Origin of the sequence: Pseudomonas sp. NPDC086581 (assembly GCF_044746165.1) — a bacterium.
Lineage (GTDB): Bacteria > Pseudomonadota > Gammaproteobacteria > Pseudomonadales > Pseudomonadaceae > Pseudomonas.
This window is the reverse complement of record NZ_JBIVBR010000010.1, coordinates 167,090-223,566: the sequence shown is the minus strand read 5'-3', so window position 1 is coordinate 223,566 and position 56,477 is coordinate 167,090. Positions and strand designations below refer to the sequence as shown.

The 56,477-nt window shown below is 66.1% G+C and carries 49 protein-coding genes (1 of these 49 cut by a window edge); 25 read left to right on the top strand and 24 right to left on the bottom strand.

Annotated features, from left to right (window positions below):
• Positions 1-1,807 carry the 3' portion of a dihydroxy-acid dehydratase gene (gene ilvD, locus ACIPK7_RS20970; RefSeq protein ID WP_401089942.1) on the top strand. Its footprint begins 32 nt before the window's first position, so 1,807 of the gene's 1,839 nt are visible here — the last part of the coding sequence; its start codon lies beyond the left edge, outside the window; its stop codon occupies positions 1,805-1,807.
• Positions 1,808-1,877: 70 nt separating this feature from the next.
• On the opposite strand, the gene ACIPK7_RS20965 is transcribed toward ilvD, so the two are convergent.
• Positions 1,878-2,324: a prepilin-type N-terminal cleavage/methylation domain-containing protein gene (locus tag ACIPK7_RS20965; RefSeq protein WP_401089940.1), complete on the bottom strand. Its 447-nt coding sequence runs from the start codon at positions 2,322-2,324 to the stop codon at positions 1,878-1,880.
• Between the two features lie 270 nt (positions 2,325-2,594).
• Between ACIPK7_RS20965 and ACIPK7_RS20960 the strand changes: the two genes are divergently transcribed.
• Both ACIPK7_RS20960 and ACIPK7_RS20955 read left to right on the top strand, forming a co-directional pair.
• A complete protein-coding gene (locus ACIPK7_RS20960; RefSeq protein ID WP_401089938.1) occupies positions 2,595-3,986 on the top strand; it encodes a uracil-xanthine permease family protein in 1,392 nt (463 codons plus the stop codon).
• Positions 3,987-4,034: 48 nt separating this feature from the next.
• Positions 4,035-4,502, top strand: coding sequence for a metallophosphoesterase family protein (locus ACIPK7_RS20955; RefSeq protein WP_192433152.1), 468 nt, complete (start codon positions 4,035-4,037; stop codon positions 4,500-4,502).
• Between the two features lie 168 nt (positions 4,503-4,670).
• On the opposite strand, the gene ACIPK7_RS20950 is transcribed toward ACIPK7_RS20955, so the two are convergent.
• Together ACIPK7_RS20950 and ACIPK7_RS20945 are read right to left on the bottom strand one after the other, a co-directional pair.
• Positions 4,671-6,044 carry a GTPase/DUF3482 domain-containing protein gene (locus ACIPK7_RS20950; protein ID WP_192433154.1) on the bottom strand — a complete coding sequence of 458 codons (1,374 nt, stop codon included), beginning with the start codon at positions 6,042-6,044 and terminating at the stop codon, positions 4,671-4,673.
• Positions 6,037-7,422 (bottom strand): DUF2868 domain-containing protein, encoded by a 1,386-nt coding sequence (locus ACIPK7_RS20945; protein WP_192433156.1) that lies wholly within the window; start codon positions 7,420-7,422, stop codon positions 6,037-6,039. Before ACIPK7_RS20945 ends, ACIPK7_RS20950 begins: the two co-directional genes overlap by 8 nt.
• Before the next feature lie 179 nt (positions 7,423-7,601).
• Here ACIPK7_RS20945 and ACIPK7_RS20940 point away from each other — a divergent pair, with 179 nt between their 5' ends.
• From ACIPK7_RS20940 to ACIPK7_RS20930, 3 genes are read left to right on the top strand one after another with little or no spacing between them, the layout of a single operon-like run.
• Entirely contained in the window at positions 7,602-8,624 is a 1,023-nt protein-coding gene (locus ACIPK7_RS20940; RefSeq protein ID WP_192433158.1) for a hypothetical protein, read from the top strand.
• Positions 8,621-9,688, top strand: a complete 1,068-nt coding sequence (locus ACIPK7_RS20935) for a hypothetical protein (protein WP_192433160.1) — start codon at positions 8,621-8,623, stop codon at positions 9,686-9,688. Before ACIPK7_RS20940 ends, ACIPK7_RS20935 begins: the two co-directional genes overlap by 4 nt.
• A 20-nt stretch (positions 9,689-9,708) precedes the next feature.
• Positions 9,709-10,221, top strand: coding sequence for a dihydrofolate reductase (locus tag ACIPK7_RS20930; protein ID WP_192433454.1), 513 nt, complete (start codon positions 9,709-9,711; stop codon positions 10,219-10,221).
• Between the two features lie 67 nt (positions 10,222-10,288).
• On the opposite strand, the gene ACIPK7_RS20925 is transcribed toward ACIPK7_RS20930, so the two are convergent.
• Positions 10,289-12,079, bottom strand: a complete 1,791-nt coding sequence (locus ACIPK7_RS20925; protein ID WP_192433162.1) for an acyl-CoA dehydrogenase C-terminal domain-containing protein — start codon at positions 12,077-12,079, stop codon at positions 10,289-10,291.
• 2 nt (positions 12,080-12,081) lie between these two features.
• Positions 12,082-13,317: a 3-hydroxyacyl-CoA dehydrogenase gene (locus ACIPK7_RS20920; RefSeq protein ID WP_192433164.1), complete on the bottom strand. Its 1,236-nt coding sequence runs from the start codon at positions 13,315-13,317 to the stop codon at positions 12,082-12,084.
• Positions 13,318-13,421: 104 nt separating this feature from the next.
• On the opposite strand from ACIPK7_RS20920, the gene ACIPK7_RS20915 reads away from it, so the two are divergent.
• Positions 13,422-14,321, top strand: a complete 900-nt coding sequence (locus ACIPK7_RS20915) for a LysR family transcriptional regulator (protein WP_401089935.1) — start codon at positions 13,422-13,424, stop codon at positions 14,319-14,321.
• Between the two features lie 285 nt (positions 14,322-14,606).
• On the opposite strand, the gene ACIPK7_RS20910 is transcribed toward ACIPK7_RS20915, so the two are convergent.
• The 5 genes from ACIPK7_RS20910 to hslO form a co-directional block, all read right to left on the bottom strand.
• Positions 14,607-15,209, bottom strand: coding sequence for a nitroreductase family protein (locus ACIPK7_RS20910; protein ID WP_401089933.1), 603 nt, complete (start codon positions 15,207-15,209; stop codon positions 14,607-14,609).
• A gap of 146 nt (positions 15,210-15,355) precedes the next feature.
• A complete protein-coding gene (locus ACIPK7_RS20905) occupies positions 15,356-16,855 on the bottom strand; it encodes a flavin-containing monooxygenase (protein WP_401089931.1) in 1,500 nt (499 codons plus the stop codon).
• A 116-nt stretch (positions 16,856-16,971) separates the two neighbouring features.
• Positions 16,972-18,897 (bottom strand): ATP-dependent DNA helicase RecQ, encoded by a 1,926-nt coding sequence (locus ACIPK7_RS20900; RefSeq protein WP_401089929.1) that lies wholly within the window; start codon positions 18,895-18,897, stop codon positions 16,972-16,974.
• Positions 18,898-19,093: 196 nt separating this feature from the next.
• Complete coding sequence (locus tag ACIPK7_RS20895) at positions 19,094-20,635, bottom strand: phosphoenolpyruvate carboxykinase (protein WP_192433174.1); 1,542 nt, start codon at positions 20,633-20,635, stop codon at positions 19,094-19,096.
• A gap of 168 nt (positions 20,636-20,803) precedes the next feature.
• Positions 20,804-21,697: an Hsp33 family molecular chaperone HslO gene (gene hslO / locus ACIPK7_RS20890; RefSeq protein ID WP_192433176.1), complete on the bottom strand. Its 894-nt coding sequence runs from the start codon at positions 21,695-21,697 to the stop codon at positions 20,804-20,806.
• Positions 21,698-21,815: 118 nt separating this feature from the next.
• Here hslO and ACIPK7_RS20885 point away from each other — a divergent pair, with 118 nt between their 5' ends.
• A complete protein-coding gene (locus ACIPK7_RS20885) occupies positions 21,816-22,616 on the top strand; it encodes a phosphatase PAP2 family protein (RefSeq protein WP_401089927.1) in 801 nt (266 codons plus the stop codon).
• Between the two features lie 44 nt (positions 22,617-22,660).
• On the opposite strand, the gene ACIPK7_RS20880 is transcribed toward ACIPK7_RS20885, so the two are convergent.
• Entirely contained in the window at positions 22,661-23,053 is a 393-nt protein-coding gene (locus ACIPK7_RS20880) for an RNA-binding S4 domain-containing protein (protein ID WP_401089926.1), read from the bottom strand.
• A gap of 134 nt (positions 23,054-23,187) precedes the next feature.
• Here ACIPK7_RS20880 and ACIPK7_RS20875 point away from each other — a divergent pair, with 134 nt between their 5' ends.
• The 3 genes from ACIPK7_RS20875 (at position 23,188) to ACIPK7_RS20865 (ending at position 25,733) form a co-directional block, all read left to right on the top strand.
• The gene (locus ACIPK7_RS20875; protein WP_263866458.1) at positions 23,188-23,631 is read left to right on the top strand and encodes an ATP-dependent zinc protease; all 444 of its coding nucleotides are present in this window, start codon (positions 23,188-23,190) and stop codon (positions 23,629-23,631) included.
• Positions 23,628-24,533 carry a 30S ribosomal protein S6--L-glutamate ligase gene (gene rimK / locus ACIPK7_RS20870; protein ID WP_038803545.1) on the top strand — a complete coding sequence of 302 codons (906 nt, stop codon included), beginning with the start codon at positions 23,628-23,630 and terminating at the stop codon, positions 24,531-24,533. Before ACIPK7_RS20875 ends, rimK begins: the two co-directional genes overlap by 4 nt.
• A gap of 270 nt (positions 24,534-24,803) precedes the next feature.
• Positions 24,804-25,733: an LD-carboxypeptidase gene (locus ACIPK7_RS20865; protein ID WP_401089924.1), complete on the top strand. Its 930-nt coding sequence runs from the start codon at positions 24,804-24,806 to the stop codon at positions 25,731-25,733.
• Positions 25,734-25,871: 138 nt separating this feature from the next.
• Here the strand turns inward: ACIPK7_RS20865 and ACIPK7_RS20860 are convergent, their stop codons facing one another.
• Together ACIPK7_RS20860 and ompR are read right to left on the bottom strand one after the other, a co-directional pair.
• Positions 25,872-27,191: an ATP-binding protein gene (locus ACIPK7_RS20860; RefSeq protein ID WP_401089922.1), complete on the bottom strand. Its 1,320-nt coding sequence runs from the start codon at positions 27,189-27,191 to the stop codon at positions 25,872-25,874.
• Positions 27,192-27,252: 61 nt separating this feature from the next.
• The gene (gene ompR, locus ACIPK7_RS20855; RefSeq protein WP_024762186.1) at positions 27,253-27,993 is read right to left on the bottom strand and encodes a two-component system response regulator OmpR; all 741 of its coding nucleotides are present in this window, start codon (positions 27,991-27,993) and stop codon (positions 27,253-27,255) included.
• Positions 27,994-28,357: 364 nt separating this feature from the next.
• On the opposite strand from ompR, the gene ACIPK7_RS20850 reads away from it, so the two are divergent.
• The 4 genes from ACIPK7_RS20850 (at position 28,358) to ACIPK7_RS20835 (ending at position 33,246) form a co-directional block, all read left to right on the top strand.
• Positions 28,358-30,700, top strand: a complete 2,343-nt coding sequence (locus ACIPK7_RS20850) for a Tex family protein (RefSeq protein WP_401089920.1) — start codon at positions 28,358-28,360, stop codon at positions 30,698-30,700.
• A 36-nt stretch (positions 30,701-30,736) separates the two neighbouring features.
• Complete coding sequence (locus ACIPK7_RS20845; RefSeq protein ID WP_401090028.1) at positions 30,737-31,099, top strand: PaaI family thioesterase; 363 nt, start codon at positions 30,737-30,739, stop codon at positions 31,097-31,099.
• Positions 31,100-31,264: 165 nt separating this feature from the next.
• Positions 31,265-32,851 (top strand): glutamate--cysteine ligase, encoded by a 1,587-nt coding sequence (gene gshA, locus ACIPK7_RS20840; RefSeq protein WP_401089918.1) that lies wholly within the window; start codon positions 31,265-31,267, stop codon positions 32,849-32,851.
• Positions 32,852-32,991: 140 nt separating this feature from the next.
• Complete coding sequence (locus ACIPK7_RS20835; protein ID WP_401089916.1) at positions 32,992-33,246, top strand: hypothetical protein; 255 nt, start codon at positions 32,992-32,994, stop codon at positions 33,244-33,246.
• On the opposite strand, the gene argA is transcribed toward ACIPK7_RS20835, so the two are convergent.
• A complete protein-coding gene (argA, locus tag ACIPK7_RS20830; protein WP_401089914.1) occupies positions 33,247-34,545 on the bottom strand; it encodes an amino-acid N-acetyltransferase in 1,299 nt (432 codons plus the stop codon).
• A 206-nt stretch (positions 34,546-34,751) separates the two neighbouring features.
• Positions 34,752-35,891 carry an acetylornithine deacetylase gene (gene argE / locus ACIPK7_RS20825; RefSeq protein WP_401089912.1) on the bottom strand — a complete coding sequence of 380 codons (1,140 nt, stop codon included), beginning with the start codon at positions 35,889-35,891 and terminating at the stop codon, positions 34,752-34,754.
• Between the two features lie 187 nt (positions 35,892-36,078).
• On the opposite strand from argE, the gene ACIPK7_RS20820 reads away from it, so the two are divergent.
• From ACIPK7_RS20820 to ACIPK7_RS20805, 4 genes are all read left to right on the top strand, one after another.
• Positions 36,079-37,443, top strand: a complete 1,365-nt coding sequence (locus ACIPK7_RS20820; RefSeq protein ID WP_401089910.1) for an inorganic triphosphatase — start codon at positions 36,079-36,081, stop codon at positions 37,441-37,443.
• A 55-nt stretch (positions 37,444-37,498) separates the two neighbouring features.
• Positions 37,499-39,283: a GspE/PulE family protein gene (locus ACIPK7_RS20815; RefSeq protein ID WP_192433195.1), complete on the top strand. Its 1,785-nt coding sequence runs from the start codon at positions 37,499-37,501 to the stop codon at positions 39,281-39,283.
• A 126-nt stretch (positions 39,284-39,409) separates the two neighbouring features.
• A complete protein-coding gene (locus tag ACIPK7_RS20810; protein WP_401089908.1) occupies positions 39,410-40,336 on the top strand; it encodes an SPFH domain-containing protein in 927 nt (308 codons plus the stop codon).
• Positions 40,336-40,782, top strand: coding sequence for an NfeD family protein (locus ACIPK7_RS20805; protein ID WP_192433198.1), 447 nt, complete (start codon positions 40,336-40,338; stop codon positions 40,780-40,782). The genes ACIPK7_RS20810 and ACIPK7_RS20805 overlap by 1 nt, the downstream gene beginning before the upstream one ends.
• 151 nt (positions 40,783-40,933) lie before the next feature.
• Here ACIPK7_RS20805 and lgt read toward each other — a convergent pair whose 3' ends face one another.
• On the bottom strand, positions 40,934-41,734 hold the full coding sequence (gene lgt / locus ACIPK7_RS20800) for a prolipoprotein diacylglyceryl transferase (RefSeq protein WP_192433200.1): 801 nt from the start codon (positions 41,732-41,734) through the stop codon (positions 40,934-40,936).
• A gap of 23 nt (positions 41,735-41,757) precedes the next feature.
• The gene (locus tag ACIPK7_RS20795; protein WP_401089906.1) at positions 41,758-42,540 is read right to left on the bottom strand and encodes a sulfite exporter TauE/SafE family protein; all 783 of its coding nucleotides are present in this window, start codon (positions 42,538-42,540) and stop codon (positions 41,758-41,760) included.
• A 114-nt stretch (positions 42,541-42,654) separates the two neighbouring features.
• Here ACIPK7_RS20795 and ACIPK7_RS20790 point away from each other — a divergent pair, with 114 nt between their 5' ends.
• Positions 42,655-43,401: an NRDE family protein gene (locus ACIPK7_RS20790; protein WP_401089904.1), complete on the top strand. Its 747-nt coding sequence runs from the start codon at positions 42,655-42,657 to the stop codon at positions 43,399-43,401.
• Here the strand turns inward: ACIPK7_RS20790 and ACIPK7_RS20785 are convergent.
• The 3 genes from ACIPK7_RS20785 to ACIPK7_RS20775 form a co-directional block, all read right to left on the bottom strand.
• Positions 43,398-44,423: a diguanylate cyclase domain-containing protein gene (locus ACIPK7_RS20785; protein WP_401089902.1), complete on the bottom strand. Its 1,026-nt coding sequence runs from the start codon at positions 44,421-44,423 to the stop codon at positions 43,398-43,400. The genes ACIPK7_RS20790 and ACIPK7_RS20785 overlap by 4 nt on opposite strands.
• Before the next feature lie 97 nt (positions 44,424-44,520).
• Complete coding sequence (gene ptsP, locus ACIPK7_RS20780) at positions 44,521-46,800, bottom strand: phosphoenolpyruvate--protein phosphotransferase (protein ID WP_081515272.1); 2,280 nt, start codon at positions 46,798-46,800, stop codon at positions 44,521-44,523.
• Positions 46,801-46,831: 31 nt separating this feature from the next.
• The gene (locus tag ACIPK7_RS20775; protein WP_017520843.1) at positions 46,832-47,311 is read right to left on the bottom strand and encodes an RNA pyrophosphohydrolase; all 480 of its coding nucleotides are present in this window, start codon (positions 47,309-47,311) and stop codon (positions 46,832-46,834) included.
• Between the two features lie 147 nt (positions 47,312-47,458).
• Between ACIPK7_RS20775 and ACIPK7_RS20770 the strand changes: the two genes are divergently transcribed.
• The gene (locus tag ACIPK7_RS20770; protein WP_192433208.1) at positions 47,459-48,115 is read left to right on the top strand and encodes an HAD family phosphatase; all 657 of its coding nucleotides are present in this window, start codon (positions 47,459-47,461) and stop codon (positions 48,113-48,115) included.
• A 46-nt stretch (positions 48,116-48,161) separates the two neighbouring features.
• Here ACIPK7_RS20770 and ACIPK7_RS20765 read toward each other — a convergent pair whose 3' ends face one another.
• The 3 genes from ACIPK7_RS20765 to ilvA form a co-directional block, all read right to left on the bottom strand.
• The gene (locus ACIPK7_RS20765; protein ID WP_401089900.1) at positions 48,162-48,629 is read right to left on the bottom strand and encodes a DUF2269 family protein; all 468 of its coding nucleotides are present in this window, start codon (positions 48,627-48,629) and stop codon (positions 48,162-48,164) included.
• A gap of 10 nt (positions 48,630-48,639) precedes the next feature.
• Positions 48,640-49,107 (bottom strand): DUF2269 domain-containing protein, encoded by a 468-nt coding sequence (locus ACIPK7_RS20760; RefSeq protein WP_401089898.1) that lies wholly within the window; start codon positions 49,105-49,107, stop codon positions 48,640-48,642.
• 69 nt (positions 49,108-49,176) lie between these two features.
• Positions 49,177-50,703, bottom strand: coding sequence for a threonine ammonia-lyase, biosynthetic (ilvA, locus tag ACIPK7_RS20755; RefSeq protein ID WP_192433456.1), 1,527 nt, complete (start codon positions 50,701-50,703; stop codon positions 49,177-49,179).
• A gap of 189 nt (positions 50,704-50,892) precedes the next feature.
• Here ilvA and rpiA point away from each other — a divergent pair, with 189 nt between their 5' ends.
• The 3 genes from rpiA to ACIPK7_RS20740 all read left to right on the top strand — a co-directional run bounded on the left by rpiA (position 50,893) and on the right by ACIPK7_RS20740 (position 54,147).
• Positions 50,893-51,564 (top strand): ribose-5-phosphate isomerase RpiA, encoded by a 672-nt coding sequence (gene rpiA / locus ACIPK7_RS20750; protein ID WP_401089897.1) that lies wholly within the window; start codon positions 50,893-50,895, stop codon positions 51,562-51,564.
• 93 nt (positions 51,565-51,657) lie between these two features.
• Positions 51,658-51,990 (top strand): YegP family protein, encoded by a 333-nt coding sequence (locus ACIPK7_RS20745; RefSeq protein ID WP_192433216.1) that lies wholly within the window; start codon positions 51,658-51,660, stop codon positions 51,988-51,990.
• Between the two features lie 213 nt (positions 51,991-52,203).
• On the top strand, positions 52,204-54,147 hold the full coding sequence (locus ACIPK7_RS20740; RefSeq protein ID WP_401089895.1) for an autotransporter outer membrane beta-barrel domain-containing protein: 1,944 nt from the start codon (positions 52,204-52,206) through the stop codon (positions 54,145-54,147).
• 21 nt (positions 54,148-54,168) lie between these two features.
• Here the strand turns inward: ACIPK7_RS20740 and ACIPK7_RS20735 are convergent, their stop codons facing one another.
• The gene (locus ACIPK7_RS20735) at positions 54,169-55,092 is read right to left on the bottom strand and encodes an SdiA-regulated domain-containing protein (RefSeq protein ID WP_401089893.1); all 924 of its coding nucleotides are present in this window, start codon (positions 55,090-55,092) and stop codon (positions 54,169-54,171) included.
• Between the two features lie 149 nt (positions 55,093-55,241).
• Here ACIPK7_RS20735 and ACIPK7_RS20730 point away from each other — a divergent pair, with 149 nt between their 5' ends.
• Complete coding sequence (locus ACIPK7_RS20730; protein WP_138213755.1) at positions 55,242-56,258, top strand: AraC family transcriptional regulator; 1,017 nt, start codon at positions 55,242-55,244, stop codon at positions 56,256-56,258.
• Positions 56,259-56,477 lie beyond the last annotated feature (219 nt).

Here is a 56,477-nt window from a genome sequence, read left to right as displayed (position 1 = left end):
CGGCCGCAACATGGCCGGCGCCCGTGCTCTCTGGCGCGCCACCGGGATGAAGGACGAAGACTTCAAGAAGCCGATCATCGCCATCGCCAACTCCTTCACCCAGTTCGTGCCCGGCCACGTGCATCTGAAGGACCTGGGCCAGTTGGTAGCCCGCGAGATCGAAAAACACGGCGGCGTGGCCAAGGAATTCAACACCATTGCCGTAGACGACGGCATCGCCATGGGCCATGACGGCATGCTCTATTCCCTGCCGTCGCGCGAGATCATCGCCGACTCCGTGGAATACATGGTCAACGCCCACTGCGCCGACGCCATCGTCTGCATCTCAAACTGCGACAAGATCACCCCCGGCATGCTGATGGCCGCCCTGCGCCTGAACATCCCGGTGGTATTCGTCTCCGGCGGTCCGATGGAAGCCGGCAAGACCAAGCTGGCTAATCACGGCCTCGACCTGGTGGACGCCATGGTCGTCGCCGCCGACGACTCCTGCTCCGACGAAAAGGTCGCCGAGTACGAGCGCAGCGCCTGCCCGACCTGCGGCTCCTGCTCCGGCATGTTCACCGCCAACTCGATGAACTGCCTGACCGAAGCCCTGGGCCTGTCGCTGCCGGGCAATGGTTCTACCCTGGCCACCCACTCCGACCGCGAGCAGCTGTTCCTGCGCGCCGGCCGCCTGGCCGTCGAGCTCTGCCAGCGCTACTACGGCGAAGGCGATGAATCCGTGCTGCCGCGCAATGTCGCCAGCTTCAAGGCGTTCGAGAACGCCATGACCCTGGACATCGCCATGGGCGGTTCGACCAACACCATCCTGCACCTGCTGGCCGCCGCCCAGGAGGCGGAGATCGCCTTCGACCTGCGCGACATCGATCGCCTGTCGCGCAAGGTGCCGCAGCTGTGCAAGGTCGCGCCGAACATCCAGAAGTACCACATGGAAGACGTGCACCGTGCCGGTGGCATCTTCTCCATCCTCGGCGAACTGGCCCGTGGCGGCCTGCTGCACACCGACGTGCCGACCGTGCACAGCCCGAGCATGGCCGACGCCATCGCCGAGTGGGACATCACCCAGACCCAGGACGAGAAGGTCCACACCTTCTTCAAGGCCGGCCCGGCCGGCATCCCGACCCAGGTCGCGTTCAGCCAGAGCACCCGCTGGGACACTCTGGACGATGACCGCGCCGAAGGCTGCATCCGCAGCGTCGAGCACGCCTACTCCCAGGAAGGCGGCCTGGCCGTGCTGTACGGCAACATCGCCCTCGACGGCTGCGTGGTGAAGACCGCCGGCGTGGACGAATCCATCCACGTGTTCGAAGGTCGCGCGAAGATCTTCGAAAGCCAGGACGGCGCCGTGAAGGGCATCCTCGCCGACGAAGTGAAGCCGGGCGACATCGTGATCATCCGCTACGAAGGCCCGAAAGGCGGCCCGGGCATGCAGGAAATGCTGTACCCCACCAGCTACCTGAAGTCCAAGGGCCTGGGCAAGGCTTGCGCCCTGCTCACCGACGGCCGCTTCTCCGGCGGTACCTCGGGCCTGTCCATCGGCCACGCCTCGCCGGAAGCCGCCGCAGGCGGCGCCATTGGCCTGGTGCAGGACGGCGACAAGGTACTGATCGACATCCCCAACCGCAGCATCAACCTGCTGGTGAGCGATGAAGAACTGGCCGCCCGCCGCGCCGATCAGGACAAGAAAGGCTGGAAGCCGGCTCAACCCCGCGCACGCAAGGTGAGTACCGCGCTGAAGGCCTACGCCCTGCTGGCCACCAGCGCCGACAAGGGCGCAGTGCGCGACAAGGCGCTGCTGGACGGTTGAGTCTGGCGGTGAGATGAAAAAGCCCGGCGGATGCCGGGCTTTTTTATTCATGTAGCTCGATGGTTTACGACTACTTCTTCGGGCAATCGCCCGAACCCGGCTTGAGGCCGCGGTCCGCATTGCAGATGGTTCCTTTCTCCTCCCAAGCGACCGGACTCGCTCCCGTTGCCTTAGTAGGCGTTAGCTCAATCTTGAGCTCATTCCCATCAGCGTCAGTGGCCGCGGTTGTGGCCTTTATCACACCCTTTTCCACCGCATAGTCGCCCGTGATGTTGGACGTCGCAGCAAAAGCTTTCGGTATCCCGTAATCACCTGCCTTGCAATCATCTGCCTTGCCCGTTTCCGAGATACAAAGGCTCACAGCGATTTTGACGGCGGACAGCTCTGTCTTGGCTGCCGCAGCCCTTGAGCGCGACGAGTAATCCGAATACATGGGCAACGAAACCGAAGCCAGAATCCCGATGATCGCCACCACGATCATCAGCTCGATCAGGGTGAAGCCCTGTTGTTTGCGCATCTGCGTATCCCTCTGGGTTAAGCCGGAAACCAGAATGGCCCCGGATGCCTCCCAGTGAAGCCGCGCCAGCCGGCGCAAACACTCAGACGCGTCCGCGCACCTTGTTGAAAATTCGGCAGTTATCCTCCAGACCGAAAGTCTCCGGGGTGCCGCCGTACAGAGACGCCGTAGGAACTCAGGCTTCCCCTTTCTTCCCGACTTGCCTCATACCACTGTGCGATCCCGCCCTGGCCCAGTAAAATCGCGCTCTTTTTTCCCGGACCGCCGCCCATGAGCTCCCACGAGAACCCGTCCGCCGCCAAGGACCAGCCCGACCTGGTCTACGGCCTGGAAGACCGCCCCGCCCTGCCCATCGCGTGGCTTGCCGCGCTGCAGCACCTGCTGGCGATCATCGTGCCCATCGTCACCCCCGGCCTGCTGATCTGCCAGGCGCTGGGCGTGTCGCCGCGCGACACCAACCTGATCGTGTCGATGTCGCTGGTGATCTCCGGCATCGCCACCTTCGTCCAGTGCAAGCGCTTCGGGCCGTTCGGCGCGGGCCTTCTGATCGTCCAGGGCACCAGCTTCAACTTCGTCGGCCCGCTGATCGCCGGCGGTGCGCTGATGGTGAAGAACGGCACCCCGGTGGAAGCGGTGATGGCGGCCATCTTCGGCGTGGTCATGGCCGGCTCCTTCGTGGAGATGGGCGTGTCGCGCATCCTGCCCTTCGTGAAGCGCCTGATCACCCCGCTGGTCACCGGCATCGTGGTGCTGATGATCGGCCTGACCCTGATCAAGGTCGGCCTGATCAGCATGGGTGGCGGCTTCTCCGCCATGGGCAACGGCACCTTCGCCAACGGCGAGAACCTGATGCTGTCGGGCCTGGTGCTGGCGATCATCGTCATCCTCAATCGCATCCCGGTGGTGTGGATGCGCAGCGGCGCCATCGTCATCGCCCTCGCCGTGGGCTACGCGCTGGCCGGCTATCTGGGCCGCCTGGACTTCACCGGCATGCATGAGGCGCCGGCCTTCCAGGTCCCGGTGCCGCTGCACTTCGGCCTGGGCTTCTCCTGGAGCCTGTTCATCCCGATGCTGGTGATCTACCTGGTGACCTCGCTGGAAGCCATCGGTGACGTCACCGCCACCAGCAAGATCTCCAAGCAGCCCGTCGAGGGCCCGCTGTGGATGCAGCGCATCAAGGGCGGCGTGCTGGTGAACGGTGCCAACTCTCTGCTGGCCGGCCTGTTCAACACCTTCCCCAGCTCGGTGTTCGCGCAGAACAACGGCGTGATCCAGTTGACCGGCGTCGCCAGCCGCCACGTCGGCCTGTGGATCGCCGCGATGCTGATCGTGCTGGGCCTGTTCCCCAGCGTCGCCGGGGTGATCCAGGCCGTTCCCGAGCCGGTGCTTGGCGGCGCGGTGATGGTGATGTTCGGCGCGGTCGCCGCTTCCGGCATCAACATCCTCGCCGGCACCCACCTGGACCGCCGCGCGCTGCTGATCATCGCCGTCAGCCTGGCGCTGGGCCTGGGCATCTCGCAAGTGCCGGAGTTCCTCGCGCACATGCCCCACGCGATCCGCAACGTGCTGGAATCCGGCGTCGCCACCGGCGGCATCTGTGCCCTGCTGCTCAACTGGTTCCTGCCCGAGTCCGACGCTGCGAAGGCCTCGCACAACGGCTGAATCGGCACGACGCCACCTTCGGGTGGCGTCGTCGTTTATGCTCCCCGAATGACCACTACCCTGCGCATCGGCGTCATCGCCGACACCCACGGTCTGCTGCGCCCCGAAGCGCTGGCGGCGCTGCAAGGCTGCGAGCGCATCCTGCACCTGGGCGATATCGGCCCCGCCACACTGCTGGATCAGCTGCGCGAACTGGCGCCGCTGGACGTGGTGCGCGGCAACAACGACACCGACGACTGGGCCGCCGCGCTGCCGGAAACGCTGCTGCTGGAACTGGGCGGATTGCGGCTCTACCTGATCCATGACCTCAAGCAGTTGGCCATCGATCCCGCGGTCGAAGGCATCGACGTGGTGCTGGCGGGGCATTCCCACAAACCGCTGAATGAGGTGCGCAATGGGGTGCTGTACCTGAATCCGGGCAGCGCTGGACCGCGCCGGTTCAAGCTGCCGATTGCGTTGGCGATTCTGGAAATACGCGACGGGCAGCCGCTGGTGGAGATGGTCACGCTCGCCTAAGAGCGTTCGCGAGCGAGCCCTTTTGAATCCGTAGGGCGCATAACCTGGAACAGGTTATCCGCCGGCCAGCATCCGGCGGATAACGCTGACGCGTTATTCGCCCTACGAAATTGCTCCGGACGCACCTTGTAGGAGCAAGCTTGCTCGCGAACCGCTCCTGCACCGTAGTTAGGGTTCCAGCAGATGAGTGGCCAACTGCGCCACCGCCTCCTGCCGCTCGCTCTTCTCGCCGCGCCGGCGGCCATTGAGGGCGGACCACTCCGGATGTGCCCGCGCCTTGCGCAACGCCTCGGGCAACTTCCCCTCGCGCCACTGCTTGTCTTCGGGCGATTGCACCTGGATCGCTTCTACCGCCGCATGCCCGCGCGTCTGCAGGGCCGCCAGCAGTTGCCGCTGACGCAGCGCCAGCAGGCGCAGCACGCTGTCGTCCACCGACAGCTCGCGACTGCCCTTGAGCTTGCCCAGCAGGCGTTGGCCGTAGTGGCCGACTGTCTGCCAGGCGCCGCCGGCGATGGCGCCCAGGGCGGTGGCTGCGCCAAGGGTCAGGCCGCCGACCAGTAGATCGATCCCCGCCCCCGCTGCCGCGCCAGCCGCAACGCCGCCACCGAGGCGAATGCCCAGTTGGCGGAGAGTTTCCGGGTTGAACAGGTCATCGCCCCAGCGCCCGTCCAGCAACGGCAGGTCGGCGGCGCGGGCGTCGTCCTTGCGGAAGGCGTAGAGGCTGAGCAGCGCCTTCACGCAGGTATCTTCGCGCTTGCGCACCTGATTGCGCAGCGTCTCGGTGGCTGCTCGAACAGCACTGTCGCCAGCGGGCACCAGTTGGCGGCAAGCGGCGACATCCACCAGCAGCTCGGCGATCAGCCGCGCCCCGGCCTCGCGGCGGGCGACGGCCTGGGCCTCGTGATCTGCGACCAGTCGATCCAGCTGCGGGCGCGCACGCTCCAGCAGCAGCGCCAGGCTTTCGTACAGGCGGCGCTCACCATCCAGCGGCGGCGCCACGCTATCGAAACGCACCAGCGCATGCAGACCGAGACGGGACAGCGCCTCGCGCCACTGCTCCTCGCGGTGCTGTGGGCTGGCGACAAAGTTGAGTACCGGCAGCAACGGTCGTGCGCAGGCGGCGAGCACTGCCAGCTCGTCGCGGTACTTGGCCAGCACCGGTTCGCGGGCGTCGATCACGTAGAGGCCGGCGTCGGAAGCGAGCAACTGGCGCAGCACCTTGGCCTCCTGCTCGAAGCGGCCACGGGCTTCACTGCCCTCGAGGAAGCGACGCAGCTTCTCCGGGCCGTCCAGGCGCTCGCCGGGGCGCTCCAGGCCATCGAGGAAGTCGCGCAGGGCGATGGCGTCCTCCAGGCCCGGCGTGTCGTACAGCTCCAGCAGCGGTTCGCCGTCCACCGACAACCGCGCGCCCTCCACATGCCGCGTGGTACTAGGCCGGTGGGAGACCTCGCCGAAGCCCACGTCGCGGGTCAGGGTACGCAGCAGGGAGGTCTTGCCGACGTTGGTGTGGCCGACCACGGCCAGTTTCAGCGCATCAGTCATGCCCGGTCTCCAGCCAGCCCAGGGGCGATGCCGAGGTGTGCGGCAGTTGCAGGCGCTCGATGCCGGCGTGCCAGTCGCCCAGGCGCTCGGCGTCCAGCGCTTCGCCGACCGGCGCCTGCAGCAGCCAGACGCGGGTGGCGGCGGCGCAGCGCGAGAGTTCGGCGATCAGCGCCAGGGTGCCGCGATCCGGCGAGCGGCGCGGGTCGCAGGCGATCACCAGGCGCGCCGGCGGGTAGCGGGTAAGTTGCTCCAGCAGGCGGCGGCGCTGGGCGCCGTCGTCGAGGTCGCCGGCGTTGGCGATGCCTTCCGCCAGCTTCGGCGGCCAGTTGGGCCGGTCCAGCAGTTCGATGGACAACAGCACGGCGCCATCGGCGGTGGTCGACGGGGCCTGCGCCTGCGGCTCAATCAGTTCGTCCGGCGCGGCATCGCTGACGCCGAGGCGCTCGCTGGCCGGCATCAAACGCTCGCGCAGCAGGGCGTAGCCGGGCAGCGAGACATCCAGCGCCAACTGCGCACGTCCGCGCTTCCAGCGCCACAGGCAGAGCAGCCAGAGCGCGCCGCGCAGCAGCACGCCGTACACCAGCAGGATGCCCACCAGCCAGCCGGCCCAGGCATGGCGCGCGTTCTCGCTGGCCACCAGGGCATCGCCGCTGGCGCGCACCAGTTCGGCGTCCGGCTGCGGGAAGCCGAGCAGCGACGGCAGCGCGCCGAGGCCGTGGGTCAGGGCGATGAAGGTATCGCCGCCGAGGATGGTGGTCTCCCAGACGAAGCCGTAGCGCCGCGTCGCCAGCAGCGCCAGCATCACGCCCAGCGCGCTGGCCAGGGCGACGAGCCAGAGACCGTGGACCAGCAGGCCGAGCGCCCAGCGAGTGAGCTTCTGCCGGTCCAGCAGCACCAGCAGCGCGGGCGCCAATTGCGCAGCATGGGCGTCGCGGGCGAACTTGCCGCTCAGCCACAACCACAGGCGGCCGAGCGCACCGCCAGCCTCGCCGCCAGCGAAGAAGGCCAGGGTCCAGCCGATCAGGGTAATCAGGTGCAGGCCGAGCAAACTGGCCAGGGCCCAGAACACGTTGACCGGGCGCAGGCCGTCGCCGAGGGCGGCGAAGGCCAGGCCGCCGCCGGTGAACAGCGCCAGCGCCAGCAAGAGATAAAGCGCCAGGCGTGAGCCCTGCACCCAGGTGCGCAGGGCGGCGCGCTGGCCGTCACGCTCGGCGAGCAGCAGCGCACGGTGTTGCAGGCGGCGGGCGAGGTCGCCGCCACTGACGATGGCGCGACGGTTGGCTTCGCTGTCTTCCAGCGGGCCGACCTGCTCTTCGCGCAGGCGCACGGCCTCGCACAGCCACAGGGATTCGAGGGCGGAAGCGGGGGTTTCGCTCACGGGGTCTCCGACAGTCGGTACTCGGCACCAAGGATAACCGCTGCTCGCCGCCGCGTCCCGGCACCGCCGGTAACACCCAGTGGCGTCAACCAAACCAAGGAGGGGCTCTCGCCATGCCCGGCCAGCCTCAGACTCATCACACAAAGCTGCTCCTATAAAAACAAGAATGAGGCCTCGCCATGCTGCGCTCGATGCTCAGTGCCTTGCCCCTGCTGCTGGCCGCCGCCACCGCGGCCGCCGTGGAAACACCGCCGGTGCGCCCCTCCAATTGGGGCCCGGACACCCCGCTGATGCAGGCCGTGCCGCCGCGCGTGCTGGACGCGCACGTCAGCGCCCGGCAGTCCGACAGCAACACCTCGCAACTGTGGATCAGCCACACCGACTTCCGCCTGCACGACGACATCGGCTTCTTCATCCGCAAGATGCTGATCCAGATGAGCCCGGTGGCCGGAGGCGCCACGCCGCTGATGCTGGATGATCCGAAGTCCATGGTCGCGCGCATCCAGGCCGGGGACATCTTCGTCGCCGACGCCACCCTCGCCAGCCTGCTCAACGAAGAGCTGCGCAACGCCAACGCGCCAGTGCGCAACCTCAAACTCAGCACCCGCGCCGATGGCCAGGAAGTCCACGGCGAGCTGCTGCGCAAGGGCCGCTGGCGGCCGCTACGGATGGTCACCGGGATCGAGCAGGCCGGGCCGCTGAAGGTGGCGCTGGTACCACAGCGAATCTTCGTCGACGGGGTGGACGTCACACCGTCGCTGACCGCCGCCTCCATCGAGATGTCCGAGGTGCTGCAACTGCACACCGCGCACATGCAGCTGATCGGCAACCGTATCCTGGTCGACCTCGACGGCCTGTTCCCGCCACCGCGCCTGGACTTCACCGTGAGCAGCCTGAAGCTCGCCGATGGCGGCATGGATCTGCTGCTGGGCAGCGACCTCGCCGAGCTGAAGTGGCCGCAGCTCAAGGCGCCGCAGAGCTACATGTTCATCGAAGGCGGCGACATCAAGATGGCTCGGACCATCCTGGTGAAGGCCTACGCGCTGTTCACCAGCCTCAGCCCGGACGCGCCGCTGCTGTTCAACCTCTACGACTACCGCCGCCAGCTGCAGTACGGCGAAATCCGCCTGCGCGAAGACGGCATGGTGCACATCGCGGTGTCGCCGGTGAAGGCGCCGGCCCCGGAGGAGAAAGCCCTATGAGACCCCTCCTTGCCTCCCTACTTTGCCTCACGCTGGCCGGTCAGGCCGTCGCCGAGAGTGCCATCGACAAGCAACAGCGCGAACTGGGCGTGCTGCGCCAGGGCTGGTTCCAGCAGACGCCGCCAGCGCCGGACTTCAAGGCCAGCCGGCCGGGCGGCCTGCGCGATTCCGGCCAGGACGGCGTGGGCATCCTGCTCAATAACGTGGACATGTACTTCCAGGGCAACATCGGCTTCCACAGCCCGCAGCTCAAGGGCTGGCTGGTGCCGCTCAAGGCCGGTGAGCCGATCGACTTCGACCGCCCGCAGGACATGCGCATCAACGTTTCCGAAGGTGAGGTGATCCTCAGCCCCGAACAGCTCGGCAACCTGTTCAACCAGCACATCCTCGCCTACCCGGAAACCATGCTGCGCGACTTCAAGCTGAGCATCGAAGGCGACCGCCTGCTGGTCTCCGGCGAAGTGCAGCCGCTGGGCGTCGGCCCTTGGCTGCCGCTGCGACTATCCGGCACGGTGAAGCTCGATGGCGACAACCTCGACTACCAGCCCGACAGCGTGAAGGTGCTCGGCGTGCCCAGCTACGGCGCCATGAGTCTGGTGGGCCTGCGCCTGGATTCGCTGGTGACCCTGGAGCGCCCCGGCGCGGTGCTGCAGGACAACGTGATGCACCTGAACTACCACCAGGTCTTCCCGCTGGTGGGCATCGACGGCCGCGTCGAATCCACCTGGCTGGACGCCCAGGGCCTGCACCTGAAGTTCGCGCCGAAGCACGGCGCCGCCTCGCTGGCCTTCGAGCCGCCGCGCCAGGCCGGGCAGTCCTATATCTGGCTGCAGTCGGGCGACCTGAAGATCTTCGAGATCCTCATCACTTACTCGCAGGTGCTGCTCAAGGCCGAGCGCCCGGACCAGACGCTGGCCTTCAACCTCAAGGACTATCGCAAGGTGCTGGCCACCGGCATCACCCAGGTCAACGAGGACGGCACCTTCTTCATGCGCGTTCCGCCACCCGCCGGCCCCGCCGACGGCGAGCGGCTGGTATCCTCTGGCAACGGGAGTTCCCGCTGATGTTCACCACTGGAGTCGAGATGACCCAAGCACTGCCCCTGGCGATGATCGCCGCCCTTGCCGAGAACCGCGTGATCGGCGTCGACAACCGCCTGCCCTGGCACCTACCGCAGGACCTCAAGCACTTCAAGGCCATGACCCTGGGCAAACCGGTGATCATGGGCCGCAAGACCTGGGACTCCCTCGGCCGCCCGCTGCCGGGCCGGCTGAACATCGTGGTCACCCGCCAGGCGGGCCTGAAGCTCGAAGGCGCGGAAGTCTTCACCAGCCTCGACGCTGCCCTGGAGCGCGCCGAGCAGTGGGCCAAGGAGGAGGAAGCCGACGAGCTGATGCTGATCGGCGGCGCGCAACTCTACGGTGAAGCCCTGAGCCGTGCCGAGCGCCTCTACCTGACCCGCGTCGGCCTGAGCCCGGCCGGCGACGCACATTTCCCCGAAGTGAACGAAAGCCAGTGGCACCTGGCGTCGAGCATCGAGCACGACGCGGAAGGCGAGACGCCGGCCTATGCGTTCGAGGTGTGGGAGCGGGCCTGAGCCCCGAACCGCACAACGAAAAACGCCGCCCCGGTTCCCCGGCGCGGCGTTTTTCTTTACTCCCGTATCAGAACGCGAAGTGCTGCGCGTCCAGCGCCATCAGGCAGTCCGCGCCGCCCAGCAGGGCCTCGCGGTGCATGCTGGCACGCGGCAGGATGCGTTTGACGTAGAACTCGGCGCTGGCGAGCTTGGCGCGATAGAAGTCCGCGTCACCCTCGCCGGCAGCCAGCTTCGCCTGCGCCACGCCGGCCGCCTGTAGCCAGAGGCCGCCGAGCAGCACATAGGAGCAGTACTGCAGGAAGTCCACCGAGGTGGCGCCGATTTCCTGCGGGTCGCGCTGGCAGGCGGCGATCACTTCGCTGGTGAGGCTGCGCCATTCCAGCAGGCGTTGCCGGACGGTTTCCGCGAGACCTGCCAGTTCAGTGCGCGCGCCAACGGTTTCGCAGACCGCCGCCAGTTCGCCGATCAGCGCGTTCAGTTCCGCGCCGCCATCGCCCAGCAGCTTGCGGCGGATCAGGTCGAGCGCCTGGATGCCATTGGTGCCTTCGTAGATCTGGGTGATGCGGCTGTCGCGCATCAGCTGTTCCATGCCCCATTCGCGGATGTAGCCGTGGCCGCCGTAGACCTGCACGCCGAGGCTGGAAACCTCCTGGCCAACGTCGGTGAAGAACGACTTCACGATGGGAATCAGCAGCGCCGCGCGCTTGCTCGCCGCCTTGCGGCCGTCCGCCTCAGGGTGGCCGTGCTCCAGGTCCAGTTCGCGGGCGCAGAGCGCGGAAATCATCCGGCAGCCCTCGGTGAGGGACTTCTGGGTCAGCAGCATGCGGCGCACGTCCGGGTGGACGATGATCGGGTCGGCGGCCTTGGACGGCTCGGCCGCACCGGTCAGCGCGCGCGATTGCAGGCGCTCGCGAGCATAGGCCAGCGCACCCTGGCAGGAACGCTCGGCGATGCCCAGGCCCTGCAGGCCGACCTGGAAGCGCGCGTCGTTCATCATGGTGAACATGCACGCCAGGCCCTGGTTGGCCTGGCCGATCAGCCAGCCGGTGGCCCCGTCGAAGTTCATCACGCAGGTGGACGCGCCCTTGATGCCCATCTTGTGCTCGATGGCGCCGCAACTCAGGGAGTTGCGCGCGCCCGGTGTTCCGTCGGCGCTGGCGATGAACTTGGGCACCAGGAACAGACTGATGCCCTTCACCCCGGCCGGCGCATCCGGCAGGCGCGCCAGCACCAGGTGGACGATGTTCTCGGAAAGGTCCTGCTCGCCGCCGCTGATGAATATCTTGCTGCCGCTGACGCTGTAGCTACCGTCCGCCTGCGGTTCGGCGCGGGTGCGCAGCAGGGCCAGGTCGGTGCCGGCCTGGGGCTCGGTGAGGCACATGGTGCCGCTCCACACGCCGCTGACCATCTTCGCCAGGTAGTCTCGCTGCAGCTCCGGCGCACCGTGTTTGTACAGCGCCAGCACCGCACCCTCGGTGAGGCCGGAATAGACGCGGAAGGAAAGCGAGGCGGCCATCAGCATCTCGTGGAAGCTGGCTGCGACCATCTGCGGGAAGCCCTGGCCGCCGAAGTCGGTCGGCCCGGTCATGCTTGCCCAGCCGTTGTCGCAGTACTGCCGGTAGGCCTCGCGGAAGCCGTCCGGGGTGGTGACTTCGCCATTAAGCAGGGTCGCGCCCTGCTCGTCGCTGTTGCGGTTCAGCGGGGCGACCACTTCGCCGGTGTAGCGCGCGCCTTCTTCCAGCACGCCGTCGATCAGCTCGCGGTCGAGGCCGTTGCCGAGCAGCTCGCAGTGGGCGCTGACATCGAACAGCTCGTGGAGGACGAAGCGCATGTCGCGCAGGGGTGCCTGGTAACTCATGTTCAGTGCTCCTGTTTCACGTCGGCGAAGCGGCCATTGGCGGCGGCCAGGCGCTCGATCAGCGCGGCAGGCTGCCATTGCGCGCCGTGTTCGCCGGCCAGGTCACGCAGGCGCGCCAGCACGCTCTGCGGGCCCTGGGCATCGGCCCAGGCCATTGGGCCGGACTTGTCCCTGGGGAAGCCATAACCATTGAGGTAAACGGTGTCGATGTCGGCGCTGGTGGAGGCGATGCCTTCGTCGAGGATCTTCGCGCCTTCGTTGACCAGCGCCAGCAGGCAGCGCTCGAGGATTTCCTCGGCGCCAACGTCGCGGCGGGCGTAGCCCAGGCGCTCGGACTCACGCACTACCAGCGCGTCCACTTCCGGATCGTGCTCGGCCTGGCGGCTGCCCGGCTCGTAGTGGTAGAAGCCGTTGCCGGACTTCTGGCCGAAGCGGCCCATCTCGCACAGGCGGTTGTCCACCTGCACGGTCGGTGCGTCCTGGCCCTTGCCCGCCAGCTCGCGGGCGCGCCATTCGAGGTCGATGCCGACCACGTCGAACATGCGGAACGGCCCCATGGCGAAGCCGAAACCCTGGATCGCCGCGTCGACCTGATGCGGTAGCGAGCCTTCGAGGATCAGCCGGCGCGACTCCTGGACATACTTCTCCAGCATGCGGTTGCCGATGAAGCCATGGCAGTTGCCGGCGACCACGCTGACCTTGCCCATGCGCTCGCCCAGCTCCAGGGCCGCTTCGAGCACGGCGGGAGCGGTCTTGGCACCACGCACGATCTCCAGCAGCTTCATGATGTGCGCCGGGCTGAAGAAGTGCAGGCCGAGCACTTGGGACGGCCGCGAAGTCACCGCGGCGATGGCGTCGACGTCCAGGTAGGAAGTGTTGGAAGCCAGGATGGCCGAGGGCTTCAGCGCCGCATCCAGTTCGCGGAAGATCGACTGCTTGAGCTCCAGGTTCTCGTACACCGCCTCGATCACCAGGTCCACCTCGCGGATCGCCGCGTAGTTCGCCGCCTGGGAGATGCGCGCGCGGCGACGGGCGGCTTCGGCCTCGTCGATGCGGCCCTGGCGCACGTTGTGGGCGTAGGTGTCGGCCACGGCGCCGAGGGCCTGGGTGAGCATCTGCGGGTTGTTGTCCAGCCACAGGACCTGCACGCCGGCGTTCGCCAGGCACATGGCAATGCCCCGGCCCATGGTGCCGGCACCGATAACGGCGGCGCTGGCGATGCGGATGTTCTGGCTCATGTTGTTCCTCTTGTCAGCCTGAAACGCTCGTTTGAAGACCACTCACCTTAGGGAAGGCGGTACTATTTTTGAAATTTTGAGTTGTGATAAGTGGAATTCAGCCAGTGAATATGACCACCTTCGACCTCAACCTGCTGCGGGTGCTGGATGCGCTGCTGCGCGAGCGCAACGTCTCACGGGCGGCGGAACGCCTGTCGCTGAGCCAGCCGGCGGTGAGCAACGCGCTGAACCGCCTGCGCGAACTGCTCGATGATCCGCTGCTGGTGCGCGTCGGCCGGGCGATGCAGCCGACGCCTCGGGCGCTGGAGCTGGAAGCGCCGATCCGCGATGCCCTGCAGCGCATCGGCCAGAGCCTGGCCGGCGGCGACACTTTCGACCCGGCGCGCAGTCGCCAGCGCTTCACCTTGGCGCTGACCGACTATGTGGAAGCGCTGTGCATGCCGCACCTGCTCGAAAGTCTGGGCAGTGCGGCGCCAGGCATGGGCCTGAGCATCCAGCACCTGACGCCGACGCTGCCCGCCGAGGCGCTGGACAAGGGCAACCTGGACCTGGTGCTGGGGCGCTTCGAGGAGCTGCCGGCGCGCTTCCAGCGCCGCCCGTGGGCGAGTGAAACGCTGCGCCTGCTGGCCCGGCGCGGGCATCCGCAGGTCGATGGCGGGATCGATCTGCCGACCTTCCTCGGCCAGCGGCACCTGTGGGTGTCCGGCGGGCAGACCAAAGGCATGGTCGATCAGTGGCTGGCCAGCCAGGGGCTGAAACGGCAGGTCGCCTACACTACGCCCAACTACCTGCAGGCGGCGCATCTGGTGGCGACCACGGATTTGCTGACGGTATTGCCGACACGACTGGCGGCATATTTCGCCCAGCTGCTGCCGTTGCAGGTGCTGGAGCTGCCGTTCGACGTGGGGCAGTTCCACCTGGAGCTGGTCTATCTCGCCCAGCGAGAGCGGGATACGGCGTTGCAGTGGTTGGTGGAGCGGATAGTGGAGTCTGCGCCGGAGTGATTTTCGCCGGATAACGTGTAGGAGCGCGCAATGCGCGCGATCGCGGGCATGGCCTGCTCCCGCAGGGAAATACCGGTACTGGATGCGATCGGCGCCAATGAACACCCTAACCCCAGCCCTCTCCCAGTGGGAGAGGGAGCTGTCCTTGCCGGCTGACACTTCGGCTTCCCACTGCACCGAACAGTCCTCCCCCGGGAGAGGGTTAGGGTGGGGGGCGGCCACAGGCACGAAGGTCACAGTCCGCAAAGCGAAAAAAAACGCGCCCGAAGGCGCGTTTCATCGGGATCAGAATCGATCGCGAACGATCGTCTCTTCCAGCGGCAGGCGACCGATGCGCGGCTTGGCTTCCACCGCCTGCTTGCCCACGGCGATCATCAGGCCGATGGCATGGTTGGCCGGCAGGTTGATCAGCTTGGCCACGGCGTCGAAGTCGAAACCGACCATCGGCACGCTGTCCAGGCCACGGCCACGGGCGGCGAGCATCAGCGTCTGGGCCACCAGGCCGCTGCTGCGCATGGCTTCGTCGCGCTGGGTCTGCGGCTTGTCGCGGTAGTAGCCGTCGATGGCGCCGACCATGTAGTTCTTCACTTCGGCCGGGGCGCCGTCCCACACGCGCTCGGCGTTCTTCTCCCAGCTGTCGACCTGCGCGCAGACGATCACCAGCATCGAGGCGTCGGTCATCTGTACCTGGTTCCAGCCGGCTTCACGAATCTGCGCGCGCAGCTGCGGGTCGCTGACTTCCACCAAGCGCACGTGCTGCAGGTTGAACGAGGTGGGGGCGAGCAGCGCCTGTTGCAGCAGGTCGTCCTTCTCCTCGCGGCTCATCACATAGGAAGTGTCGAAACTACGAATGGAACGGCGGCTGCGGATGGCGTCTTCGATCAGCATGGAAAATCCTCTGGCTGGCATGGGCGGGAATGGCGCGCATGGTAAGCCCAGAGGCCGCTCCGTTGCAGAGCGACGTATCGATAATGTCTATTCGATGCCTCGATAGAACGAAGCCCGCCGGGGCCGGCGGGCTCCGACCGGGGAGGTCAGCTCTCCAGCGCTTCCACTGGTGCCGCCGCGGCCTGACGCTGCTTGGGCGAGGTGAAGGCCAGGTAACCATCCTCGACCTTGCCGAAGCGCAGCAGAGCGAGGTCCAGCGCGTAATTCTGGTAGAGCTTCCACGGCGTACGGTCGCCCTGCTTGGGCATGCGGTCGGCGGCGCGCTGGATGTAGCCGGAGTTGAGGTTGAGGAAGGGTTCTTCCTTCACCGATCCATCGGTCTGGCGCGGCGTGCACTGGCGCATGCCGATGGCATCGAGGTGGTTGATCAGGCGACAGAAGTACTCGCTGGAAAGGTCGGCCTTGAGCGTCCAGCTGGCGTTGGTGTAGCCGACGATAGCGGCGAGGTTGGGCAGATCGCGCAGCATGATGCCGCGGTAGCCCATGCTCTGGGTGACGTCGAACGGCTTGCCGTCGATGGCCAGCTCCGCGCCACCGAACATCACCAGGTCCAGTCCGGTGGCGGTGACGATCACATCCGCCTCCAACACCTGCCCGGACTTGAGCAGGATGCCCTTCTCGGTGAAACGCTCGATATGGTCGGTAACTACCGAAGCGCGGCCCTGGCGCAGCGCCTTGAACAGGTCGCCGTCCGGCACGCAGCACACGCGCTCGTCCCAGGGCTTGTAGCGCGGGCTGAAGTGGCGCATGTCGAAATCCTTGCCCAACTCCAGGTTGGCCAGCTTGAGCATGAGCTTGCGCACCGCGCCGGGGAACGCCTTGGAGGCCATGAAGAAGATCATCTGCATGGTCACGTTGCGCGCCCGCGCCTGGCGGTACACCCACTTCTCCGGCAGGAAGTTGCGCAGGAAGTTGGAGATCGGGTCCTTCGCCGGCAGGGTGATCACGTAGGACGGCGAGCGCTGCAGCATGGTGACATGGGCAGCCTTGTCGGTCAGCGAGGGGATCAGCGTGACGGCGGTGGCGCCGCTGCCGATCACCACGATGCGCTTGCCGCTGTAGTCGAAGTTTTCCGGCCACAGCTGCGGGTGGATGACCTGCCCGGTGAAGCTCTCGCGCCCGGCGAAGTCCGGGGTGTAGCCAGCGTCGTAGCGGTAGTAGCCAGTGCACATGAAGAGGAACTGCGCGCTCATGCGCACCGCTTGTTCCTCATCACCGCGCTGCACAAGCAGGTTCCAGCGCGCGCTGGCGCTGTCCCAGTCGGCCTTGAGCACGCGATGGCGGTAGCGGACCTTGTCCTCGACGCGGTATTCGCGAGCGGTCTCGCGGATGTAGTTGAGGATCGACGGGCCGTCGGCGATGGCCTTGGGGTCGGTCCAAGGCTTGAAGTTGTAGCCCAGGGTGTACATGTCCGAGTCGGAGCGGATGCCCGGGTAGCGGAACAGGTCCCAGGTGCCGCCCATGGCCTCGCGGCCCTCGAGGATGGCGTAGGACTTGCCGGGACACTGCTTCTGCAGGTGACAGGCGGCGCCGATGCCGGACAGGCCGGCGCCGATGATCAGTACATCCAGATGCTCGGTGGACATGCGATGGGCTCCTTGTTGCCGCGCCCTGAGAGTCTAGGCGGGAATGCGTCCCGTCACCCTACAAGGAGCCCCGCTGGCGCCACGCCGACCTTTAGTCGTGCGTGGCGCCGATGCGGTTACAGCTGCCCTTGCACCCAGTCACGGACCTGGGCGTAGGGGTAGTCTTCCAGCGTCGCGTAGCCCGGCAGCGTGCGCGCGCGCATGCGGGTGAAGGCGGGCACGCTGATGCCGCAGAGGAAACGCGTCACGCAGTCGGCGCTGGGCTCCATGCCCCGGGCGCTGCGGTATTTCTCCAGGAAGGCGGCGCAGCGACTGTGGAGCGACTGGCCGTCCAGCGGCGGCAATGCGGGCGGTTCCGGCAACCGGGCGACACGGCCTGCGCAGACCGAGCAGTGCCCGCACTGGCGCGGCGCCTGCTGGTCGCCGAAGTACTGGGCCAGGCGCCAGCTCAGGCATTCCGAGCTGCCCAGCAGCTCGAGCATGGCGCCGATACGGGCGATCTCGCTTTCCTCGTGGCGCTTGAAGTAGCGGTGCAGCTCCTCGCTCAGGTTATCTACAGAGAAGGACGCATCGCGCACCGAGTAGACCTCGGTCATCTGCTTGCTCTCCAGCTCGGCCCAGCCACGCTCCTGGAAGTAGTCCAGCGCCTTCACCACCCGCGCGCGTTCGGCGCCGTGGCGGCTGTAGAGGGTGTCGAAATCCAGGGTCGCCCAGGTGCGAGCGCGGGCCGAAGTGGTGAGGATGGCGTCGACGAACTGCCGCCGCTCGCCCTGGAAATGATTCAGAAGCTCAGCGGCATCTATCAGCAGCTTGTAGCGATATTCGGCGAAATAGGCGAAACGCGGGGCGATGATGCCGCGCAGCTCCAGCTGCACCAGCAGCGTCTTCAACGGCAGCTGACGGATATTGGACTGGTCCGACAGCGGCACCAGCATGGTTTCCCACTGACCGTTCGGGGCTTGACGGATTTCCTCCAGTACGTTGCGGATGCCTTCGATCTCGGGCGTGTCGCCGTAGACGAAGTTCTCCAGCACGTTGAGGCTGTCGCGGTTGGCCAGCACCAGGCATTCCGAACGCAGGCCGTCACGCCCGGCGCGGCCGATTTCCTGGCTGTAGTTTTCCAGCGACTTGGGCAGGTCGTAGTGCACCACCTGGCGGATGTTGCTCTTGTCGATGCCCATGCCGAAGGCAATGGTCGCGACGATACAGTTCAACCGGCCTTCCATGAAGCGGCGCTGGATGCCCTCGCGCTCCGGGTGTTCCATCCCGGCGTGGTAGGCGCAGGCGGGAATGCCACGCTCGGCCAAGTGCGCGGCGACTTCCTCGGCGGTCTTCTGCTGGGTGACGTAGACGATGGCCGGCTGCCCGGTGCGCTCGCCCAACCACTGCACCAGCCGTGTGCGGCGGGCGGAACTGGCCACCGGTTCCACCTGCAGGTCGAGGTTGGCGCGGTAGAAGCCGGTGGTGACCACGTCGGCTTCGGCGATGGCGAACTTGCTGCGCATGTCGGCGATTACCGCTGGCGTCGCCGTGGCGGTGAGCAGCAGCACCTGGGGAATGCGGAACTGCTTCTGGTAGTCCGGCAGCTTCAGGTAGTCGGGGCGGAAGTTGTGGCCCCATTCGGAAATGCAGTGCGCCTCGTCCACCACCAACAGGGAAATCGGCACCTCGCCGATGAAGTTACGGAAGCGCTCGTTCTTCAGCCGTTCCACCGAGATCATCAGCACCTTCAGCTCGCCGCTGCGCGCGCGGGCCATGGTTTGCGCGGTCTGCTCGCGGCTCTGCGCGGAGTCGATGCTGGCGGCGGCGATGCCGTGGCGGGCGAGGAAGGCGAGCTGGTCCTGCATCAGCGCCAGCAGTGGCGAGACCACCAGGGTCAGGTGCGGCAGCAGCAGCGCCGGCAGCTGGTAGCACAGCGACTTGCCCGAGCCCGTCGGGAAGATCGCCGCCGCCGAGCGCCCGGCCAGCACCGCGCTGACCGCTGCCTCCTGGCCAGGGCGGAACTGGCGGAAGCCGAAGATGCGTTCGAGGGTGTCGTGCATGGGGATAACTCCGTTGCCTGTCATGGACGATCCCGTGAGCCTAGGAGCGACCATTGTAGGAGCGAGCTTGCTCGCGAACAGCCCAACTCCGGTTCGCGAGCAAGCTCGCTCCTACGAAGAGCACCTCGGAGCAGGACCGTTCCCAGGCACCAATGAAAAAGCCGCCCGAAGGCGGCTCTTTCCAGAACGGGCTCGCTTACAGCTGCGGGCCGGCGTTCTTGATGGCGTCGCTCACGTCGAACTTCTGGAAGTTGTCGATGAACTTGCTGGCCAGGCCCTTGGCGGCTTCGTCATAGGCGGCCTTGTCTTCCCAGGTGTTGCGCGGGTTGAGCAGGACGGTGTCGACGCCCGGAACGGCCTTGGGCACGTCCAGGTTGATGATGTCCAGATGCTCGGTCTCGGCACCGATCAGAGCGCCGCTCTGGATGGCGGCGATCACGCCACGGGTGGTCGGGATGTTGAAGCGCTTGCCGACGCCGTAGCCACCGCCGGTCCAGCCGGTGTTGACCAGGTAGACCTTGGAACCGAAGGCCTTGATGCGCTTGATCAGCAGCTCGGCGTAGACGCCAGCCGGGCGCGGGAAGAACGGTGCGCCGAAGCAGGTGGAGAAGGTCGACTTGATGCCGCCGCCAGAACCCATTTCGGTGGAACCGACCAGCGCGGTGTAGCCGGACAGGAAGTGGTAAGCCGCCTGCTCGTTGTTCAGGATCGACACCGGCGGCAGAACGCCAGTCAGGTCGCAGGTCAGGAAGATCACGGCGTTCGGTTCGCCGCCGAGGTTCTGCTCGGAACGCTTCTCGACGTTCTCCAGCGGGTAGGCCGCGCGGGAGTTCTGGGTCAGGCTGTCATCGGCGTAGTCCGGCGTGCGGTTTTCATCGAGGACGACGTTTTCCAGCACGGCGCCGAACTTGATGGCTTTCCAGATGACCGGCTCGTTCTTCTCGGACAGGTCGATGCACTTGGCATAGCAACCGCCTTCGATGTTGAAGACAACGCCTTCGCCCCAGCCGTGCTCGTCGTCGCCGATCAGGTAGCGGCTTTCGTCGGCGGACAGGGTGGTCTTGCCGGTGCCCGACAGACCGAAGAACAGGGTTACGTCGCCTTCTTCGCCGATGTTGGCGGCGCAGTGCATCGGCAGCACGTCTTTTTCCGGCAGCAGGTAGTTCTGCACGCCGAACATGGCCTTCTTCATTTCACCGGCATAGCGCATGCCGGCGATCAGCACTTTCTTCTGGGCGAAGTTGAGGATCACGCAGCCATCGGAGTTGGTGCCATCACGCTCGGGCACGCACTCGAAGTTGGCGACGTTGAGGACCTGCCACTCTTCGCGGCCGGCCGGGTTGTACTGCTCGGGCTCGATGAACAGCGCACGGCCGAACAGGTTCTGCCAGGCAGTAGCGGTGGTCATCTTCACGGCCAGGTAGTGGTCGTGGGCCGAACCTACATGGACGTGGGAAACGAAATGGTCCTGGGCGTCATTGAAGGCCTGGACACGGTCCCACAGGGCATCGAACTTGTCGGCCGGGAACGGACGGTTGATGGCGCCCCATGCGATGGAATCCTTGCTGCCCGGCTCTTCGACGATGAAACGGTCGGCAGGCGAGCGGCCGGTGCGGTGGCCGGTTTTCACCACGAGCGAGCCGTTGTCGGCGAGTTCGCCTTCGCCGCGGCGAATGGCTTCTTCCACCAGTTGGGCAACGCTGATATCGGTGTAAACGGCTTTATTGGCTTGCGTCATGTGGGTCCCCGTCGGCCGAAGCCGAGTCCTCCAAACATTGCGTAGTGACTTCTGATTCCCACTACCGCGGAAAAAAGTCGCGGGATTATGCCAGAAAAGAACTGTTCTCGTGCAGCCTCTGATCTGGCAAGAGCGCCATTGGTTCGGCTATCGGACAAATCGAAGCGGTCAATGGCGGGTTTCTGACGGTGTCTGGCTACCGCCGCCCGAGAACAGCTGGGCCACGTCCGAACCGTCGAACTGGTAGCGCTGGTTGCAGAACTGGCAGTCGATGACGATCTCGCCATCCTCTTCGGCCAGCAGACGCTGCGCATCCTCCAGACCTAGACTGACCAGTGCGTTGGCCGAGCGTTCCCGCGAGCAACTGCAGCGGAACACCAGCGGCTGCGGATCGAACAGGCGCACATCGTCCTCGTGGTACAGGCGATGCAGCACGGTGGCGTTGTCCAGGCCCAGCAGCTCCTCGGCGGTGAGAGTGTCGGCCAGGGTGCTGACGTGCTGCCAGCTGGCTTCCCGCGACTCGGCGTCGCGCTGACGGTCGGCAGGCAGTTGCTGCAGCAGCAGGCCACGGGCGCGACGGCTGTCGGCGTTCAGCCAGAATCGAGTCGGCAGTTGCTCGGAGGTCGCGAAGTAGGTCGAGAGGCAATCGGCCAGGGTCACACCTTCCAGCGGCACGATGCCCTGGTAGCGCTTGCCGTTCTTCGGATCGACGGTGAGGGTCAGTACGCCCTCAGGCATCAGCTCGGGCAGGCCGGCGGTATCGCCGATGGCGTCCGCGTCATAGCGGGCCAGGCCGCGGACTTCGCGGTTGCTGGAGCATTCCACCATCAACAGTGGCACGGCGCCGTTGGAGCGTGCCTGCAGCACCAGCAGACCGTCGAACTTGAGGGTGCCGCACAGCAGCGCGGCGGCGGCTAGCATTTCTCCCAGCAACTGGGCGACAGGCTGCGGGTAGGGGTGCTTGGCCAGCACCTCGGCGAAGCTGCGGTCGAGCTCTACCAGCTCACCACGGACATCGGTGTTGTCGAACAGGAAACGTTGACTTTGATCGATCTGGGACATGCTTGGCACAACGCTGCGATAGGCACAAATAAATGACAAGTTGATGGCAAAGGCCTATAAAGCGCGCTTTGCAGCACCCACCCATGTTCGGGGGGTTCCGTAAGGGGGTATCGATTTTATGGACAAAACCACGCCGTTCCAAGCCACCTGGTCCTGGAAGCCCTTCATTGCCTGCCATCTGATGGCTGGCCTGTTGCTGCTGCTGTGGCTCTGGGAGCCCGCTCGCAGCGCAATGGACCTGTTCGACTTCAGCCTGTTCAGCCTGCTCAACCAGCCGCTGGCGACCAACGAAGCCTGGCGCCTGACCTGGGCCGTGGCGAGCACCCGGCCGTTCGACCTGCTGGTCGGGGTGATCCTGCTGCTGCTGATGATCCGTGGCGACTGGATCTTCAAGGCCACGCAGGTCCGCGCGGCGACCTTCGGCTTTTTATGCGCAGCCGTCGTGCTGGTGGTCGTGCGCATCCTCTACGCCAAGATCGCCCACAAGCTGGGCTGGCAGCACGCAAGCATTTCCACCCTCGCGCCGGATGCCATCCGCCTGGAACACTTTTTCCCGCAGTGGGAAGACACGCCCTTCGAGGTGAAGGACGAATCCGCCCGCAGCTTCCCCGGCGACCACGCCTCGGTGCTGCTGATCTGGGCGCTGTTCCTCACTCTGTTCGCCCGCAACGCCCTGCAGTGGGTGGTGATCTGGGGCCTGGCGCTGTTGTTCATGCTGCCGCGCCTGGTGGCCGGCGCGCATTGGGGCCAGGACGACTACATCGGCGGCGTGCAGATGGCGCTGGTGGCCCTGGCCTGGAGCTGCTTCACTCCCTTCGCCGCCAAGGGCAGCGCCGCCCTGGTTCGCTGGACCGACCCGCTGTTCCGCCTGGCCGCGAGGATTCCACTGGTCAACCGCTTGAGCGTCATCACGGCCTGAAGGCTACCTGATCCCGGCGAGGGCCCGTCGCCCTCTCCGGTCGATCATTCCTGATCGCGGAAGCTGAACAACTGGCGGCGCTGCTTCTTGGTCGGCCGCCCGTCGGTCTGCACGCCCAGCGCTCCGGCCTTGCGCATTGCCGAAGCGTCCTCGCGGCGTTTCAGGCTGTCAGCGGTCTCTTCATAGAGCAACTGCGCTTCGGTCGCGCCACGGCGCACCATGGACAACGCCTTCACCACCACGGTGCGCTCGTCGAAGCCGGTGCGGATCACATACTCCTCGCCGACCTTCGGCTCCTTGCCCGGCTTGCAGCGCTCGCCCCGGCAATGCACCTTGCCACCGTCGATGGCTTCCTTGGCCAGGGAGCGGGTCTTGTAGAAGCGCGCCGCCCACAGCCACTTGTCCAGGCGGACCTTGTCGTCGTCTTTTTCGCTCACTTCACAACCTCGTCATGCGGGTCTGAGAGTGTACCCCGCGCCCCGCTGGCGGGGCACAAGCGGCCTGACTAGAATGCCGGCAAACGCCGGGGACACCAGCCTTGAAGACTTTCGACCAGCTGTCGGTAATTGGTCTGCGCGAATGGATCGCCCTGCCCGAACTAGGCATGGTCGGCCTGCGCGCGAAGATCGACACCGGCGCCAGCACCTCCAGCCTGCATGCCAGCGACATCGTGCCCTTCGAGCGCGACGGCCAGAGCTGGGTGCGTTTCGTCGCCCACCTGGGCACCCAGGTGCAGCGCCGCCACCGCTGCGAAGCTCCGGTGGTGACGATGAAGACGATCAAGAGCTCCAACGGCCAGGCCCAGACCCGCTACGTGATCCGCACCCTGCTGGCCCTGGGCGACCGCGCCTGGTCGGTGGAATTCACCCTGGCCTGCCGCAAGACCATGCGTTACCGCGTACTGCTAGGCTCCAAGGCTCTCGTGCAGGGCCAACTGGTGGTCAACCCCGGCGTCACCTACGTACAAGACAAACCCCTCATCATGGTTCCCGCCACCCTTCCAGGTGATCAATGAAAATTGCTGTGCTGTCGCGCAATCCGCGCCTGTATTCCACCCGTCGGCTGGTGGAGGCCGGGCAGCAACGCGGCCACGAGATGGTGGTGATCGACACCCTCCGCGCCTACATGAACATCGCCAGCCACAAGCCGCAGATCCACTATCGCGGCAAGCCGCTGGAAGGTTTCGACGCGGTGATCCCGCGCATCGGCGCCTCGGTGACTTTCTATGGCTGCGCCGTGCTGCGCCAGTTCGAGATGATGGGTGTCTTCCCACTCAACGAGTCAGTGGCCATCGCCCGCTCCCGCGACAAGCTGCGTTCGCTGCAACTGCTCTCACGCAAGGGCATCGGCCTGCCGGTGACCGGTTTCGCCCACTCCCCCGATGACGTGCCGGACCTGATCGAGATGGTCGGCGGCGCACCGCTGGTGATCAAGCTGCTCGAAGGCACCCAGGGTATCGGCGTGGTGCTCTGCGAGACGGAGAAGGCCGCCGAATCCGTGCTGGAGGCTTTCATGGGGCTCAAGCACAACATCATGGTGCAGGAGTACATCAAGGAAGCCGGCGGCGCCGACATCCGCTGCTTCGTGGTCGGCGACAAGGTGATCGCCTCGATGAAGCGCCAGGCCGCGGCCGGCGAGTTCCGCTCCAACCTGCACCGCGGCGGCAGCGCCAGCCTGATCAAGATCACCCCGGAGGAACGAATGACCGCCATCCGGGCCGCCAAGGTGATGGGCCTGCACGTCGCCGGCGTCGACATCCTGCGCTCCAACCACGGCCCGCTGGTGATGGAGGTGAACTCCTCGCCCGGTCTGGAAGGTATCGAGACCACCACCGGCAAGGACATTGCCGGGGTGATCATCGAATACCTGGAGAAGAATGGCGGGCCGCATCTGGCCAGAACAAAAGGAAAGGGGTAATTCAGGCGATTCGCTACTGCGCTCTGCGCGGTAGCTTTCCCTCACCCTAACCCTCTCCCAGAGGGAGAGGGGACTGATTGGCACAGGCTGAAGCCGCAGCATCAGCCGGCACGGACGGCTCCCTCTCCCTCTGGGAGAGGGCTGGGGTGAGGGCAGGCACGCCAACAGAAGGCACGCAGTCCATCATTGCCCCATTGAACCCTTCGCGAGCAACAACGATGGCGCCCCCCTCGCTCCTACAGTTTCTTCAGCAGTCTTAGGAATCCAGCCATGCCCGCTTCCCGCCCCCACGCCGAACTCACCTGGTCGCCCATCGAGGGCCGCGTCGCGCTGGTTGCGCCGGCCTCGGCGATAGCCGAGGAGGTACTGGAAGCCACCCTGCGCCAGCTGGAAGTGCAGGGCATCGACTACCACCTGGGCGACCACGCCGACGCCCGGTACCGCTACCTGGCCGGCACGCCGGCCCAGCGCCTGGAAGATTTCCACGCAGCCTTCGAACTGGAGGATGTCAGCGCCGTCTGGTGCCTGCGCGGTGGCTACGGCTGTGGACAACTCATTCCGCAACTGGATTGGCAGCGCCTCAAGGCCGCCTCGCCGCGCCCGCTGATCGGCTTCTCGGACATCTCCATCCTGCTCAGCGCCTTCCACCGGCAGGGCCTGCCGGCGATCCATGGCATGGTCGCCACCGGCCTCGGTCTGCAGCCGCTGAGCGCACCCAGCGAGCAACGTGAACGCCTGGCGTCGCTGGCCTCGGTCAGCCACGTACTGGCCGGCAGCCCCAGCAAGCTGGCGGTGCAGCAGTTGGCGGGACCGAAGGCGGCTGTGGAAGGTGAACTGATCGGCGGCAACCTCACCGCACTGGCCTGCATGGCCGGTACCGCCGGCGCGCTTTACGTGCCGGACGGCGCGATCCTGATCCTCGAGGACGTCGGCGAGCCCTATTACCGTCTCGAGCGCAGCCTCTGGCAGTTGCTGAACAGCCTGAACGGCGCACGACTGGGCGCAATCTGCCTCGGCACCTTCACCGATTGCCCGCGCAAGGGCGTGGCCCACAGCCTGGAAGAAATCTTCGCCGAGTATGCCGCGCGACTGGGCGTGCCGCTCTACCACGGACTGCCCAGCGGCCATGGCGCGCACAACCGTGCCTGGCCCTATGGGCGCCAGGCGGTGCTGGAAGGCAAATCCCTGCGCTGGGATTAGAGTCTGTTTACGATCTCGCGAGCTAGAGCAGAACAAGGCGAGGGCAGCTGAGAAAGCGGAGTTGACTGTAGTCAATGAGCACTTCTCGGCTGGCCTCAACGCAGTTATGCCGACGCGCAGCAGATCGTAAGCAGGCTCTTAGTGCGCGTCGCGCGGCAGCAGCAAACCCAGCGGCAGGCAGACGCGCGCTTCCACGCCACCACCCTCACGGTTGCGCAGCTCGATGCTGCCGCCGTGCTGTTCGGCGATACGCTTGACGATGGCCAGCCCAAGGCCGGTGCCCTTGCCACCGCGCGCTTTGTCGCCGCGGAAGAAGGGGTTGAAGATGTTTTCCAGCTCCTGCGGATCGACGCCCGCGCCGCGGTCCAGCACGCTGAGCACCACGTAGGGCGCACCGCCGCCGCCAGCTACGTGGGCCGCCACCTCGACCTTGCCGCCGCCATGGTTCAGGCCGTTCTCGATCAGGTTGCCGAGCATGCGCTTGATCGACACACGGCGGAAGCGGAATAGCGGCAGCGTTTCCAGGCAAAGGCGCACGCGGTTGCCGCTCTGGTTGAAGGCATCGGCTACTTCGCGGATCAGGTCGGCAAGGTCACCCTCTTCCACCGACTCGTCGCGGCCATCGCGGATAAAAGCGAGGAACTGGTCAAGGATGGCGTCCATGTCCTCGATGTCACGGACCATGTCCTCGACCATCTCGCGGTCGCTGTCGGGCATCAGCTCCAGTGACAGACGCAGGCGCGTCAGCGGCGTGCGCAGGTCGTGGGAAACCCCCGCCAGCATCAGCTCGCGCTCGCGACCCGCCTGTTCGACATCGTCGGCCATCTGGTTGAACGCGCGGTACACCTCGGCCATCTCGCTGGGCGTTTCCGGCCCCAGCGGCAGGCGTACGCTGCGCCCCTTGCCGAACTCGCGGGAGGCGAAGACCAGGCGCTTGAGCGGCTGGCTGAGCAGGCGCACGAAGATCCAGGCGGCAGCGGTGGACAGCAGGCCGATGCCGAGGAACCAGCCCAGCACGCTCCAGATCTGCTGGCCGCGCAGCGGGTGCGGGTAGAGCGGCACGCCGATCCAGCCGTCACCCAGGGTCGGCGCGCGGACCCAGAGCATCGACGGATGGTGGATGCGCAGGCGGGTCTCGGTGTCGATGCCCAGCTCCATGCGCATCTGCCGCTGGAAGATTTCCGTGTACGGCCAGTGCACTTCCTCCGGCTGCCCCTGTTCGTGGGGCGCCCACTTCAACCCTGCGGACTGGGCGATGGCCTCGCGCGACTTCTCGTCAGCCGCCCAGTAGGCGCGCACGGTCAGCGCCGCGCCATGGCTGTACTGGCGGTCGACCAGCATGTCTTCGTTCATCAGCAGGTAGACCAGGGTCAGCGCCTTGGAGAACAGCACGACGATGAGCACCAGCCACAGGGTGCGGGCGAAGAAGCTTTGCGGGAACCAGAGGGGTGTTTTCAAGAAGGCAGTACCAGGGAAACGCGAACGGCCGGGGCGAAGGGCTTCGCCCCGGCGGGGTCAATCACTTGCGGGCGGCGCCGTCCGGCACGAATACGTAACCCACGCCCCAGACGGTCTGGATGTATCGCGGCTTCGACGGGTCGGGCTCGATCAGCCGGCGCAGGCGGGAAATCTGCACGTCGATGGAGCGCTCCAAGGCGTCCCACTCGCGGCCGCGGGCGAGGTTCATCAGCTTGTCGCGGGTCAGCGGCTCGCGGGCGTGCTGGACCAGAGCCTTGAGCACGGCGAACTCACCGGTGGTGAGCATGTGTACTTCCTCGCCCTTCTTCAGCTCGCGGGTGGCCAGGTGCAGCTCGTAGTCGCCGAAGGTGACGATCTCGTCCTCGCCCGCCGGCGCGCCCGGCACCAGCGGCGCCTGGCGGCGCAGCACGGCCTTGATCCGAGCCAGCAGCTCGCGCGGGTTGAAGGGTTTGGCCAGGTAGTCGTCGGCGCCCTGCTCAAGGCCGGAGATACGGCTGGACTCATCGCCCTTGGCTGTAAGCATGATGATGGGGATCTGGTTGTTCGACTCACGCAGACGCTTGCACGCGGAGAGGCCATCCTCGCCGGGCATCATCAGGTCCAGCACCACCAGCTGGAACAGCTCGCGGGCCAGCAGGCGATCCATCTGCTCGGTGTTCTCGACGGCGCGGACGCGATAACCCTGCTCATCGAGGAAGCGTTCCAGCAGACGGCGCAGGCGCGCGTCGTCATCGACCACGAGGATCTTTTCGCCTTCCGGCAGGGTGGCAGCGTTGCTCATGGAGACTCCCAGAATCTGATTCGGCGGGCATTATCGCCCAGCAGCCGCGCATCACGGCCTGTCCATTGTTAGCAGATTTTTCCCCGACCAGTCGCCCACCGGGTGAAATTGTCGCGGGTATAATGCGGCGCTTTTGCGGCGGGGCGTTGTCACAGGGCCTGTCGAGCGACCGGGAACTCCGGTCCAGATGCTCTGTTATGAGCCTGTTCATGATCTTGCGAGCTAGAGCAGAACAAGGCGAGGACAGCTGAGAAAGCGGAGTTGACTGCAGTCAATGAGCATTTCTCAGTTGGCCTCAACGCAGTTATGCCGACGCGCAGCAGATCATGCGCCCCGTATTTCGTTGGTTTCACCAGGTGGATTCATGGACAGCATTAACACCCGTATCGCCGAAGAGCTTTCCGCACTGCCCTCCGGCCGCGTTCAACCGCAGCAAGTCGCCGCTGCCGTCGCCCTGCTCGATGAAGGCTCCACCGTCCCCTTCATTGCCCGTTACCGGAAAGAAGTCACCGGCAGCCTGGATGACACCCAGCTGCGCATGCTCGAAGAGCGCCTGCGTTACCTGCGTGAGCTCGAAGACCGCCGTGGCGCGATCCTCGCCAGCATCGAGGAGCAGGGCAAGCTGACCCCGGAACTGGCCCGCGAGATCAAGCTCGCCGACACCAAGACCCGCCTCGAAGACCTCTACCTGCCCTATAAGCAGAAGCGCCGCACCAAGGGCCAGATCGCCCTGGAAGCCGGCCTGGGCGAGCTGGCCGATGCGCTGTTCAACGACCCGACCCTGACCCCGGAAACCGAAGCCGCACGCTTCGTCGATGCCGAGAAGGGCTTCGCCGACACCCGCGCCGTGCTCGAAGGCGCCAAGTACATCCTCATGGAGCGCTTCGCCGAGGACGCCACCCTGCTGGAGCGCCTGCGCGGCTTCCTCAAGGACAACGCCACCCTCACCGCGCGCATGGTGCCGGGCAAGGAAACCGAAGGCGCCAAGTTCAGCGACTACTTCGAGCACGACGAGCCGCTGAAGAACGCCCCGTCGCACCGCGCCCTGGCGATTTTCCGTGGGCGCAACGAAGGCATCCTGAGCGTTGCCTTGAAGATCGGCGAGGAGCTGCCGGGTACCTCGCACCCCTGCGAAATCATGATCGGCGAGCGCTTCGGCATCGCCAACCAGGGCCGCGCCGCCGACAAGTGGTTGTCCGAGGTGGTGCGCTGGACCTGGAAGGTCAAGCTCTACACTCACCTGGAAACCGACCTGCTGGGCGAGCTGCGCGACGCCGCCGACGCCGAGGCGATCAACGTCTTCGCGCGCAACCTGCACGACCTGCTGCTGGCCGCTCCGGCCGGCCCGCGCGCCACCCTGGGCCTGGACCCGGGCCTGCGCACCGGCGTGAAGGTCGCCGTGGTCGATGCCACCGGCAAGCTGCTGGACACCGCCACCGTCTACCCGCACGCGCCGAAGAACCAGTGGGACCAGACCATCGCCGTGCTCGCCGCGCTGTGCGCCAAGCACCAGGTGGAACTGATCGCCATCGGCAACGGCACCGCCAGCCGCGAGACTGACAAGCTGGCCGCCGAGCTGATCAAGAAATACCCGGCGCTCAAGTGCACCAAGATCATGGTCAGCGAGGCTGGCGCCTCGGTGTACTCGGCCTCCGAGCTGGCCGCGAAGGAATTCCCGGAGCTGGACGTATCGCTGCGCGGCGCCGTGTCCATCGCCCGCCGCCTGCAGGACCCGCTGGCCGAGCTGGTGAAGATCGAGCCCAAATCCATCGGTGTCGGCCAGTACCAGCACGACGTGTCCCAGCTGCAGCTGGCGCGCAGCCTGGACGCGGTGGTGGAAGACTGCGTGAACGCCGTGGGCGTTGACGTCAACACCGCCTCCGCCGCCCTGCTGGCGCGCATCTCCGGCCTCAACAGCACCCTGGCGCAGAACATCGTCGCGCACCGTGACGCCAATGGCGCGTTCCGCACCCGCGACGACCTGCGCAAGGTCAGCCGCCTGGGCGACAAGACCTTCGAGCAGGCCGCCGGCTTCCTCCGCGTGATGAACGGCGACAACCCGTTGGACGCCTCCGCGGTGCACCCGGAGACCTACCCGCTGGTGCAGCGCATCGCCGCCGACACCGGCCGCGACGTGCGCTCGCTGATCGGCGACTCGGGCTTCCTCAAGCGCCTGGACCCGAAGAAGTTCACCGACGAGCAGTTCGGCCTGCCCACCGTCACCGACATCCTCAAGGAACTCGACAAGCCCGGCCGCGACCCGCGCCCGGAGTTCAAGACCGCCGAATTCCAGGAAGGCGTCGAGAGCCTGAAGGACTTGAAGCCGGGCATGGTGCTCGAAGGCGTGGTGACCAACGTCACCAACTTCGGCGCCTTCGTCGACATCGGCGTCCACCAGGACGGCCTGGTGCACATCTCCGCGCTGTCGGAGAAGTTCGTCAAGGACCCGTACGAAGTGGTCAAGGCCGGCGACATCGTCAAGGTGAAGGTCATGGAAGTGGACATCCCGCGCAACCGCGTGGGCCTTTCCATGCGCATGGGCGACACCCCGGGCGAGAAGGTCGACGGCCCGCGTGGCGGCGGCCGTCCCGGCAACGGCGCGCCGCGTGGCGAGCGCAGCGCTGCCCCGCGCCAGCAGGAGCAGGCCCCGGCGAACAACGCCATGGCCTCGCTGTTCGCCAATGCCAAGCAACTGAAGAAAAAGTAAGGAAAGTTCATGAGCGAGATGCCCGCCCGCGAGCTGATGATCAGCCGCTTCAGCGAAACCATCGGCGTGCAGCCGATCCGTGTCGCTGACGGCGAAGCCGAGGTGCTACTGCCGATGGCAGAGCACCTGCGCAACCGCGGCAACGTCATGCACGGCGGCGCACTTTTCACGCTGATGGACATGACCATGGGCCTGGCCTGCTCCAGCGCCCATGGTTTCCACCGGCAGAGCGTCACCCTGGAATGCAAGATCAACTACATCCGCGCGGTCGCCGAAGGCGAAGTGCGCTGTGTGGCGAAAGTCCTGCACGCCGGGCGCCGTTCGCTGGTGGTCGAGGCCGACATCCACCAGGGCGACAAGCTGGTCGCCAAGGGACAAGGCACCTTCGCCCAGCTGTAAATAGCGTCAGCGCAACTGACCTATGCTGTAGTCCGGAGCCCGCGAAAGGCGGGCGCCGGCGCGGCGTCTTCCCAAGCCAGGCGACCACGCCGGTTGTGTTCTCCCCTTGTAGACCGCCCAGTCCACCCCCATAGTGGGGCGATTGCCGTGTGAAGGACTTCCAACTTGAGCGACCAACTCTCCCGCCGCCTGGCCCTGCTTGGCGATGCCGCCAACCTGTCCCTGCTCACCCAGTGCCTGCACGGTATCGAGCGCGAATGCCTACGCGTCGATGAGCGCGGCAAGCTCGCCCTGACCCCGCACCCGCGAGCGCTGGGCTCGGCGCTGACCAACCCGCAGATCACTACGGACTACTCCGAGTCACTGCTGGAGTTCATCACCCCGACGTCTACCAGCGTCGAGGAGACCCTGGATGAACTGGGTGACATCCACCGTTTCGCCAGCGGCAAGCTCGACGGCGAATACCTGTGGAGCCCGTCCATGCCCTGCGAGCTGCCGGATGAAGACACCATCCCGATCGCCCGCTACGGCAGCTCGCACATCGGCCGCCTGAAGTACGTCTACCGCAAGGGCCTCGCCCTGCGCTACGGCAAGACCATGCAGTGCATCGCCGGCATCCACTACAACTTCTCCCTGCCCGAGGGCATCTGGGAGCTGCTGCGCCAGGAAGAAGGCAGCGAGAAGAGCGCGCGGGATTTCCAGTCGCACCGCTACATCGCGATGATCCGCAACTTCCGCCGCTACAGTTGGTTGCTGATGTACCTGTTCGGCGCCTCGCCTGCCCTGGACGCCGGGTTCCTGCGTGGCCGTCCGCACGGCCTGGAAGCCTTCGACGAGCACACCCTCTACCTGCCCTACGCCACCAGCCTGCGCATGAGCGACCTGGGTTACCAGAACAATGCCCAGGCCGGCCTGACACCCTGCTACAACGACCTGGACAGCTACATCGACAGCCTGCGCCGCGCGGTCAGCACGCCGTACGCGCCGTACGAGAAGGTCGGCACCAAGGTCGACGGCGAGTGGGTGCAGCTCAATACCAACATCCTGCAGATCGAGAACGAGTACTACTCGAGCATCCGCCCCAAGCGCGTCACCTACACCGGCGAGCGCCCGATCCAGGCGCTGATGGCCCGTGGCGTGCAGTACGTCGAGGCGCGCTGCCTGGACATCAACCCCTTCCTGCCGCTGGGCATCGACGTCACCGAAGCACGCTTCCTCGACGCCTTCCTGCTCTACTGCGCGCTCTCCGACAGCCCGCCGCTGGGCGGTTGCGAGTGCGGCTCGGCCACCAGCAATTTCCTCAAGGTGGTAAAAGAAGGTCGTCGTCCGGGCCTGAAGCTGGAGCGCGGCGGTCAGCAGATCGAAATGAAGGAATGGGCGAGTGCCCTGCTCGACGCCATCGCACCGATCATCGACCTGCTCGATCGCGCCAATGGCAGCAGCCTGCACGCGCAGAGCCTGGCCGAGCAGCGCGCCAAAATCGCCGACGCCGACCTGACACCCTCGGCGAAGGTCCTGGCGGAGATGCGCGAACGGGGCGAGAGCTTCGAAGCCTTTGCCCTGCGCTACAGCCGCCAGCACGCCGAAACGCTGCGGAGCGAACCGCTGTCGGCTGAAGAGCAGGCACGCTTCGAAGACATGGCCAATCAATCGCTGGCTGAACAGGCGGAGCTGGAAAAACAGCCCGAGGGTGATTTCGACACCTTCGTCGCCGCCTATCAGGCGAGCATCCTGGGCTTGATCAGCGTCTGAAGTGGCAAGAAGTCTCTGACGCGGAGCTCATAGAGTTCTGATCGGCAACCTGCCAGTGGGGAGGGAGAATTCCCTTCCTTCCGAAGCGCGCCCGGCTCAGTCGGCGTGCCTCGGACACCACTGCGCAGGAAAGCCTCCCTATGCTCCCCCTTTCTCCGCCCTGGACCCTCCATCAGCTGGAGACGGCCTACCGCCAGGGCTATCTGGAGGCGCTGCTTGAGCGCCAACCGCGCCGCCCTGGGCACGACATCCTCGCTGCCGGCTGGGAAGCGGGCTGGCGCGACGGGACCGAACGGTTGCACCAGCAGCAAGCGCGCGCCGGGGCTAAGCCCCGCAAGACGCTGCGCCTAACGGTGCAGATCAGGCATTCGGTATCCTCGAAAAACCGCCTCTGATCAGAGCGTCTTCTCGAACACCTGCGAGTTGCGCTGGTAGTTGTACAGCGACGCCCGCGCCGCCGGTAAGCGTTCCACGCTGCTGGGCTGGAAGCCACGCTCGCGGAACCAGTGGGCGGTGCGCGTAGTAAGCACGTAGAGGGTTTTCAAGCCCAGGTTGCGCGCGCGCTGTTCAATGCGTTCGAGCAGGTCATCACCGCGGCCACCGTGGCGATACTCCGGGTTCACCGCCAGGCACGCCAGCTCGCCGGAATCCGAGTCGGCGATGGGATAGAGCGCTGCACAGGCGATGATCAGCCCTTCGCGCTCGACGATGCTGAACTGCTCGATCTCGCGCTCCAACACCTCGCGCGAGCGGCGCACCAGGATGCCCTGCTCTTCCAGCGGGCGGATCAGCTCCAGCAGGCCGCCGACATCTTCGATACCCGCTTCGCGCAACTGCTCGAACTGCTCCTGGGCCACCAGGGTGCCGTTGCCGGTGCGGGTGAAGAGCTCGCTGAGCAGCGAGCCGTCTTCGGTGTAGCTGACGATATGGCTGCGGCGCACGCCAGCGCGGCAGGCCTGGGCCGCGGCATCCAGCAGCTCGCCCTGGTAGCTCGATCCGAGGCGTTCCAGATGCGCGGGTACCTGCTGCGGGCGCAGCTCGCGCACCAGCTTGCCGGCATCGTCCATCAGGCCGCGCTCGGCTCCGTAGAGGATCAGCTTGTCCGCGCCCAGGTCGATGGCCGCGCGCATGGCCACATCCTCGCAGGCGAGGTTGAAGATTTCCCCGGTGGGTGAATAGCCCAGCGGCGAGAGCAGCACGATGCTGCGCTCGTCGAGTTGGCGGTTGATGCCTTTGCGGTCGATCCGACGGACTTCGCCGGTGTGGTGGTAGTCGATACCATCGACCACGCCGATGGGCCGCGCGGTGACGAAGTTGCCCGAGGTCACGCGCATGCGCGAGCCCTGCATGGGGGACGCCGCCATGTCCATGGACAGACGCGCTTCGATGGAAATGCGCAGGCTGCCGACGGCGTCGATCACGCAACCCAGGGTCGGCGCGTCGGTGACCCGCAGGCCACGGTGGAAGCGCGGCGCCAGCCCGTGGGAGGCCAGGCGCGCCTCGATCTGCGGGCGCGAACCATGCACCAGCACCAGGCGCACACCGAGGCTATGCAGCAGCACCAGGTCGTGGACGATATTACCGAAATTGGGGTCTTCGACACCCTCGCCGGGGAGCATCACCACGAAGGTGCAGTCCCGGTGCGAATTGATATAAGGCGAGGCGTGGCGCAGCCAGTTGACGTAGTCGTGCATTGCTTGAAAAGCCTGTCGTTCGAGTGGGCGGAAATCTGTCGGATGCGGCCGGAGTTAGGGCAGGGCGGCGCGGTTATCGTCGTCGCATGCACATCGACAGGTTTCTCCTCTTGGATAGGTTGGGCCCTTTGTCGGGCGCTCTACAGGCAACTCTTCATCAACAGTTTTGTGGCCCGTTGTACGGACTGGTCTTCATCGACTGCCTTTTATAGGCAGTAATGACGGATCAGTCCGCGCAGCAGATCCACGCATGGCTCGATGCGGTCGAGCTCGAGGTGTTCGTCCGGCTGGTGGGCGCAGGCGATGTCGCCAGGGCCCAGAACCAGGGTCTGGCAGCCGAGCTGCTGAAGATACGGTGCTTCGGTGCCAAAGGCTACCGCTTCCGCCGGATGCCCGGTCAGACTTTCGGCCAACCGCACCAGCTCGCTCTGCGCCGGTTCCTCGAAGGGCGGAACGGCGGGGAACAGCGGCGCGTAGTCGATCTTCACGGCATGGCGTTCGGCGACCGGTTTGAGCCGCTCGCGGATGGCCTGGCGCAGGGTTTCGGGCTGCATGCCAGGCAGCGGTCGCAGGTCGAATTCCAGCGCGCACTGGCCGCAGATGCGGTTGGGGTTGTCGCCGCCGTGGATGCAGCCCAGGTTCAGGGTCGGCTGCGGCACGCTGAATTGCGGGTTGTTGAACTCCTGCTGCCACTGGCTGCGCAGGCCCTGCAGCTCACCCATCACCGCCAGCATCGCCTCCAGCGCGCTGCGCCCCAGGCTCGGGTCGGAGGAATGGCCGCTCTGCCCGAGGATATCGATGCGCTCCATCATCACGCCCTTATGCAGGCGGATCGGCCTGAGGTTGGTCGGCTCGCCGATCACCGCCGCGCGGCCCAGCGGCCGCCCGGCCTCGGCCAGAGCGCGGGCGCCGGCCATGGAGCTTTCCTCGTCGCAGGTGGCGAGGATGATCAGCGGCTGTTTGAAAGGCTGCTCCAGCAGCGGCAGCAATGCCTCGATGGCCAGGGCGAAGAAGCCTTTCATGTCGCAGGAACCCAGGCCGAACCAGCGCCCATCACGCTCGGTCAGACCCAGCGGGTCGCTTTTCCACAAGGCTTCGTCGTAGGGCACGGTATCGGTGTGCCCGGCCAGCACCAGGCCGCCGGGGCCGCAGCCCAGGGTCGCGACCAGGTTGAACTTGCCCTGCGACACCGGCTGCATCTCGCAGGCAAAGCCCAGGTCGACCAGCCAGTTACCCAGCAACTCGACCACCGGGCGGTTGGACTGGTCCAGTGCGGGCTGGGTGCAGCTGACCGAGGGGATTGAGATCAGCTCGGCGAAGCGTTGTTTGAGCGGCGGCAACAGCATGGTTTTCTCCAGAAGATGGACTCCACTATGGACCATGCGGCGGTGCGGTAAAACCTCGCGGCGCCCGGCAGGAACCCCGAAGTCCTGTAAACTGCATGACTTTGAAGTCTTTTTCGCGCCCGTCGTTCCGTCCCTCCTCCAACAGGTCGGAAATTCGGGCGCGGCCGCTCTGACCCGGACCCCCGCCATGCAGAAAGAAACCGAAATCAAATTGCGCGCCAGCCGCGAGACCCTCGAAGCCCTGCGCGACCACCCTGCACTGAAGAAGCGCAACAAATCCGGCTGGGAGCCCCGCGAGCTGTTCAATCAGTACTACGACACTCCCGCCCGCGACCTGGCCCGCGCCCGCGTGGCGCTGCGCCTGCGCAAGGACGGCGAGCAGTTCATCCAGACCCTGAAGACCCGCGGCCAGAGCGTGGCCGGCTTGTCCGAGCGCAACGAATGGGATTGGTACCTGGAGAAGAACAAGCTCGACCTGAAGAAGCTCGACGACCAGTGCTGGCCGGCCGCGCTGGCGGATCTGGACAAGAAGTCCCTGAAACCGATCTTCAGCACCGACTTCACCCGCCAGCGCGCCGAGATCGCCTGGGGCCGCGGCAAGGCCAAGGTGGTGATCGAGGCCGCGCTGGACCTGGGCAAGGTCATCGCCGGCAAGCAGGAAGAGGAAATCTGCGAGCTGGAACTGGAGCTGCGCCAGGGCGAGCCCGAGGCACTGCTGGAGCTGGCCATCGAACTGGCCGCGGACCTGGCGCTGATGCCCTGCGACATCAGCAAGGCCGAGCGCGGCTACCGCCTGTTCGACCCGGCCAGCTACAGCATCCAGCCCGATACCCAGAAGCTGCTGCATGAAACCCCACTGGATGGCGCCTTCGCCGCACTGTCCTGGTCGCTGCTGGGCAGCAGCCAGCGCCTCGCTGAGCAATACCGTTTCAACGGCCACTGGAGCCTGCTGGAAAGCTGGCTGCAGCAGTTGGTCGACCTCCGCGCCCTGCTCGGCAGCCTTGGCCAGGCCGTGCCGCGCGCCAGCACCCGCGAGCTGCGCGCCGCCCTCGACGCGCTGATCGCCGACTGGCAGCCGCGCATCGAACAGGGTCACCATGATGAATCCGTGCGCCAGCAGATGCCGGCGGCCTTCCGTGAGGAACTGGCCAACGTGCGCTGGGGTCAGTTCTCCCTGAGCACTTCGCGCTGGCTGCTGGGCAAGGCCTGGACCCTTGAGCGCAACGAACGCGCCAATCGCCTGGGCGGCTCCGCCGTCGGCAAGTGGCTGCAGCGCACCCTGGCCGAAGAGGCCCAGGCCATGCCGCTGCAACGCGCCCAGCAACTGCCCGAGGTACTCGCCGACCAACTGCCGCGCCTGCAGCGCATGCTGGTCTGGCTGCGCCTGGCGCGCGGCGTGCTGGAGCTGCCGGAAACCGATCGCCTGTACGGCGAGCTGGCCAAGCTGCAGGAGCTGCTCGTCACTCCCGACGCCGAGGGGCGCCTGGATGCCCTCGCGGCCCAGGCCCATACTGTGCTGACCCTCAAGCCGTGGAAGGCGCTTTTGAAATAAGCTGGCCCGGCATTGCTGCGGGCCTGTGACCCGCCACTGGAAGTAGGGAGTCCGCATGTCCGTCTTTGCCTCATCCGCCCAGGACCGCCCGCTCGACCTGGGCGACATCCTGCGCGAGCTGGTCACCCAGGGCCGCGTTGCCCAGGATGACGCCGAGCAGTGCCTGGCGATCCGCCGCAGCGCCGTGAAGAACCAGCAGCACCCGCTGGAGTTCCTCGCGGCGCAGCAGGTCGCGGACCGCCAGCGGCCGGGGCACAAGCTGGACCTGGACACCCTGGTGAGGTGGCTGGCGGACTTTTCCGGGCAGCCCTACCTGCGCATCGACCCACTGAAGATCGACGTCGCCGCGGTCACCCCGCTGATGTCCTACGCCTTCGCCCAGCGCCACCAGATCCTCGCGGTCGCGGTCGCGCCGGATGAAGTCACCATCGCCAGCGCCCAGCCGTTCGTGCATGCCTGGGAAAGCAACCTCACCCACGTGCTCAAGCGCCCGATCAAGCGCGTGGTCGCCAACCCGGTGGATATCCAGCGCTTCACCGTGGAGTTCTACCGCCTGGCCAAGTCGGTGACCGGCGCCAGCTCCGGTGACCAGAAAATCAGCGGAGTCGGCAACTTCGAGCAGTTGCTCAACCTGGGCGCCAGCGACCAGGAGCCTGATGCCAACGACGCGCACATCGTCACCATCGTCGACTGGCTGTTCCAGTACGCCTTCCAGCAACGCGCCAGCGATATCCACATCGAGCCGCGCCGCGAGCAGGGCACCGTGCGCTTCCGCATCGACGGCGTGCTGCACAATGTCTACCAGTTCCCGCCGCAGGTCAGCATGGCGGTGGTCAGCCGCCTTAAGTCCCTGGGCCGGATGAACGTCGCCGAGAAGCGCAAGCCGCAGGACGGCCGGGTCAAGACCAAGACCCCGGACGGCGCCGAAGTGGAGCTGCGCCTGTCGACCCTGCCCACGGCTTTCGGCGAAAAGATGGTGATGCGGATCTTCGACCCCGAAGTACTGCTCAAGTCCTTCGACCAGCTCGGCTTCTCCCCCGACGACCTGCGCCGCTGGGAGAGCATGACCAGCCAGCCCAACGGCATCATCCTGGTCACCGGACCGACCGGTTCGGGCAAGACCACCACGCTCTACACCACGCTCAAGCAACTTGCCACGGATGAAGTGAACCTCTGCACCATCGAGGACCCGATCGAGATGATCGAGCCTTCGTTCAACCAGATGCAGGTGCAGCACAACATCGACCTGACCTTCGCCAGCGGCGTGCGCGCCCTGCTGCGTCAGGACCCGGACATCATCATGGTCGGCGAGATCCGTGACCTGGAGACCGCCGAGATGGCGATCCAGGCGGCACTCACCGGCCACCTGGTGCTCTCCACCCTGCACACCAACGACTCGCCCACCGCCATCACCCGCCTGCTGGAATTGGGCGTGCCCTACTACCTGATCCGCGCCACCGTGCTCGGCGTCATGGCCCAGCGCCTGGTGCGCACCCTCTGCCCGCACTGCAAGGCGCCGATGGAGCTGCACGAGGAAGACTGGCAGGAAGTCACCCGCCCGTGGAACGCGCCGCTGCCCACCGGCGCGCACCAGGCGGTCGGCTGCCTGGAATGCCGCGACACCGGCTACCGCGGGCGCGCCGGCGTCTACGAGATCATGCTGCTGAGCGAGTCGCTGAAGGAATTGATCACTGCCGACACCGACCTCATCCCGCTGCGTCGCCAAGCCTTCAAGGAAGGTATGCGCAGCTTGCGGCTATCCGGTGCGCAGAAGGTTGCCGCCGGCCTGACGACCATCGAGGAAGTCATGCGGGTCACCCCGCAGAGCGAGCAGAAGTAAGCCGCCGGTCAGCCGCCTGAGGAAAACTCCGCGGGCGCCTGCCGGACTTTCCGGCGTTGCCAGCCCGGCGCGCCGGTTCGGTTACACTCGATCTTCATCCTCCACGCCAGACAAGGAGTCTTTTGCATGGAAATCGGCAGCGTCGCCCTGCTCTTCGTCATCCTCGCCATCGTCATCGTCCTCATGGGGTTCAAGGTCGTGCCCCAGGGCTACGAATGGACCATCGAGCGCTTCGGCCGTTATACCGTCACCTTGAAGCCGGGCCTGAGCATCATCATTCCTGTGGTGGACCGTGTCGGGCAGAAGATCAACATGATGGAGCGCGTGCTCGACGTGCCGCCGCAGGAGGCCATCAGCGCCGATAACGCCATCGTGCAGATCGACGCCGTATGCTTCTTCCAGGTGGTCGACGCGGCGCAGGCGGCCTATGAAGTGAGCGGGCTGGAAAACGCCGTGCGCAACCTGGTGATGACCAATATCCGCACCGTGCTCGGCTCCATGGAACTGGACCACATGCTCAGCCAGCGCGATGCGATCAACGAACGCCTGCTGCGCACCGTCGACGAGGCCACCGCGCCCTGGGGCCTGAAGGTCACCCGTATCGAGATCAAGGACATCAGCCCGCCGGCCGACCTGGTGGAAGCCATGGCCAGCCAGATGAAGGCCGAGCGCTTGAAGCGCGCGCAGATCCTCGAAGCCGAAGGCCGCCGCGCCGCGGAAATCCTCACCGCCGAGGGCAAGAAGCAGGCACAGATCCTCGAAGCCGAGGGCCTGCGCCAGGCGGCGTTCCTCGAATCCGAAGCCCGCGAGCGCCAGGCCGAGGCAGAAGCCAAGGCAACCCAGGTGGTATCCGCAGCCATCGCCAACGGCAACGTGCAGGCGATCAACTACTTCGTCGCGCAGAAGTACGTCGACGCCCTTGGCCAGCTGGCCAGCTCCAACAACAGCAAGATCGTACTGATGCCGCTGGAAGCCAGCCAAGTGATCGGCGCGGTCGGCGGCATCGGCGAGATCGTCAAGGCCACCTTCGGCGAAACCAAGGGCCGTAGCTGATGGCCGCCTTTCTCCAGAACCTCGGCTTCTGGGACTGGCTGGGCCTGGGCATCGTCCTGCTGATCCTGGAAATCTTCGGTGCCGGCGGCTACCTGCTGTGGATCGGCATCGCTGCGGCGCTGACCGGCGTGCTGTCGTTCCTGCTGCCGGGGCTGGACTGGGTCTGGCAGTGCCTGGCCTTCGGCGTGCTGGCGATCCTCACCGCGCTGTACTGGTGGAACCACCAGCGCGTCAACAAGCGCCAGGCCGTGCCCTCCAGCCTCAACCGCCGCGGCAGCGAGCTGGTCGGCCGGCAGTTCGCCCTGCACGACGCCATCGTCGGCGGTCGCGGCAAGATCCGCGTCGGCGACAGCGTCTGGCTGGTCAGCGGGCCGGACCTGCCGGTGGGCGCGCAGGTGCGCGTGACCGGGCAGGATGGTGTGCTGCTGCTCGTCGAGCCAATCTGAGCGCCGATCAAACCGGTATCTGTAGGAGCGAGCTTGCTCGCGAACCTGCCCCCGCTGCGGAGTTCGGTTCGAGCAAGGACCAGGCGCCCCTTTCGGTCCTACGAAAAGCAAAAAAGCCGCCCCAGGGCGGCTTTTTTCATTCAGGCGAAACTCAGCTCGCGGTCGGCTGCGCCGGGGCGCGGCGGTAAGCCCAGACCATCAGCGCGATGCCGCCTAGGACCATCGGTACGCACAGCACTTGGCCCATGGTCAGCCAACCCCACGCCAGGTAGCCCAGCTGGGCATCCGGCACACGGACGAACTCGACGATGAAGCGGAAGATGCCGTAGCACAGCACGAACAGGCCGGATACCGAGGCGGTCGGGCGCGGCTTGCGGGTGAACAGCCAGAGCACGACGAACAGCGCGACGCCTTCCAGCGCGAACTGGTACAGCTGCGACGGGTGGCGCGGCTCCGGGCCGCCGGTGGGGAAGATCATCGCCCAAGGCACGTCGGTCACCTTGCCCCACAGCTCGCCATTGATGAAGTTGCCAATGCGCCCGGCGCCGAGGCCGATCGGCACCAGCGGCGCAATCAGGTCCATCAGCTGGAAGAAGCTCTTGTTGTTGCGCTTGCCGAACCACCAGGTGGCCAGCATCACGCCGATCAACCCGCCGTGGAACGACATGCCGCCCTTCCACACCTCGAAGATCAGCGTCGGGTTGGCGATGTACTCGTCCAGGTTGTAGAACAGCACGTAGCCCAGGCGACCGCCCAGGACCACACCGCACGCCACCCAGAAGACCAGGTCGGAGAGTTTCTCCTTGGTCCAGGTCGGATCGAAATCCTTCAGTTTGCGCGACGCCAGCAGCCAGGCGCCACCGATGCCGATCAGGTACATCAGGCCGTACCAGTGGATTTTCAGCGGCCCGAGCGCTACGGCAACCGGGTCGATCTGTGGATAAGGCAGCATCCGCTACTCCTGTGGATTGGAACTCAGATCAGGAAACTCAAGCCCACGCCGAACAGCAGCAGGGCGAACAAACGCTTGAGCACCAGGGGTGGCAGGCGATGGGCCAGCCGTGCCCCGATGCGGGCGAAGAACATGCTGGTAACGGCAATGCCCACCAGCGCCGGGAGGTAGACGAAGCCCAGGCTCATCTCCGGCAGCTGGTCGTTGTGCCAGCCGACAGCAATGAAGGATATCGCGCCGGCGATGGCGATCGGCAGACCGCAGGCCGAGGAAGTCGCAACCGCCTGTTGCATGGAGACGCCACGCCAGGTCAGGAAAGGCACGGTCAGCGAGCCGCCGCCAATACCGAAAATGGCCGAAGCCCAGCCCACCACGCCGCCCGCCATGCTCAGCCCGAAGCGTCCCGGCAGGGCGCGACCGCCTTTGGGCTGCAGGCCCAACGCCATCTGGATAGACACCAGCACGGCGAAGGTGCCGATGATCTTCTGCAGCACCGGGCCCTGGATCTTCGACGCGGTGATCGCCCCCAGTGCGCTGCCGACCAGGATACCGACGGTCATCCAGGCGAATACTGGCCAGCGCACCGCGCCGCGACGATGGTGTTCGAGGATTGAATTGATCGAAGTGAAGACGATGGTCGCCAGAGAAGTGCCGACCGCCATCTGCGTCAGCACATCCGGCGAAAAACCGTGGGCGCCGAAGCTGAACACCAGGGCCGGGACGATGATCAACCCGCCGCCGACGCCGAACAGGCCGGCGAGGACGCCAGCGCAGGCGCCAAGCACCAGGTAGAGCACGAACTCCATGGGCAACCTCGGGCAACAAAGCGGGCATGGTAGCCGAAGGCTCCCGGGCGCTCCAGCCACTCCGGGACATCGGCGGATGTTGATAGACTGCCGGAACACCACGGAGTTCGACCCATGTGCCTGATCGTCTTCGCCTGGCGTCCCGGCCACGCCACGCCCCTGATCGTCGCGGCCAACCGCGATGAGTTCTACGCCCGCCCCACCCTGCCGCTGGCGGCCTGGGAGGAATTCCCCGGCGTCCACGCCGGCCGCGATCTGGAGGCCGGTGGTACCTGGCTGGGCGTGGCGCCGGACGGCCGCTTCGCCGCACTGACCAACGTGCGCGATCCCGGTCAGCCGGTGGGCCCGCGCTCCCGGGGCGAGCTGGTGGCGGCCTTCCTGCAGGGCCGGCAGGCGCCGCTTGAGTACCTGCAGCAGGTCGCCCGGCACGCGACGGATTACAGCGGTTTCAACCTGCTGGTAGGCGACGGCACGCAGCTCTGCTACTTCAATCCCCGCGTCGGCCCGCCGGTGGCGATCGCGCCTGGCGTCCACGGGCTGTCCAACGCCGCGCTGGATACGCCCTGGCCGAAGCTGCTCAGCGCCCGCCAAGGGCTGGAGGCGGTACTGGACGCACCCGACACCAGCTCACTCCTCGCCCTGCTACGCGACAACCGCCAGCCCGCCGATGCCGAACTGCCGGAAACCGGCGTCGGCCTGGCCACGGAGCGCCTGCTGTCGAGCGTGTTCATCGCCAGCCCGACCTACGGCACTCGCGCCAGCACCGCGCTGATCGTTCATGCGGACGGCCGCCGCGAGTTGCTGGAACACAGCTTCGGCCCCAGTGGCGCGCGCCTGGGCGAAGTTGCCCTGATGGTCTAACAGGTGACGATGCAGTCGCGCTGGGCCTTGGCGCGATAGAGCCCCTCGTCCAGCCGACGCAGCATCACCGACAGGTCCTCCCCTGGCTGCATCGCCGTCACAGAGAAGCTGGCGGTGAGCTGGGTCGGCAACGAGACGTCGGCCCGGCGCAGGCTCAGGCGCAGCCGCTCGGCCAATTCGCGCGCCGCTTCGCAGGTGGTTTCCGGCAGCAGCACAATGAACTCCTCGCCGCCCCAGCGGGCGAAACAGTCCTCTTCGCGCAGACGCCGCCGCACCACTTCGGCGACAGCCACCAGCACGCGATCCCCTGCAGGGTGGCCGAGGCTGTCGTTGATGCGCTTGAAGTGGTCGAGGTCGAACATCATCAGCGAGCAACCGTGGTGGTGCCGTTGCAAGCGCTGCCATTCGGCATGCAGCTGTTGTTCGAAGCGCCGCCGATTGGCGATCTGCGTCAACGGATCGATCTCGGAAAGGCGTTGGGCGACGGCGGCCTGTTCGGCGAGCGCCTGGTTGGCCTGGCGCAAGGCCTCTGTGCGTTGCAGCACCAGGTATTCCAGGCTCAGGTTGAGCTGGTGTAATTCCTGGTTCTTTTCCTGCAGCGCCAGCTCCGCGAGCTTGCGCTCATGGATATTGCGGTGTGCGCCGATCATTCGTGTCGGCTTGCCATCGCTATCGAACTCGAAGAAGCGCCCGTGATCGCTGACCCACAGGTAGTTGCCGTCCAGGCAACGGCAGCGATATTCCTCGCGGTAGACGCCGCTGCGCCCCTGCACATAGGCATCGAAGGCGAACATGACCCGCTCGAAATCATCGGGATGGATGATCTCGTGCCATGTGGCGACGTTTTCCGGGAGGCTGTCAGGGTCATAGCCAAGCATTGCGTACCACCCCGGACTGCGGGTGACATGGTTGGTGCGGATGTCCCAGTCCCAGATGCCATCGCTGACGATGCTCAGGGCATAACGCAGGGTGCGGGCGCTGGCGCTGGTTTCCGTGCAGGGGCTTTGGTCGAGCTCTTCCATAAGCTGCGTCCCGGCCGGAGAGCCGGCCTTGTCTCTTCATCCGCCCTGCAGTAATGCACGGTTCCGCGGGGCTCTTTCGCCAGGGGCTGCTGGAGCGTCAGGCCTGGATGGTCGCGGCCGGGTTGATCACACGCCCCAACCCAAGGTTGCGCAGGGCCAGGTGCAGCGAGCTGTGGATAACTTGCGGGTTGTCGAAGGTCATCAACTGGCTGAGCAGTTCGCGAGCCCTGGACAAGGTCATCTGGCGCAACAGCCATTTCACCTTGGGCAAGTTCGTGGCGTTCATCGACAGGGAATCGAAGCCCATGGCCATCAGCAGCACGGCGGCCGCCGGATCACCGGCCATTTCACCGCAGATGCTCACCGGCTTGCCTTCAGCGTGGGAGTCATCGACCACCTTCTTCAGCGCCTGCAGCACGGCCGGGTGCAAGTAATCGTAAAGGTCGGCGACGCGCGGGTTGTTGCGGTCCACGGCCAGCAGGTACTGGGTCAGGTCGTTGGAGCCGACCGAGAGGAAATCCACCTGGCGCGCCAGTTCGCGGGTCTGGTACACGGCCGCGGGGATCTCCACCATCATGCCGATTGGCGGCATGGGGATGTCGACGCCTTCGTCGCGCACTTCGCCCCAGGCACGGTGGATCAGGTGCAGCGCCTCTTCCAGCTCGTGGGTGCCGGAGATCATCGGCAGCAGGATGCGCAGGTTGTCCAGGCCTTCACTGGCCTTGAGCATGGCGCGGGTCTGCACCAGGAAGATTTCCGGGTGGTCGAGGGTAACGCGGATACCGCGCCAGCCGAGGAAGGGGTTGTCTTCCTTGATCGGGAAGTAAGACAGCGCCTTGTCGCCACCGATGTCCAGGGTGCGCATGGTCACCGGCAGCGGATGGAAGGCGGAGAGCTGCTCGCGGTAAATGGCGAGCTGTTCCTTCTCGCTGGGGAAGCGGTCGTTGATCATGAACGGGACTTCGGTGCGATACAGACCGACACCTTCAGCGCCGCGCTCCTGGGCGCGCGCCACGTCCGCCAGCAGGCCGGTGTTGACCCACAGCGGCATGCGATGGCCGTCCAGCGTCTCACAGGGCAGCTCGCGCAGCGCGGCCAGGCCCTTGCTCAGTTCCTTCTCTTCGGCGACCACTTCGCCGTACTGCTTGACCAGCTGCGGCGACGGGTTGGTGTAGATCTCGCCGTGGTAGCCGTCGACGATCAGGTCGATGCCGTCAACCTTGGAATACGGCAGGTCAACCGCGCCCATGACGGTCGGGATGCCCATGGCGCGGGCGAGGATAGCGACGTGGGAGTTGCCCGAGCCGAGTACCGAAATCAGGCCCACCAGTTTGCCTTCCGGCACTTCACCAAGCATGGCCGGCGACAGTTCCTCGCTGACGATGATGGTCTGGTCGGGGTAGGTCAGTGACTGCTTACGCTCTTCCTGGAGGTACGCCAGGATGCGCCGGCCGATGTCCTTCACGTCCGATGCACGCTCGCGCAGGTAGGCGTCGTCCATCAGTTCGAAGCGCTGCACGTGCTCCATGACCACCTGGCGCAGGGCGCCCTGTGCCCACTGACCGGTGCGGATGATGCGCTTGACCTCGAGGCCGATGGAGGCATCGTCGAGCATCATCAGGTAGACGTCGAACAGAGCGCGCTCTTCCTTGCGCAGCTGGGTAGCCAGCTTGCTGGAGAGATTGCGCATGTCCTCGCGGACCGATTCCAGCGCCTGCTTGAAGCGCTCGACCTCGGCCTCGACGTCGTCGATGGGTTTGTCCGGGACTACTTCAAGGTCGGCCGGCGGCAGCACCACCACCGCCTTGCCCACGGCCACGCCGGGGGCGCCGGGGACGCCGACGAACTTGGCTTCGCTGATGCCCTTGCCCATCTTGCCCAGGCCGCGGATCGAACCGGTGGCTTCGGCGTGGGCGATAACACCGGCGAGCTGAGCGCTCATGGTGACGAGGAAGGCTTCCTCGCCCTCGTCGAACTGGCGCTTTTCCTTCTGCTGCACGACCAGAACGCCCATCACCCGACGGTGGTGGATGATTGGCGCGCCGAGGAAGGAGGCATAGCGTTCCTCGCCGGTCTCGGCGAAGTAGCGGTAACGGGGGTGTTCGGAGGCGTTCTCGAGGTTCAGCGGCTCTTCGCGGGTGCCGACCAGGCCGACCAGGCCCTCGTTCGGCGCCATGCTGACCTTGCCGATGGAGCGCTTGTTCAGACCCTCGGTGGCCATCAGCACGAAGCGGTTGCTCTCCGGGTCGAGCAGGTAGACCGAGCACACCTGGCTGCCCATGGCCTCCTTGACCCGCAGCACAATGATGCCCAGCGCCGCCTTGAGGTCCTTGGCGGAGTTCACTTCCTGGACGATCTTACGCAGCGTGTTGAGCATGGCGTGGGGGTCTAACTCCTTGAACTTCGTGCTAGTCGCGCGCCAGCAGGCGCGGTGCCAATTCCTTCAGAGCCCGGCGGTAGACCTCGCGCTTGAAGGTCACGACCTGGCCCAGCGGGTACCAGTAGCTCACCCATTTCCAGCCGTCGAATTCGGGCTTACCGGTCACATCCATGCGCACCCGGCTTTCCTCGCCGGTCAGGCGCAGAAGGAACCACTTCTGTTTCTGCCCGATACACAGCGGCTGGCTGTTGGTACGCACCAGGCGTTGCGGCAGGCGGTAACGCAGCCAGCCCCGGGTACAGGCGAGGATCTTGACGTCCTGCTCTTCCAGGCCGACTTCTTCGTTCAGTTCGCGGTACAGCGCTTCCTCAGGGGTTTCTCGGGCGTTGATGCCGCCCTGGGGAAATTGCCAGGCTTCCTGGTTGATGCGCCGTGCCCACAGTACCTGTCCGACATCGTTGCAAAGGATGATGCCGACATTGGGGCGAAAACCATCGGGATCGATCACGGCGGTACATCCTCGAAATCGCGTGTGCCCGCATTGTTCCACAAAGCTTGTGACAGCGGCAACGCGGGCTGCGGCGTCCTGTGCCGGGTGCGCAAAAGCCGTTACTCTAGGCGACTTTTCCGTATTGGCAACTGGCGGTAACTCATCGTGCGACTGGCTCTCTTCGATCTCGACAACACCCTTCTGGCCGGCGACAGCGACCACAGCTGGGGCGAATGGCTGTGCCAGCGCGGGCTGGTGGACGCCGGCGAGTACCAGGCGCGCAATGATGCCTTCTATGCCGACTACATGGCCGGCACCCTCGACGTGTTCGCCTACCAGGCCTTCACCCAGGCGATCCTGGGCCGCAACAGCCTCGACCAGCTGGACACCTGGCACCGCCAGTTCATGCAGGACGTCATCGAGCCCATCGTCCTGGCCAAGGGCGAGGCCCTGCTGGCCGAGCACCGCGCCGCGGGCGACAAGCTGGTGATCATCACCGCCACCAACCGCTTCGTCACCGGCCCGATTGCTGCGCGCCTGGGCGTGGAGACCCTGATCGCCACCGAATGCGAGATGCTCGATGGCCTCTACACCGGTCGTACCTGTGACGTGCCCTGCTTCCAGGGCGGCAAGGTGACCCGCCTCAATCGCTGGCTCGACGAGACCGGCCTGAAGCTGGACGACGCCTACTTCTACAGCGACTCGCGCAACGACCTGCCGCTGCTGGAGCTGGTGGCAAACCCGGTGGCCGTCGACCCAGACGACACCCTGCGCGCCGTCGCCCTTGAGCGCGGCTGGCCGGTGATCAGCCTGCGCGGCTGAGCGCTCGTCAACGTGCGCTGAGGGCCCACCAACCCGCGCTGAGGGCTCAGAAGTCCTTGTTCACCATCAGGTAGAAGATCGCCAGAAAGGCCAGGAACGCCGGCCAGCCCAGGGCGAACCACCAGCGCATATAGAGGAAGGCCCTGGGCGGCAGCGCTGCACCACCGCAGTGCGCCGCCTCGGCCATGTCGCGCACGCGGATCTGCAGCCAGACCACCGGCAGCCAGCAGACACCGGCGAACACATAGAGCGCCAGGCTCCACAGCAGCCAGCCCGAATCCAGCGGCCAGCCAGCCATGTGCGCCATGGCGATGCCGCTCAGCGGCTGGAACACCGCCGTGGTGGCGATGAACAGCCAGTCGGCGGTGACCAGATGGCGGAAGGTGATGCGGATGGCTTCCAGGTTGCCGCTGCGCCAGGCCCGCCAGCTGTAGTAGGCCGAGCCCAGCCCCGTGCCGAACAGCAGCGTGGAAGACAGGATATGAAAGGTCTTGAGCAGCAGGTAGAGATTCACGCGACGGGCGTCACACCGGCTTGCTGATCATCAGCACCAGGATGGCGACCACGCACAGCAGCGCCAGCACGAAGAAAGCCAGGCCGAACTTCCACTGCCGCGCGGCGCCCGATGCAATCGGCTCGCCACTGCTCTGCGCCACCAGTGCCAGGTCGCGGATGCGCCACAGGCGGGTGGTGAACAGCAGCCAGAAGATAGTCGCGACGATCAGCAGGCAGGCGCTGCCCAGCAGCCAGGTCTGCCCCAGCGGCCAGCCGACGGTCTGCACCATGCGGTAGCCGGTGACTGGCAGGCTGGCGACGCTGCCGGCCACCAGTACCCAGCCGATCAGGCCGATGCGCTGCAGCGCCTTGGCGATCACCCCGGCGTCGCCGCCACGCCAGCTGCGCCAGCCGTACCAGGCCAGGCCGATGATGGCCAGGAACGGCAGCACCGCGGCGATGCCGTGGAGGATGCGGAAGGTCTGCAGGCTTTCCATTTCAATTCCCTGTGAAGAAGGCGGCGTTCCGACAAGCCTAGCAGCAGTCGCGCCGCCCCTGCCCGATCCTCAGCCGAGGAACAGGCGGTAGGCCGGGTTGTCCGTCTCGTCCCAGTAGGGGTAGCCGATCTCTTCCAGCGCGGCCGCCACCAGGTGACGCTCGTCTTCCGGCACCTGCAGGCCCGCGACCACGCGACCATCGGCCGCGCCGTGGTTGCGGTAGTGGAACAGGGTGATGTTCCAGCGCCCGCCCAGGCGGTTGAGGAAGTTGAACAGCGCGCCGGGCCGCTCGGGGAACTCGAAGCGGAACACCTGCTCGCCGGAGACGCGCGGCGAATGGCCGCCGACCATGTGGCGGATGTGCAGCTTGGCCAGTTCGTTGTCGGTCAGGTCCAGTACCGGGAAGCCCTGCTCCTGCAACTGCTGCACCAGTGCCGCGCGCGGGTCGTTCTCCGGGTGCGTCTGCACGCCGACGAAGATGTGCGCTTCGCTGTCGGTGTTGTAGCGGTAGTTGAACTCGGTGATCTGGCGCTTGCCGATGGCCTCGCAGAAGGCCTTGAAGCTGCCCGGGCGCTCGGGGATGGTCACGGCGATGATCGCTTCGCGCTTCTCGCCCAGCTCCGCACGCTCGGCCACGTGGCGCAGGCGGTCGAAGTTGATGTTGGCGCCCGAATCGATGGCGACCAGGGTCTCGCCCTTCACGCCTTCGCGCTCGACGTAACGCTTGATCCCGGCCACCGCCAGCGCGCCGGCGGGCTCGGTGATCGAACGGGTGTCGTCGTAGATGTCCTTGATCGCAGCGCAGATCTCGTCGGTGCTGACGGTGATCACTTCATCGACATGGTCCTTGCACAGCTCGAAGTTGTGCTTGCCAATCTGCGCCACGGCCACGCCGTCGGCGAACAGCCCGACCTGGCCTAGCACCACGCGCTCGCCGGCGGCCATGGCGGCCTGCAGGCAGTTGGAGTCGTCCGGCTCGACGCCGATGACTTTGATTTCCGGGCGCAGGTATTTGACGTACGCGGCGATGCCGGAGATCAAGCCGCCGCCGCCGACCGGCACGAAGATCGCGTCGATGCGGCCGGGGTTCTGGCGGAGGATTTCCATGGCGACGGTGCCCTGGCCGGCGATCACGTCCGGATCGTCGTAGGGATGGATGTAGACGTAGCCCTTTTCTTCCACCAGCTTCAGCGAGTGCGCCAGCGCATCGGGGAAGGCGTCACCGTGCAGCACGGCCTTGCCGCCACGGGCGCGTACGCCCTGGACCTTCAGCTCCGGCGTGGTGCGCGGCATCACGATGGTGGCCTTGATGCCCAGCTCGCGGGCGGCCAGTGCCACGCCCTGGGCATGGTTGCCGGCGGAGGCAGTGACCACGCCGCGGGCGAGCTCTTCCGGGCTCAACTGCGCCAGCTTGTTGTAGGCGCCGCGAATCTTGAAGGAGAACACCGGCTGCAGGTCTTCGCGTTTCAGCAGAATCTGGTTGCCCAGCCGCTCGGAGAGCTGGCGGGCGGGCTGCAGGGGCGTTTCCACGGCAACGTCGTAGACACGCGAGGTGAGGATCTTCTTGACGTAGTGTTCGAGCATCGGAAGGGCTATATCGGCGGCTTTTCGAGGAACCGCGAGTCTACTCCAGCCAGCGCGGCGCGGGCCACCGAACAATCCGCGCGCAGATGACCATAACAGTTGCCCGGCGGCGCAACACCGGCGCGCCATCGACCGCTATAATCCGCCCTTTCGACCACTCTCCGGCGCCGTTGCGCCCACCCAGATAAGAAGACTCCCGCCATGAACCAGGATCAGCTCAAGCAGGCTGTGGCCCAGGCCGCCGTCGACCACATCCTTCCGCACCTCGACAGCAAGAGCATCGTCGGCGTGGGCACCGGCTCCACCGCCAACTTCTTCATCGACCTGCTGGCCAAGCACAAGGCCGAGTTCGACGGTGCCGTGGCCAGCTCCGAAGCCACCGCCCAGCGCCTGAAAGGCCACGGCATCCCGGTCTACGACCTGAACACCGTCAGCGAGCTGGAGTTCTACGTGGACGGCGCCGACGAGACCAACAAGCGCCTGGAACTGATCAAGGGCGGCGGCGCCGCGCTGACCCGCGAAAAGATCGTCGCCGCGGTGGCCAAGGAATTCATCTGCATCGCCGACGCCAGCAAGCTGGTACCGATGCTCGGCGGCTTCCCGCTGCCGGTGGAAGTCATCCCCATGGCCCGCAGCCACGTGGCGCGCCAGCTGGTGAAGTTGGGCGGCGACCCGGTGTACCGCGAGGGCGTGCTGACCGACAACGGCAACATCATCCTCGACGTGCACAACCTGCGCATCGATAGCCCGGTACAACTGGAAGCGGCGATCAACAACATCGTCGGCGTGGTCACCAACGGCCTGTTCGCCGCGCGCCCGGCCGACCTGCTGCTGCTGGGCACCGCCGAAGGTGTGAAGACCCTCAAGGTCTGATGCCCTCATGCGCCATCCGCCGGATGGCGCCTTCCAGAGCGCCCGCTGCCGTCTACGCTGGGATGACCCAACCCTCCCGGAAGGAGATGCAGCATGGCCGCCAAGTACCATCTGAAGAAGGCCAGTGATGGCCAGTTCCACTTCAACCTGCACGCCAGCAACGGCGAGATCGTCCTGACCAGCGAGCTGTACAAGGCCAAGACCTCGGCCATCGACGGCATCGAGTCGGTGCGCAAGAACTCCCAGCGCGAAGGCGCCTTCGAGGTCAATGTCGCGACCAACGGCAAGCATTATTTCGTGCTCAAGGCCACCAACGGCCAGGTCGTCGGGCAGAGCCAGATGTACGCCAGCAAGGCCACCGCCGATGCCGGCGTGGCGGCGGTCAAGCGTTACGCGCCGGAAGCCCCGATCAGCGACGACACCTGACAGCGCACCATTTCGGTGAGCGCTCCCTCACGCCCGCTCAGCACGGCCGGCCTTGCCGCCGGCCGTGTATCACCATTGTTACAGTGGCGCGACACCCTCGGTCACTGACGCGTCAAATTCCGCCCATCTCCGGCGAACCGGTCCACATCCTGCTTTCCTCCGGCGCACGCATCGAAGACCGATGCGATTCCAATCGACACAGAGGAAAGTGCCGTGTTCAGACCCTTAGCCGTTGCGCTCAGCCTGGGCTGCGCTGCGCTGGCAACCGACGCCAACGCCTACGAATACGGGGAATATGCCGGGGACACCCTCGACACCCTGATCAACGATTACCCCGGCCGCTACCGCGGCACCGCCAGCTTCGCCGGCGCCACCGCGCTGATGCAGTCGCGCCTGGGCTTCGGCTACCAGACGCAGGTCCAGGACTTCACCTGGGCCGGCAACCGCAGCTCGCAGAACGTCATTGCCAGTGCCCCGGGCAGCAGCGGCCAGTACGTGGTCCTCGGTGCGCACTACGACACCTATTACGGCCGTCCGACCCTGCAGGGTCTGGACGACAACGGCTCGGGCGCCGCCGTACTGACTGAGATCGCCCGCAACCTGGGCGGCGTCGCCCTGGAAAACGGCCTGGAAGTGGTCGGCTTCGGCGCCGAGGAGGAAGGCCTGCGCGGTTCGCGCGCCTATGTCGCCTCACTCAGCGACGAGCAGCGTAGCAACCTGCTGGGCATGATCAACCTCGACAGCCTGATCACCGGCGACAAGATGTACGCCCACGCCGGCTTCAACAGCGTCGACAATCCCGCGCTGGGCGCCTACCGCGACCGGCTCCTGCGCATCGCCCAGGAACTGAAGATCCCGCTGTTCACCAACCCCGGCCTCAACGAGGAATACCCTGCCGGCACCGGTTGCTGCAGTGACGGCGAAAGCTTCGAGGGCCTGAACGTCCCTGTCCTGTTCATCGAGGCCACCAACTGGGAGCTGGGCGATCTCGACGGCTACGAACAAACCGACAACCCCGCCATCCCTGGCGGCGCCACCTGGCACAACCCGGCGCTGGACAACGAGCAGGTGCTCACTGGCGCCTTCGGCCAGGAGCGCATCGACCAGCGCCTGCGCGACTTTTCGCGCCTGCTCACGCGCCTGGTGCTGGAGCTGACCAACGCCGACCTGCTTGCCTCCACCGCCTCCGGTGGCGCCATGGCACGGCAGATGGAAGACCAGCTGCAACGCCAGCACCTGGCCCTCACCCGCCTGCACGACCGCCGCTGGCTGACGCTGCTGGGCAGCTCGCGCCCGGTCGGCAGCTTCGACGGCGCCGTTGGCGTGGAAGGTGAAACCACCCCCGAAAGCGGCTTCGACATGCCCGGCGACCCGCGCTCCCACCGTGCCGGCGTCAACCTGCTGGGCGACTACCGCGCCAGCGAAGCGCTGACTGTCGGCGGAAGCCTGAGCTTCCAGCGCAGCCGCGACAACCTCGATCACAGCGCCCGCCTGGAAGCGGAAACCTGGCAACTGGGGCTCTATGGCCTGCTCAACGATGGCGGCCCGGCCTGGCTGGGCGGCGAACTGAGCGCCGGCTACGCCGACTTCGACACCAAGCGCTCGGTATACCTGAAGGCGAATAACGGCCCGGTGCTGCTCGACCAGCGTATCGACGGCGACACCAACGCCTGGTTCTGGGGCGCGCGGGTCGACGGCGGCTACGACTTCGACATCGCTGGCATCAAGACCGGGCCGCAGGGCGGGCTGGACTTCGTGCATTACCGCATCGACGACTTCAATGAGGACGACGACCTGCGTACCGCGCTGGGCTACGAGAAGCAGGACTACGACTCGGTGGAAGCCAGCCTCGGCTGGGGCCTGCGCGGCGAGCTGCCGTTGGGCAACCGCATGGCCGTGCAGCCCTACGCCAGCGTGCGCTGGGTGAAGGAGCTGGCCGACGGGCGCCTGGACGACATCGCGCTGACCGCCCTGGGCGATGGCCGCACCCGCGTCGCCGATCTGGGCGACGTGGACAAGGACTTCGGCCGCGCTCAGGTTGGCGCCCTGCTGGCAGTCACCGAGCAATTGGGCGTGTTCGCCGAGGCCAACTCGCGCTTCGCCCACAGCGAAGGCAGCCAGGCGTCCTATTCCCTCGGCGTGCAGTGGCAGTTCTGATCGCCTGAGTGCGAGGCGCCTTCAGTGCGCCTCGCGCTTCTTGAACACGTAGAAGAGATTGGGCTCGCTGACCAGGTACAGCGTGCCCTGGTCGTCCATGGCGATGCCCTCGGCCTGCGGCACGCTGCGCCGCAGGCCCTGCATGCCGCGCAGCAGCGACAGCGAGCTGATCGGCTCGCCATTGGCGCTCAGCTCCAGCACCAGCCGGGATTCGTCGGACAGCGCCAGCAGGTGCCCGCTGCGCTCGTCGTACTGCAGGCTGGAAAGATCGCGGACGAACAGGTTGCGGTTGTGCTCAAGGTCTTCCACCACATGTACCGCGATGGGTTGCTCCGACTGCTCGTAGGGGAAGCCGCGCACCTCGTAGATGTGCACCGGGTTGCGCTCCTTGGCGACGAACAGGCGCTTGCCCTGCGAGTCGTAGGCCAGTCCTTCGAAACCGCTGTTGCCACCGCGCCCCAGAGCCAGGGCGAGCTGTTGGGCGTCTTCGGCGTGCAGTTCCTTCGTGTCGTCGCGCAATTCCACTCGCAGCAGACGCTGGTGGGTCTCGTCGGTGATCACATAGACGTTGCGGCTGATGTACTCGATGGCCTCGGTGTCGCCGAAGCCGTGCAACGCGATCCTGCGCAGCACCTTGCCTTCCAGCGACAGCTCGACCAACTCGTTCTGCTTGTTGGTGACGGTGAACAGGGTCTGTCGATCCGGGTCGTAGGTCAGCGCCGAGACGTTGTCTTTGAGCCCCTCGATGGGTTGCGCCTCCAGCACCACGCGGTAGTCGGGCAGCCAGAGGGACTGCTCCTGCCACTGTGCGGCGTGGCGCCACTCATTGAACTTGAACCAGACGCGCTCGTAGACCCGGACGCTCTGGCCCAGCGCAATCAACGCGGCCAGGGCGAACAGCGCCATTAGCAGGAACAGGCGACGGGGTTTGAGCAAACGGCGCATGGAGGACTCGGGGAGGGGATGGCGTGGCAGAGTGACAGCAGCGCCTGAAGCCAAACTTAAAGGCCATCATCCGCTGCGGGCAGGCTAGAGTCAGGTTAGCGCAAGACTGTCCTGTGTTTCTTTTGCAAGCGACTGCAAGAGGCGTATCGATGGCCCAGCACCTGCTTCCTGAACAACGCCAGCAGGCGACCCTGCACACCGTGGTACTGGCCACCGAGGTGCTACACCACGCCGGCGTGCCGCGCCCGAAGCTATTGGAGGGCAGCGGCATCGGCGAGGCGGACCTGCTGACGCCGGAGAAGCTGATCACCCACGCGCAGGAACTGCGGGTCTTCGCCAACGCCCTGAACTGCCACCACGATCCGGCGCTGGGCCTCTACCTCGGCCTGCGGATGCATGTCTCGGCTTATGGCATCCTCGGTTACAGCATGCTCGCCAGCCGCACCCTGCGCGACGCGCTGCAACTGGCGCTGTCGTTCCCCGAGCTACTCGGCACCTACTTCCGCCTGGCGCTGACGCCGCAGGGCGACGAGGTCCACCTGACCGCCGACGGCTACCGCTACGCGCCGGAACTGACGGTGTTCAACACCGAGCTGTGCCTGACTTCGCTCCTGACGGTGATCCGCGACCTGCTCGGCGAGTCGGTGCGGCCTCGTCGGCTGCTGCTCGCGTATCGGCCGCCACTGCACGCAGAGACCTACACCGAGCGCCTGGGCTGCCCGGTGGATTTCGGCGCGCCCACCAGCGCGCTGTGCTTCAGCCCGGCACTGCTGGACCGGCCGTTGCCGCTGGCCGACCCGGTCAGCTGCCACAACGGCGTGCAGCAGTGCCTGCGCATGAGCGGGATGCTCAGCGCCCGTGGCGACGTGCTCGACCAGTTGCGCCAGCACCTGGCGAGCCACCTGCAGGACACCGCCAGCCTGGACACCGTGGCGCGGCATCTGCACCGCTCCACCCGCACCCTGCGGCGCCACCTGCAGCAGCAGAACACCAGTTATCAACAGGTACTCGACGAGGTTCGCTTCGACCGCGCGCGGCAGCTGCTCAAGGACACCGACCTGCCGATCTACCTGATCGCCGAGCAGCTGGGCTACAGCGAGACGGCCAGCTTCCGGCATGCCTTCCAGCGCTGGAGCGGGGCGAGTCCGAGTTTGTATAGGGGCTGAGGATTCGGCCGGGAACACCCTCTCCCCCAGCCCTCTCCCTGAAGGGAGAGGGAGTGTCCGAGTGACTTTCGCGAGCAAGCTCGCTCCAACGAAAAGCTTGAGAAACGACATCCCGCTGACGCCCGAAATCCAGCATGGCAGAGCGCATTTTCAACTTGGCCTGATTTATCCCTTATTGGCCTGATCTATCGTTCTGCGCATCCCGGCGCTTGGTCATTA

Excerpts from the sequence above, each read along its gene's own strand:
- ACIPK7_RS20965 (WP_401089940.1), bottom strand. The coding sequence starts at position 2,324 with ATGCGCAAACAACAGGGCTTCACCCTGATCGAGCTGATGATCGTGGTG.
- ACIPK7_RS20960 (WP_401089938.1), top strand. The coding sequence starts at position 2,595 with ATGAGCTCCCACGAGAACCCGTCCGCCGCCAAGGACCAGCCCGACCTG.
- ACIPK7_RS20955 (WP_192433152.1), top strand. The coding sequence starts at position 4,035 with ATGACCACTACCCTGCGCATCGGCGTCATCGCCGACACCCACGGTCTG.
- ACIPK7_RS20950 (WP_192433154.1), bottom strand. The coding sequence starts at position 6,044 with ATGACTGATGCGCTGAAACTGGCCGTGGTCGGCCACACCAACGTCGGC.
- ACIPK7_RS20940 (WP_192433158.1), top strand. The coding sequence starts at position 7,602 with ATGCTGCGCTCGATGCTCAGTGCCTTGCCCCTGCTGCTGGCCGCCGCC.
- ACIPK7_RS20935 (WP_192433160.1), top strand. The coding sequence starts at position 8,621 with ATGAGACCCCTCCTTGCCTCCCTACTTTGCCTCACGCTGGCCGGTCAG.
- ACIPK7_RS20930 (WP_192433454.1), top strand. The coding sequence starts at position 9,709 with ATGACCCAAGCACTGCCCCTGGCGATGATCGCCGCCCTTGCCGAGAAC.
- ACIPK7_RS20925 (WP_192433162.1), bottom strand. The coding sequence starts at position 12,079 with ATGAGTTACCAGGCACCCCTGCGCGACATGCGCTTCGTCCTCCACGAG.
- ACIPK7_RS20920 (WP_192433164.1), bottom strand. The coding sequence starts at position 13,317 with ATGAGCCAGAACATCCGCATCGCCAGCGCCGCCGTTATCGGTGCCGGC.
- ACIPK7_RS20910 (WP_401089933.1), bottom strand. The coding sequence starts at position 15,209 with ATGCTGATCGAAGACGCCATCCGCAGCCGCCGTTCCATTCGTAGTTTC.
- ACIPK7_RS20905 (WP_401089931.1), bottom strand. The coding sequence starts at position 16,855 with ATGTCCACCGAGCATCTGGATGTACTGATCATCGGCGCCGGCCTGTCC.
- ACIPK7_RS20900 (WP_401089929.1), bottom strand. The coding sequence starts at position 18,897 with ATGCACGACACCCTCGAACGCATCTTCGGCTTCCGCCAGTTCCGCCCT.
- ACIPK7_RS20895 (WP_192433174.1), bottom strand. The coding sequence starts at position 20,635 with ATGACGCAAGCCAATAAAGCCGTTTACACCGATATCAGCGTTGCCCAA.
- hslO (WP_192433176.1), bottom strand. The coding sequence starts at position 21,697 with ATGTCCCAGATCGATCAAAGTCAACGTTTCCTGTTCGACAACACCGAT.
- ACIPK7_RS20885 (WP_401089927.1), top strand. The coding sequence starts at position 21,816 with ATGGACAAAACCACGCCGTTCCAAGCCACCTGGTCCTGGAAGCCCTTC.
- rimK (WP_038803545.1), top strand. The coding sequence starts at position 23,628 with ATGAAAATTGCTGTGCTGTCGCGCAATCCGCGCCTGTATTCCACCCGT.
- ACIPK7_RS20865 (WP_401089924.1), top strand. The coding sequence starts at position 24,804 with ATGCCCGCTTCCCGCCCCCACGCCGAACTCACCTGGTCGCCCATCGAG.
- ompR (WP_024762186.1), bottom strand. The coding sequence starts at position 27,993 with ATGAGCAACGCTGCCACCCTGCCGGAAGGCGAAAAGATCCTCGTGGTC.
- ACIPK7_RS20850 (WP_401089920.1), top strand. The coding sequence starts at position 28,358 with ATGGACAGCATTAACACCCGTATCGCCGAAGAGCTTTCCGCACTGCCC.
- ACIPK7_RS20845 (WP_401090028.1), top strand. The coding sequence starts at position 30,737 with ATGATCAGCCGCTTCAGCGAAACCATCGGCGTGCAGCCGATCCGTGTC.
- ACIPK7_RS20835 (WP_401089916.1), top strand. The coding sequence starts at position 32,992 with ATGCTCCCCCTTTCTCCGCCCTGGACCCTCCATCAGCTGGAGACGGCC.
- argA (WP_401089914.1), bottom strand. The coding sequence starts at position 34,545 with ATGCACGACTACGTCAACTGGCTGCGCCACGCCTCGCCTTATATCAAT.
- argE (WP_401089912.1), bottom strand. The coding sequence starts at position 35,891 with ATGCTGTTGCCGCCGCTCAAACAACGCTTCGCCGAGCTGATCTCAATC.
- ACIPK7_RS20820 (WP_401089910.1), top strand. The coding sequence starts at position 36,079 with ATGCAGAAAGAAACCGAAATCAAATTGCGCGCCAGCCGCGAGACCCTC.
- ACIPK7_RS20815 (WP_192433195.1), top strand. The coding sequence starts at position 37,499 with ATGTCCGTCTTTGCCTCATCCGCCCAGGACCGCCCGCTCGACCTGGGC.
- ACIPK7_RS20810 (WP_401089908.1), top strand. The coding sequence starts at position 39,410 with ATGGAAATCGGCAGCGTCGCCCTGCTCTTCGTCATCCTCGCCATCGTC.
- ACIPK7_RS20805 (WP_192433198.1), top strand. The coding sequence starts at position 40,336 with ATGGCCGCCTTTCTCCAGAACCTCGGCTTCTGGGACTGGCTGGGCCTG.
- lgt (WP_192433200.1), bottom strand. The coding sequence starts at position 41,734 with ATGCTGCCTTATCCACAGATCGACCCGGTTGCCGTAGCGCTCGGGCCG.
- ACIPK7_RS20795 (WP_401089906.1), bottom strand. The coding sequence starts at position 42,540 with ATGGAGTTCGTGCTCTACCTGGTGCTTGGCGCCTGCGCTGGCGTCCTC.
- ACIPK7_RS20790 (WP_401089904.1), top strand. The coding sequence starts at position 42,655 with ATGTGCCTGATCGTCTTCGCCTGGCGTCCCGGCCACGCCACGCCCCTG.
- ACIPK7_RS20785 (WP_401089902.1), bottom strand. The coding sequence starts at position 44,423 with ATGGAAGAGCTCGACCAAAGCCCCTGCACGGAAACCAGCGCCAGCGCC.
- ptsP (WP_081515272.1), bottom strand. The coding sequence starts at position 46,800 with ATGCTCAACACGCTGCGTAAGATCGTCCAGGAAGTGAACTCCGCCAAG.
- ACIPK7_RS20760 (WP_401089898.1), bottom strand. The coding sequence starts at position 49,107 with ATGGAAAGCCTGCAGACCTTCCGCATCCTCCACGGCATCGCCGCGGTG.
- rpiA (WP_401089897.1), top strand. The coding sequence starts at position 50,893 with ATGAACCAGGATCAGCTCAAGCAGGCTGTGGCCCAGGCCGCCGTCGAC.
- ACIPK7_RS20745 (WP_192433216.1), top strand. The coding sequence starts at position 51,658 with ATGGCCGCCAAGTACCATCTGAAGAAGGCCAGTGATGGCCAGTTCCAC.
- ACIPK7_RS20735 (WP_401089893.1), bottom strand. The coding sequence starts at position 55,092 with ATGCGCCGTTTGCTCAAACCCCGTCGCCTGTTCCTGCTAATGGCGCTG.
- ACIPK7_RS20730 (WP_138213755.1), top strand. The coding sequence starts at position 55,242 with ATGGCCCAGCACCTGCTTCCTGAACAACGCCAGCAGGCGACCCTGCAC.